Origin of the sequence: Chryseobacterium sp. ISL-6 (assembly GCF_018613715.1) — a bacterium.
GTDB lineage: Bacteria > Bacteroidota > Bacteroidia > Flavobacteriales > Weeksellaceae > Chryseobacterium > Chryseobacterium paludis.
On record NZ_JAGGPT010000001.1, the window covers coordinates 1036665 to 1094335 of the forward strand.

The following is a 57671-nucleotide window of genomic DNA, read 5'->3' on the forward strand; positions in this document are numbered from 1 at the left end:
GCAATCAAGGTTAGTTTACAAATTAACCAATTTCTCAGTTATATTAACATTACCTCTCTTAAGATTAAACTGATCAAAGTATTCATACCATCCCCATCTAATCCCAAAGTTTCGAAAGCTTTTGCCAATTCATCAGTTGGGGATTTCCAAATGACAAAGAACTGGTGCTTTATTCCTTGAACAGTATCACTGTCATTTTCACTCATTACTACTACCTCGCCACCCTGCTCAACAAGAGGTTGAGATGAAAGTGCAATTCTTTCAATCGAAACAGTTTCATATGTTAAGTTTAATGTTAGCAGATTACCAAGGTAAACTTTCGCCTGCTTGAGAGAAAGTGCCTGTTGTCCCTTTTTCATCAATCAAGGCTAAAGCAACCCCAGTCTCGGCACCTTGTGCAGGTGTCAATGGCGCTTCATCTGAACCGATAGAAGTTTGTACCCATCCCGGACTTGCAGCGTTTACTTTAATATTGGTTTCCTTAAGTGCATTTGCAAGGAAAACGGTAAATTGGTTCAATGCCGTTTTAGAAGCACTGTACGCATAAGGTTTTAATTGATAAAGCCAATGATTTTCATCGAGATGAGCTCCAAATGAACCAGATACACTGCTGATATTTACGATACGACCCGCGTCACTTTTTTTAATTAGCGGCAACAATGCCTGGGTAAGTTCGACTGTTCCGAAGTAATTGATATCAAAAGTGTCACGAAGTGTTTTCATAGGTACAGATTCCACATTATTGCCGAACCACGCACTGTCAAGAAATACTGCGGCATTATTGATGAGAATATCCAACTTTCCATATTCACGTTCAATGTAGGTTTTTGCATTTTCAATGTCCTGCGAATTACTGATGTCCAGCTTTATAAATTCTACATCCAGAGATTCACCTCGAAGGACTTCTTCAGCATTTTTTCCTTCGGTTTCATTTCTTGCACCTATTAGAACTTTAATATTTTGCTTAGCAAGTTGTCTTACTGTTTCAAAACCAATTCCCTTGTTACCACCTGTAACTAATGCTATTTTTGTCATTTTTAATTATTTTAAAATTATAAGACAAAGGTCGCACTAATGAAGAACTGGTATATAGCGGAATTAAAACCAATCCTTACCAAAATCAAACTTCCAGGTTAAAAAGTGTATTTAATATACTAATCTCTTTTTAGTTTTCGATAATCTGTAGGAGCTATCTTCGTATGCTTTTTGAAAAATGTATTAAAGTGGGAAGGTTCTTCAAAGCCTAATGAATTTGCAATCTCTGCAATATTCCAATTGGTCAGTTTTAGTAGAATTTTTGCTTCCTGTTCGATTCTTGCGTTGATGATATCACTAACGGTTCTTCCTTTTGAAAGCTTCACTTGTCGGTTTAAATAATTGGGATGTAGCGATAAATGTTCTGCAAATTCGCCGGCAGTTTTTAATTTAACAACATCTTGTGAATTGTCTATGGGAAACTGTGATTCCAATAATCTTATAAATGAGCAAGCTATCTCTTCAGTAGTATTGTTTTTCTTGATATAGGACGCTACAGGATCAAGCTTTTGGGCATTGAAAATAAGTTCGAGAAGGTAGTTGCGTTGTAGACTTTCTTTATAATTACCGTTGTCGAGCTTTTCATCGAAAATTTTAGCATAAATATTTGTAAAATTTTCAGCTTGATTATCGGTCAGTGAGTAAATATTTTGTCTGCCTGGTTTGTATATTGGAAATTCTAACAAACGGTGACCACTATTAGTTTTAGTTATAAAATCTTCTTTAAAAATACAGCTTATACCTTTATAAACTCCACTTAATGTATGAATACCAAACGGAATTTTGGAAGTTGTAAATAGTAATGTATTGCCAGTTATCTCAATAGTTTTATCTTCAAATTCAATGCTATATTTTCCTTGTAATAAGGTGGCTGTGTAGAAGGTTTTTCGGGAATAATTGAAGGAAAAAAAATGATTGTTATCTACTTTACTTAAATCGAGAATTTCAAAATTATCAACAAAATTCATCGCGTTTTCTGATGTGTGATTCCCCGTATTTTTAATTGCTATAGTTTTGTCCGATTTAAGTTCCATAATCTAATTTGTTAGTGCTAATTTAACTTAAAAAAACAATTTCTGAGACTTCAAAAGTGTGAAAATGCATTGCAGATGTTCAATTCAGAAAGTTTGATTTCCCCAACGAACTAGGATTTTTTTGACAGTTATTGTGAAGCATTGCTCCAATGTGGAAGAAAGAATGTCTTTTTATACGTAAATCCAGTAAGCATCGCTGTCATCAATAGCATATATGCCAAAGGGTATTTTGTTGGTAGTGAAAAGTAAAGAATTCCCAGAAATCTCAATATTTATATCCTCAAAGACGCCGAGACAATATTGTCAACTTATCTGTTCGCTTTGTTACTTTATTTTTACTACAACCTTTCCCTTTGCTCTTCCACTTGCCACGTGATTTAGAGCCTCATTCGTTTGTGAAAATGGATAAACCTTCTCTACTACAATTTTAATTGTTCCATCTTCAATGAGTTTAGTAATTTGTCCAAGTTGTTTTCCACTTGATTTCATGAACAAGAACTCGTAATCAATACCTTGCCTTTTCGCTTTTTTCCTAACACCGAAACTTAGAAGTGATAATACTGAACGAACGATCCATGAAGCGCCAATTTCTTGTGCAAATGCTGGTGTAGGAGGACCTGAAATAGAAATTATCTTACCTCCTGTTTTTACCACATTTAAGGATTTCTTCAAGGTTTTGGTATCCTGACTATTTAATACCAAATCGTAGTCCTTCAAAATTGTTTCAAAATCCTGCGTTTTGTAATCAATTAAAACATCAGCACCTAATTCTTCAAGCATTGGAAAACTTGCTTTTCCAGCTGTAGTGGCAACAGTAGCGCCTAAATATTTAGCTAACTGAATAGCAATAATACCAACTCCTCCTGACCCTGCCTGTATAAAAACTTTTTGTCCTTTTTTTAATTTCCCTATTTCTACCAAAGCTTGCCAAGCTGTTAAAGCAACGAGGGGAACACCTGCCGCCTTTTCCATAGAAAGGTTTCGGGGCTTCAATGCCAGATCTGTTTCTTCAACAGCTAAGTATTCAGCAAAGGTACCAATGTAATAATCAGAAGGACGGGCGTAAACTTCGTCTCCAATCTTGAACTTTGTTACCCTCGAACCTGTTTCAATGACAATACCGGCCAGGTCATGACCGAGAATGAATGGTGGTTTATAGGGTAAAATCATTTTGAATTCACCGGACAGAATTTTAGAATCCAGCTGATTTAGGCCTGCCGCATAGATTTCAACCATGACCTCATTTTCACGGGGTGTAGGTTTACTAACTTCACGGAATGTTAGCTCCTCTTTCTTTCCATAATTTTGAACTACAAATGCTTTCATAAAAATTTTATTTTTATTGGATAGATTGATAATGTTTTTTCTTATTAACCAATTGATAGGCTTTATCCGGCGCAATTCGATTAAGGAAAAATAATGATTTGGCATCACCTACACGAATTGTGATTGTATCTTTTTCGAGACCTTTAATAAGTTCCTTAACAAACAGACTGATGGACATCTTTTTATCTTTTCTTTCTGCAACCATATCGGTATCTACCAGTGGTGGAAGTAATTCGAAGACCTTCACAGAGCTATTTATAAATTCTAAATGTGATCTCAGAGACTTGGTGTAAAAGGATAACGCCGTTTTTGAAGCTGAATAGGTAGCTTCCAAAACAGAAGGAACAATACTAAGAATTGAAGTGGTATTGATAATAGCAGCTTCATTTCGGGATTTTAGCATGTCCATAAAAAGATTATTTAAACGTATGACTCCAAAATAATTGACTTCCATTTCATAAATCGCTCCTTGTAAATGTTTGTCGCTCGAAATGCCCAAATTCAGTGGAGCTACCCCCACACCTGCATTATTATATAAAATGTCGATGCCACCTAGATCCTTTATTTTTTCAAATAACGCAATTGCGTTCTGTGGGTTTGCAGCATCCGACTGAATGATTGTTAACTCTGGATACTCTTTTTTTGCTTCCTCTAGCTTGAGTAAATTCCGTCCGGTAATAATCACCTTATTTCCGAGAGTCATAAACTTCTTTGCTGCTTCCAAACCAATTCCAGAAGCACCTCCCGTAATCAGTATTGTCTTATTTCTTAAATTCATAATCTTAAAATTTAAAAATGAAATATACCATCATCTCTATTCTAAAAATTGAAAATGATTGGTATTGTTAAATTTACGCATGCATTAATTTAGACATTGCCTCACTGATTGCGTTTGCATAGGTCTTTGCATCTCCTACTGGAATATCAAATAAGTTATTTTCTAATCCAATGAACAGTTCATCTGCCACTTCACTTGGCTGAATTCCTGCCGTCCCACCAATTTCAGCAGAAAATTCTGTATTAACCAAGGGAGGATAAACTTCATAGATCTGGAGATTTTTCTGTTCTTCATAAGTTTGTCTTAAAGCCGTTGTATAACTATGTAATGCTGCTTTAGTTGCTCCATAAGTTGGTAAGAATTTGTGACTTCCATATACTGCTATAGATGATACATTCACCACAGCAGATTCTTCTTTTTCCAATAAGTATGGAATCATTAATTCTGTGAAGTGGATGATTGCAAAATAGTTTGTGTTCATTTCAATCAATGCTCTTTCATGTGCATTGGTTGTTTCACTCAGTAGATATCCAAAAGCTGTTCCTGCATTGTTGATGATAATATTAACATCCACATGATTCGCTTTCAAGTCTTCTGCAATACGAATCCTATCGTCTTCAATTGATAAATCACCCTGAATTGCTACTGCATCTTTTAGTTCTGCTAAAGCTTTATGAAGACGTTCTTCATTACGTCCGTTGATGATAATTTTATTTCCGACAGCATTTAATTTTTTAGCGATAGCCAACCCTATTCCGGCACTTCCGCCACTAATGAATATTGTATTTCCTGTTGTTTTCATTTGATTGAATCTATTTAATATTTAATGATACTTTATTTATGTAATCAGTTATTTTTTGAATTGATTTCTAAAATTCCCCAAAATATACTTTTTAGTATATTTTGAATCAAAAAAAATTACAGCTTATATTGCTTTAATTCTTTCTTAAGGTCTATTATAAGTTCGATCATTAATTTTTGCGAATCCATAGTTCTACTTAAAACAATACCACCTTCCACGGCCGATAATATTTTAAACGCAAAAATGTCCGCATTGAGCTCATCTGAAAATTCACCATTAACAATACCTTCTTTTAAAATATTTGAAATACCTTGCAGGCCGGTTTCCAAAACTTTTGCCACTTTTTTTTTAATGGAAGGAAAATGATCATCTGCTTCAACGGCAGTATTAAAGATAGGACAACCACCAGCAATATAGGTATCAATAGGATTCTTATGAAAATCGAGATACAAAAAAATCTTTTCTTCTGCTGTTTTACCTTGGGAAACAATACCAGCCAGCTTTTGTGACATTTTTTTTAGTGAAAAGTCCACAACCTGTTCGGATAGATCATCTTTTCCATTAAAATGCCCGTAAATACAACCTTTTGTTAATTTCGTCGCTTCCAAAACATCATCTATGCTCACACCAGAAATGCCTTTCTCATTGTAAAGGGGGCTTGCTGTTTCTAAGATAAATAACTTCGTTTTTTCTGCTTTTGTTAGCATCGGTTTTAATTTTACTTTACAAATATACTAAAAAGTATATTTTAGAAACAAACAAAATATACTTTTTAGTATATTTTAATAAATTACAAAACTGATTTCTAATTTTACCAATATATAGCTAGATAATTTAATTGCATTAAACCATCATTAAACACATTCAATTAAGATTAAGATTATATATTAAACAACTTGCTCAATGAATAATTTACTGGAGATACATGCCTAAAACCTTTGGTAGCAAAGGATAAAAACAATAATATTTCAGCAGGAAGCGTAAGCTTTACTCCCTGGTGCGAGAACAAATTGGCATACACACCCTAAAGGTCAGGTTCCCTTAGTAGGATGATAGAATACTTCATCCCCCTGTACCAATGCTAAAGCTAGAATCAGGAAATGGGTAAAAGAAAAAAATAGAATATCATTATACCCTAACTAAATCAGCTTATTTATATATCGTGAATTTATTATGTGTCAGGTTAAATCCAAGATTTTCATAGATATTGATATTCTCAATCCTTTTTTTGTTTGTTGCAACTTCAATACTTTTTAGTTTATTCTCTTCGGCTAAATCCATAATTCTGCGAATTAATTGTCTTCCTATCCCTTTGCCTCTGAAATGTTCTGTAATATAAAACTCTTGGATTTCTCCAACAAGCCCGCAATGATGTAAAAGATTTTGAGTATGCAAGGTTATAAATCCAATTTTTTCATTTTTAATTTCAGCGATTAAGTAACTGTAACTAGGGTTGTCGATATTTTCGCAGAATATTTTCTGTAAGGCTTCTCGATCTAAAATTTCATTTTCAAGATCACATAATGAATGATAAACAAATTCAAAATCATCCCTTTCAATTCTTCTAATATTCATATTTGATTCCATAAAAATTTTAAATAAATATAATAATTCTATTCATCTGATGTTGTCTTTTTCAATAATCGAAAAACACTAATCATGGCAATAATTGAAATATACGAAGAAGTGAAGTTTTAAAAATGTTCGCAGAAAAATGGTTCGAATCTCTCCCTCTGCTGAATCACTAGGAATATTATAATGTCAGATCTTTCTTGTAATTGGATTGAAAAAGATTTTTTAATGTACAATGAAGAAAAACCCAATAGGTTAAATACAAATTCCTTTCTGAAAAAGAAATTAAAATTATTGGTCTTAGCTCCTATTTCACCTTATCGTTATCCTTTCTAAAGGCTATTTTATTTTGTTTTTTCTGAATCTCACTTGTATTACCTATTCACGATCTTTTTTGTAACAAATTCACTGAAAAAGAAATCCTTATAAATACTTCCGATAGGGATTTCGTTTGTACCTATATACACCGTGTTATTATCTACAGAATCGATATACTTAACATTGATAATATAGGACTTGCTTACTCTCACAAACATATTTTTGGGTAATTGGTCATAAATCGTTTTGATATTTATTGCCGTAATTAGTTTCTGATTATCGGTGTGCATCACTACATAATCTTTTAAACCTTGAATAAAAAGTATATTATCAAAATAGACTTTAAAAATTCTTCGCTCTGCTTTCACAAAGAAAAAAGTGTCTGCAACCTGTTCAATATTATTGTCAGCATAATCCGCTTTGAATAATTTGGAGTAAGTGCGGACTTTTTCAACAGCTTTTTGAAAACGCTCTAATTTTACGGGTTTTATCAGATAATCAATCGCATATACTTCATAACTTTCGGTAGCAAATTCAGAATATGCGGTTGTAAAAATTACAAATGTTTCTTTCGGAATGGTTCGGGAAAACTCAATCCCACTAATTCCTGGCATCTGAATATCAAGAAAGATTAATTCAACGGTATTGCGTTCTATAAAATTTGTGACAGCTTCAGGGCTGTTGAATGAGCCTATTAAATCTAAATCATCATTTTGGTTAATCAACATCTCTATGGCTTCTCTTGCTAAAGGCTCATCATCTAAAATAATACAATTCATAATTTTATATATTTACCATACAACGAAAGACTCGTCTGCAATATTTGAATTTTCTTCTCACCACTGATCCTTATTTATCACCATATAAGTTATAGCTGTATGGCCAAGGTTACACAATACTGTTCTGAATCATCTTCGATATTTAAACTATGTGTTGCCGGAAATAAAAGCTCCAGTCTTCGTTTGACATTTACCAATCCCAATCCACCTGTATTATTAAAGCATCTAGATATAGGTTTTGAGTTGATGCATTTAAAGAAAAGTTTACCGTTTCTCACATCGAAATATAGGTTTACATAAGAAGGCTTTGTTGCATCATTGTTGTGCTTGACCGCATTTTCCACAAACGAAATGAACAGCAAAGGAGGAATTTGCAAGCCACGCAAATCTCCTTCTTGTGAAATCAGGAAATCAAAACTGTCTCGTCTCACTTTTTCCAAATTTAAAAAATCTTCTAAGAAATGAATATCCGAAGTCAACAACACTTTATCTCTTGTACTGTCATAAAGTTGGTACCGAAGTAAATCGCTCAGCTTCATTAAAACCTGCGATGCTTTTTCAGGGTCTTTCTTCGTCAGTACATTGGCATTATTCAGCATATTAAACAAAAAATGCGGATTGATCTGGTTTTTCAGCTGTTCCAATTCTGCATAAGTTTTCGATTGCCCTAAATCGTAGATCAATTGCTTATCCATCATCCCTTTCTGAAATAGCTTTATGGAAGAGGAAGCAGCCAGCAGCAGCGCAGTAAGGAAAGAAAAAAGGGGGATGTTCACCCCATGTTCTTTATTAAAAGGATTGAAAAAATAGCCACAAATAGCTACTATAACCAGTATACCAATGACGGATAAACAATATTCAATATTTCTATTCCTGAACAAAAGCTTTGGTACCAGCACATACATATTTATATAGAATAATATAATAAAATATAAAAATATCACGACCGGATTGTCAATTACAGAAGTACTGTTATACAACACGGCACCGATAAAAGCAATGAACAGCAGATTCCGGTATATTCTGCGGTCAGGTGAAATCAGGAAATGAAAAAACAGGTTTTCACTAATAAGCTGTCGATGGGTAAAATCATTCATTTATAAAATTGTATAAAACAAAACTTAACATTTAAGCCTATGGTTTGATCTGCTTCTATACAATAGCAGCAAGTATTATAAAAACGTATGGAACAGGAATTATATTTTGTAGCGTCCCAACATTGTTTCCTATAAAAGATACTACGTTTTGTATAATTACAAAAAAACAGCTATTCAAAGGGGTAGTTTTGTGCTCAAACTACAATTGTTAAATCTATTTTTAAGATGAGATGCAAGATCATTTGTACACTGTTATTTATAACCATTTCATTCGGGGTTCATTCACAGAATAAAGTTACATTGAGTGGAATAATCACCATAAAGACAACCACCGAAACAATACACGGTGCAAACATTTTTATTCCCGAAGCAAAGGTATCAACAGTTACAGATGCGTACGGTTTTTATTCTATTACCCTGCCCAAAAGAGAATATAATTTGATTATAAGCTATGTGGGATTTGAGAATATTGAGGAACGTATCACTTTGATGGAAAATACCAGAAGGGATTTTTCGATGCTTGAAAAAAGCAAAACTATAGATGAAGTCGTGATAAAAAATACTGGTTCAGCAAGCAACATCCGAACACCGGAAATGAGTGTGAATAAACTATCTGTGTCTACCATTAAAAAGATGCCAGCAGTAATGGGTGAGGTTGATATTCTGAAAGCTATTCTGCAGCTTCCGGGAGTCTCCAACGCGCAGGAAGGTGCAACAGGCTTTAACGTTAGAGGCGGTTCAGTTGACGGTAATTTGGTAATGTTAGATGAGGCCGTTGTCTACAATACTTCGCACCTGTTTGGCTTTTTCTCCGTTTTTAATGCAGACATCATTAAAGATCTGAAATTATATAAAGGGGGAATACCTGCTCAATTCGGCGGGCGTACATCCTCTGTTTTGGATATTTACCAAAAAGAAGGAAACAATAAAGAATATCACATAGCAGGTGGAATCGGAGCGGTTTCAAGCAGGTTATCGGCGGAAGGCCCGATTATAAAGGACAAAGGTTCGTTCATAGTTGCTGGCCGCGCTTCTTATGCCCATTTGTTTATGAAACTTGCTGACAATTCCAATTCCGTTTCTTTTTATGATCTGAACGCTAAACTGAATTATAAGATCAATGACAATAACAGGGTTTTTCTTTCAGCCTATTTTGGCAAGGATAAAATGGATTTCAACAATTTTTTCAGCAACAATTATTCAAACTCATTTTTTAATCTTCGTTGGAACCATATCTTTTCCGATAAATTTTTCTCCAACGCATCGGTTATTTACAGCAAGTACGATTATGGGCTGAAGATAAAATATGTTGGTATAGACTGGGTATCAAACATTCGTAATTATAATCTAAAGTACAATTTTACGCATCATCTGTCTGATAGGCTGATTTTGAATTATGGCATCAATTCCATCTACTACCAATTCAATCCCGGCACTATAAAACCTCTGGATGCAACATCCCCTATCAATGCCGATCAGATTGAAAAAAAATATGCCTTGGAAAATGCGGTTTATATTAGTACTGAACAAAGAATCACTGACAAATTATCATTAAATTACGGACTGCGATATAGCAATTTCCTACGATTAGGGGAACAAAACATAAATAATTACACTAATAATGAGGCAGTGGTTTTCAACCCTGATTTACAAATTTATGGGGAAGGAACGCCAACTGGTATTACGCATTATAACAAAAACAAAAAGATTATCAGTTTTGGGAATTTAGAGCCTCGTCTGGCCATTTCTTATGTCATAGATGACAATCAATCCGTTAAAGGGAGTTATAACCGGATGAGCCAGTATATTCATTTAATTTCCAACACGGCTTCCGTCTCCCCACTGGATATCTGGGCACCGAGCGACCAGTACCTGAAACCAGAAATTCTTGACCAGCTTGCATTGGGCTATTTCAGAAATTTCAGCAATGGAAAATATTCCCTTGAAACAGAAGCATTTTACAAAAAAACCAAAAACAAAGCGGATTATATTGACGGTGCCGAATTGATTGCTAACAGAGCCATAGAACAAGTATTACTAAACGGAGAGGCTAGAGCCTACGGACTTGAAGTAATGCTGAAGAAAAACACCGGAAAACTAACAGGGTGGCTTTCTTACACGCTTTCTCGAGCAGAACAACGTACACCGGGAAGAAATGAGGACGAACCCGGTATTAACAATGGCAAATGGTATCGTGCCAATTACAATAAAACGCATAACTTTTCACTTACAGCTACTTATCAACTGACCAAAAAATGGAGTTTTGGTGGCATTTTTACCTACCAGACAGGGAAGGCTGCAACCTACCCCATCGGCAAATATCAGTATCAGGGAATCACAATTGCAAATTACGGAGCGCGAAATGCGAATTCACTCCCATCTTATCATCATTTGGATCTATCGGCAACCTACACCCCAAAACCTGACAACAAAAGAAGATGGAAAGGTGAATGGGTGTTTAGTATTTACAATGTTTACAATAGAAGCAATGCTGCATCCATTATGTTCGAGCAAAACAGAGAAACAGGGGTGAGCGAAGCAAAGAAGATATCAATTTTCGGTATAGTTCCGGGTGTAGCTTACAATTTCAGATTTTAATTCAATACTATGAAAAATAAACTTAAATACCTGGTTATTTCATTCTGTTTTTTTCTTCTGTCTTGCACAAAAGTAATAGAAGTAGATTTAGAAACAGCAGAACCGAAATTGGTAATTGACGCATCGATTGATTGGATAAAGGGTACGACCGGCAGTGAACAGAAAATCAAACTCTCCACCACTACCGGATATTACAGTACCCTATTTCCTACAGTTTCAGGAGCTGATATAGTGATAACAAATTCAGCAAATACTGTTTTTAGTTTTATAGAGACTCCTGGTACAGGAGAATATACCTGTTCTAATTTCCATCCTGTTATCGGGGAAATCTATACATTAAAAGTAGTTTTAAATAAGGAAATTTATACGGCAACCGAAACCTGCATCGGGGTGCCGGATATTGAAAATAATATTGTACAAAATAATACCGGCGGATTTGGAGGTGATGAAGTAGAAATCAAATACTACTATAAGGACAATGGAAATGAAGAAAATTATTATCTCCACCGTATTGTATCACCTGTTTCAATGTTTCCTGATTATAAAGCCCAGGATGACGAGAACAGTCAGGGCAACCTGATGCAGGAATATTTTTCTGACAAAGATCTGAAGGCCGGGGATCTGATAAACATCCGACTGTATGGAATTTCCAGAAGATATTATGATTATTTCAGAAAACTGTTAACAGCATCCGGAGCTGGTGCCGGCCCGTTTCAAACAACACCGGGCTCGGTGAGAGGGAATATCATCAATCAGACCCATTTCGCAAACTTTGCTTATGGTTATTTCAGATTATCAGAAGTGTATGTAAAGGATTATACAATACAGTAATTAATTGGGTTTACAGATATTTTTAAGTAAAAAAACGAAAATTTTATTCTTTAATTAAAAATTTAATTTATCCTATTTTATTATTCTTATCTACATACCTCCAGCCCTAAATCCAAACATGCTGCTGCATGATTCATTTTATAATCTTTATACAATTTTAATAATTCAGTAATGTCTCTAATGCTACTTTTGCCCGACCCAACAAGTACAATCGACAAAAATAGGCGTAAGACTTACCTACTTAAAACGCATATGAATAAGCTGCCAAAATATTGAATCAGTTTTTTATATATTTGTACTTTATGCAAAAACAACGATTCACATATCATACTTTAATGATTGGAATGATTGCCTAATTCCGGCTATTTTGTTTCTTAAATCATCAGCTTGGTAGTCACCATATTACCAATAGTTATTTGTATGCAACAAAGTATTCGGACAATAAAGGATCTAATCAATTTATTTCATCATTTTAAACTAGTCAGTAGTGAATAACTTATCATTATATGGTTGGAACAACAATTTGTTCCAGCTTAAACAAACCTCGCAATACAAAAATCTTTTTCATGGTCGTGTTGCTGCAGTAAACAGAACCAATTATGAAGTTATTGCAGAGAATAATCGACTATTGTGCGAACTATCAGGTAATGTACTGTATGGAAGTCCATCATTTGAACTTCCATGTACAGGTGATTGGGTTATCTTTCAACCTTTTAACGATAACAAAGGAATAATTGTCGATATTTTACCACGCAAACATACATTGTACAGAAGAAAGACCGGTACATTATCCGACAGGCAAGCTATTGCATCATATGTTGACAAAGCATGTATCGTACAAAGCCTTGATGCCAATTTCAACGTTCGCCGGCTGGAACGTTTTATAGTTCAGGTAGTAGAAGAAAATATTCAACCGATATTGATCTTAACTAAATCTGATTTGGAGTTTAACCGCCACCAAATAGATGAATCATTGAAACATATTAGCCGCCAAATGCCAATATTTTTCATAAGCATCCTTTCGCCCGAAACCATATTTCCAGTGCGGGAATCAATCAAGCAAGGGGAAACGATCGTCTTTGTGGGATCATCAGGGGTCGGAAAAAGTTCTTTGATCAACGCACTGTGTGAGCGGACAGTATTTCTTACTTCTGAGATAAGTAAATCCTCAGGAAAAGGGCGACATACCTCAACCCGAAGAGAAATGGTATTGATGGATAGTGGTATTTTGATAGATACGCCCGGCGTTAGAGAATTTGGTTTAGCCGCAGATAATACTGAAACATTAGCAGAGATATTTGATGTTTCAGATCTTGCAAAATATTGTCATTTTCATAATTGTTCCCATGTTAATGAACCCGGCTGTAAAGTTATTGAAGCTGTAAACAGCGGTCTTTTAGAACGGGAGGTGTACAGTAGCTATCTCAAATTACAAAAAGAATCTTTATATTTTTCTATTTCTGAACATGAAAAGCGCAAAAGAGATAAATCTTTTGCCAAAATTTCGGAAGAAGCTAAGAGAATAAAAAAGAAATAACCAATTTAACACAGGTGTTCCACTTTATAATGGAACACCTATTTTAATGATTACTTCTAGTAACCATTGAAATTTATTGGAATGTTAATATATATAGGAATATTAAAAGAATTTTACGGTTGACCGCCGAAGAAACTAGTTTACATAGTTTTTTTGTTTCTACTGCTTGGCGAGTAATATCTCACTTTTATCTAGTTACATTACCTAATTTATGCTCTGCTTGGAGGGACTGACGTGATAAGTTGAAAATTTTTCTTACTTACAAAGTAACCTTGAGATTTTTAATAGAATTACATATATAGTTTAAGAATTCTTGGCTACTAATTAATTTACATTCATCATTAAAAATTGAAGATATGTCTACAATTCCAAAATTCAAAAACAAAAAAGGATCTTCTTGTAGAAGACCCTCTTGGCGGGAGAGGTAGTCCTGTTAAACATTTAATTTTACATAATAAGTATAAAGTGAATACTATGGAGGATGAAGATAAGGTATTCATAACTTTATCCCGTACAGATTTAGCAAATATGGCAGGTATAGCAAATGAAACATTGGCACGCGTACTTCATGATTTTAAAGAGGATCATCTTATTTTGATGGAGGGCCGTAAAATACAACTCTTACATTTACAACAATTGACTCAGATTGCTAATTTTTATTAATGCATGAGCATTTGCTATTAAATCCTATCCGTTTAATGTCAGGTAGCTAAATATCCTTCTATTCGACAGGATTATTCATTATGAAGCTTAATTAGACAGAACATTTAATGATCTTAAAAAAAGTATTCAACTTAGATTGGCATAGTATTCTTATTATATAAAAAAATAACATTATGAATACTATAAAAAAATTAGGATTATTAGCGCTAACCGGATTATTTGTTTTTTCTTGTGCGCCACAATTTAAATCTAATGGAAATCATGGACTTCCACCTGGACAAGTGAAAAAAGTAACCGGAGCAAAATCTGCTAAACAATATGCCCCTGGTCAGTTAAAAAAAAATAGATAAGCGATATTATATACTGAGTATAATCTCACTGATTTTTCTCTTATTTAGTAAGGTGTAATCGATTTCAAGACCTATACAGCTTTGGATGGTCTGCGTCTCACTTTCCATGATTGCAATTAGAGAAGCAGGACAGTCGGAAATCAGACATGCAGTCTCCGCAAAAACATCAAATTGAGGGTCTTTGCCCAAGTTAAGGAGATCAAAAAATTCTAGCTTTTTCAATCTTCCTATCTCATTATCTGGAATGATATTCTTCATCATATTAGCCACTAAATTATTTAAAAATAAATAAATATCATTATAATATTTATACAAATACTTTATATAAATATAGTTTCATTATGGAATACCATAAATCCTATATATTTTCTATAACTATGTAAATATGTTAATACACTTTACACTCCATTTTATAAAAGTTATTTAATATGATTTATGTATTGTCATTGAACAATGTCAGGTCTTTTTTAATATTTAAAGTTTTATATTTTTGCTTTATTGCAACCCATATGTATAAATAAAGAATTCATTTACCTACAAAAGAAATTTTTACTTATGAAGCTACCTACTGAAATAGAAGACCGCTATCTAAAAGAAGTTCTTGCTAATACTTCCATAGAAAGCCTAGCAGGTGAAGAATGGAAGCCTATTGAAAATTTTGAAAACTATGCGATTTCCAACTACGGACGGATAAAAAGCCGAGAACGATGGGTTACAAATCCGAATGGAGTAAAGCGAAAAGTGCTGGATAGCATTAAAAAACCACATGTTTTCAGGTATTTTAATAAATATTTGAAGACTCATTTTTATAATGTAAGATGTACCCTTTCACTCGAAGGAAAAAAACATGGAAAATCAGTACCTCGTTTAGTTTATTACCATTTTGTTGAAAAATTTGATGTAAATGATAACTCATTTTTTATATCGTTTAAAGATGATAATCGATTTCATGTACATTCTAGTAATTTAGAGAAATTATCCGTAAGTGATGTTCATTACAAAACATTGAGATCCGGCAGAGGCAATAAAGGTGATTATGAACAGGCAGTAAACCAATATACTCCTACTGGTGATCTTGTTGCTTCTTTTGAAAGCATTTACGACGCGAGTGAAGCTCTTGGTATTTCCCACACCAACATCCTACCTGTAATTAACAGAAAAAGACTGACTGCCGGTAAATTCCGGTGGTTTCCAAAAGAATATACACCTACAAAAGAAGACTTCAAGTGATCTCATATAATCAGTAATCATAATCCTGTTGTTCTTTCTACTGTCAGGGTAGCATGATATTCCGTTACTTTGAAAAATAAGAAATCGAAGGGGTTTTAAACTGACTGTAAAAGTCCATAAAGAAACTGGTAAATGAGTCCTGATCAGCATTAATATGGATCATTTGTCGGGAAGCTTTATTTTCAAATGGTATTTCTTTAATATTATCATCCTTTTTCGGCTCGGTACATTCAAATGTATATTTGCCTTAGTTTTATACAATACTTTTTTAAGAGATCTTAAGTTTGAAGGATTGAAACCCATCGAGAACTATATATTCCGTTCCTTCTAAAAATAAAAGAAATTACCCCTAAGGGTAATCTCTTTTACTTTTAAAACAAACATCAAAATAATTTAAGGCTTTTGCTAAAAAAGATCTAATTCTCGCAAAAATTATTTAGAATCGTACAAGCATCATTATTAAATTCAGAACAAGAGAAAACATCGTTAAAAAAAATAAATCTCTTGAAAACCTTCCCTTTATTTTATAGATATGGTCCAGGCCAAAAGATATCCCCAAAAACAATAATCCAGCAACTATTAAAAAAATAGTTCTTGTAATAAGGGCAGGAATAAATTCATTCGTAACGATTTCATCCCAATTTTCTTCAGAGCCAATCCAGAGGTTTGACAAGAATACCAAACTAAGAAGTCCAATGGTATATATTGTAGCTTTTAACAATATATAGGTGTTGTTTTTATTTGTGTGTCCCATCCTGATTATAAATTATATCGTCATCAATTCTAATAAAACTTGTTTTGTTTTTTGTAGAAGCACTGTCCTGTGAGGTCCATGTTTTCGTCTTTCCATTTACAGTACCTATATTTTTAGCTGTTCTAACAGTTTTTAAATCTTGTACTTGTTTGAATACTCCTTTATTTCTAGTACTTCCATGAACATAGGTTGCACTCAGGCCCGAATCTACTACTCCAAATTTATCTACTCCTTCAATTTTTTTATTTCCAGTAACCATATCCCCATCATAAACAAGCTGATAAGTTTCTGGCTCTTTGGGAGTTGTAAACTCATCTCCTTCGTCTGATGACAGATGCACAATACTACTCACCTTATATCCTTTATCCAAAAGATATTTTGCTATTCCTGCTCCATAAGCTGATCCTTCACTGTGTGTCACTATTTTAAATGTTTCTCCTTTCGCCATGTTAGCAGTAAGATCATTGATATGATCTTTAGCATATTTGTATCCTGCATCATATCTATCCTGACCACTCATATCACCACCCATAAATGATGATCCATCGATAAAATTAGATGCTTTTATTTCAGCAAAATCATCAAAGAAAACCTTTGCTTGGAAAGGGAATCCATTACCCCAGTAATCTTCTCCCGCTCTGTCCGATCCTAAAATATATCTTCCTACATAGCTGCGTTGGTAATGACCATTGACAAATAATATTTTCTTTCCATCAGGGTCAATTGCATTCACAGGGTTATTGGCTACATATGAATAGGGTGAAACGCTCTCATACTTATTCATCAAAGGATCAAGTACACCCCATCTTGCTATATCAGGCATATAAAATCTTGCTCCATAATCATACATCCCGCTGCCTTCTAATTCTTTCCCATTATATTTATAATTATTATAGGACCCTGCCATATAAAAAGCTGTACCCGTATTTAAATGGTTCATACCAAATGGATAATAATCATTTACATCTTTTATCCTGATAAAGTCTCCGTTTTTAGCAAAATTCATACGTATGTTTCCCAAGTGATCTTTATACTGATAAATATACTGATCTCTGAGATAATCATAATATCCTTCTGCTGTAGGAAAAAATTTAAGATCAGGAGTTTTTAATGCAACTGGAATAAGACCACCACTTCCTATTGGTGGGTCTATCCCTGGTTCTGTAATTCCGGGATCAATAATCTGATCTCCTAGTGTAAAAGCCTGCTGTTGCTGAGCATATTTACTTTTTTCTAATATAGCAGATAGAATTTCTGTGCTCCCGCCACCATTATCGTTGTTCGTAACACTTTTCAGATACTGAAATCCATCCAGATATTCAGTAGTTTCTGTCACAGTATAACAATTAATGATACCACATTCCATGCTTGGCGAAATTTTTTGCAGTTTCATTCCATCTGCTCTGTAAAGATAAGACGTTCCTAAAGGGTCTATCCCACCATATACTATCTTATTTGGAAGATTAAGATAATTGTATGATATTTTACTGATATTCTTATCAGACATTTTCAACATATTCCCGTTGGCATCGTAATCGATACTTCCACCACCACCCTCATATCCTGTAGGATTATTGGAATGATCATTAATCTTGGTGATTTTATTGCCGAAATTTAAATGATCATAAATATATTCCAAGTTATCAATAGTTGTAGGAGTGGTGCTATTTGTATTCTCTATAACGGAAGTCCTATATAAGTTGGTGATATTTCCGTTTAGATCATATTTCACAGCCTCTATGCTTTCTTTACTATTGGGGTTAACAGGATTTTGATAATAACCTGCAGTCATTCTGTCAAGGCCGTCATAAGCATACCCATATCGTTTTGGTGTCAAAGATGGCATTTCACCCAGTAAAGATATTGATCTCCAATCTACTTCAGAGATACTCCCGTTATATCGTGGTTTTACATCCTTTCCAGAAAATAAAACAGGATCGGGATTTGTTATCCCATCTTTCTGATTATATTTTATCTTATAGGAAAATAACTTCCCACCTAAATCGGGTAATGCCATCTGAGCTGGATTAATATCTGTCATCCATCCTCTTATATTATATGCATAATCTATGCTTTGAAGATTATTACCAACTGTTTTATTGGATAATTGAGAAAATTCATTGTAGGTATTTTTAGTCAAGAGTTCCTCTGGTCTATCATCTACTTTATGCCAATGCTCTTTCAACCTATTTTGTCCATCGTAGATGAAACGTTCTTTTATAGCAACTCCATTTTCTCCCTGCCTTCTGACATGATTGGTGTTTTTAGCAATAACAACTCCTGAAAAATCTAACTGAATATTTGTATTCGTATATCCTCCCAGGTGATTGTCTAGACTTGTCCCTATAATTCTTCCTTTCATATCATACCAAACGTAACTCTTTGTCCACGAATCATCTTCAATATTCTTTATATATGAAGCTGTTTTCATACCTTTTGTACTTGTAATACTTCCAGGGGTATCTTGTGGCAATACATTTTGTCCTAAGATCTGAGCCGGTACTGATGGAGAGCCTACAGGATAGCTATCATAATAATTAATACTTAAGACCTGACTGACATTGGTAGGAGTGGAAAGCTTAGTATAATATATAGGCATACCATTTGATGTCAGTCCTGCCGTAGCAATCCGAGTCTCATATAAATTATTATTCAGATTGGCACTGTTTTGCATCGATACCCTGCTGGACGTATTATTTGTGATCCCTGTGTAAACGACTCTTCCAAACTGATCATATTTTGTAAAAAGCCATTGTCCTTTTCCCTTAAGCAAAGTATCCTGGGTAAGGATAAGCTGATCAGCCTTGTTATACACCATATACTCTAAACCCATTCCTGGATTTTTTCTCTCTACCATACGGTTTTTATCATCATATTTAAACTGATAACAAAGCTGATCTAATACGGCAGGAGAAAAATTAAGTGCAGAAGCATTGGGCGGAATAACGTAAGCTAGCTGATCATACTCGTTATACACGTAATAAGTATCTGCACTTTCTGAATCGCTAATTATTCTTTTAAGTAAAATAAGCCGCCCTCCTGCATCTTTAAATTCAATAGTTTTATTGTTATCCTCATCAGTAATAATGTTTTTGTATAGCTGATTGGCACCATATGTACCTGATTGATCAATAGCTGATTGGAAAGTGGAATAGTCAAAAGATGCAGTATATTTTTTAACCTCGCCATCAGTATTTGTATTATACTCAAATTTTACAGGCTTTGCTGACCACGCATTACCTACTTGAGTTTCCTCTAAAACCCTGTTCAATGGAGAAGCTTCAAATTTTTTCTCTGACGAAATTTTTTCATTTGCATAAACACCAGATTGCGAGGCATTGCTTAGCGGATTCGTATGTATGCCACCATTAAGTGTTACCTGCTGAGGAACGGGAAGATAACTTAATGTTTGATTACCAAAGCTATCATATTCAATATGGGCCACAACATCTTTACTACCCGGTGTTGCTTTTACGCTTACAATTTGTTTGGGCCTCCCCAATGCATCAAAATACTGAACTTCATGAATTTGCCGTGCATCAGAACTAGTAGAAGAAACCGGTTCTAGATAGGTTCTTGTCTGTATATAAGCTTCTCCCGAAGTTTGTGCATATGCCAGACATGAAGTAAATAAAAAATATATTGAGGTTATGTTTTTTTTCATGATTATTTTTATTGTTGTTCACTAGAAAATTGAAACTTAATAGCGTTATATGAATTATTACCTACTGATCCTGACACTATCTTAGCCCTGATCTCTCCGGCTGTTGAAATTCCAATCTGCCATGTACGGTTAGCAGGTGTATTGCCAAATAAACCTCCCGGAACCTCTTCATATAGAAAATAGTCTGGTTTAGTAATACAGCCGGACACATATCCTACAGTAACATAACTACTCCAATAGTCGGCATTGATAGGATATCCAGAGAATGAAAAATCAAAATATACCTTTGGAGCATTAGGTAATTTATATATTTCTGGGACTGAAGGGTGAGATCTACGGATAAAATTATTCGCAAAAGATAACGTACATATCGTTTTAGGTGTACATGGCAAGCTAGCATTCGCTTGACTTTGCCCTGTGGTATTGATTTCATTTTCGGCCTGTTGATCTGCATCGGCCTGGCTTATGACTGAAGAATATGTATATTGTGGAACAACATAACTATACTGTCCACCATCTTCGCTATAAGCATTACAATTATTACGTGACAAAATCCTGGTTATTTTACGATTATAAAATTTTATCGGCGCATTTCCATATTTTATTTCTTTTATAAAGTTATTGTCTTTGTCCAGTATCTTCGATAACCTATTGGCTAGATCATATTTGTAATATTCTCTAATGCCATTGGGTAAGGTCATAGACGTTACTCCTATTCCTGGATCATAAGTATATGTTGTAATTTCATAGTTTTTCAATTGTGCATTACTTCTGAAGGTATCTAGTGCGGCTATTAATGCGCCTTCTGTTGATATATCAACATCTAGATTTGATTTTTTAATAATATCAAGATTTAGATAATCTTCATAATTAGCCGGATCCAGATTGAAAGCCATAAGGACCTGATTATAAGAAGCCCCTTTAATTTTTGCAATTGGAAGGTTTTGATGATATCCGTAAATTGTAGTTTCCGGAACTGTGTTCGCTTCAGTTTCTAATACATTTCTAAATTCTCCGAGCGTATTAATTTTAACACCATCTTTAAACGTCGTCCCATTCAGAGATGTCTGAGTCGTGTATAGCACATTTTCAGAATCAGATCCGTAATAGGTGTAAAAGCTGCCCATAACATCTGTTCCAATAAATAATTTTGGCCTATTTAAATTCTTATATAAATACTTAACAATAGTAGATTTATTATTTTTAGTTTCTTTCTCTTCACATATTTCTGAAAGCCTGTTCAATGATACAAATGAATTATCTGTTTCGTAGCAGTACTTAAGTTCGTTTGAAAAAATACTGTTATCAGGAAAAACAGTCGATACTTTTTTCAATAGATTTAGCTGATTGTATGTATTTGTAGTATTGGTTGTCACAGTATTATTATTGAAATAGTCTTTATTAAGAGTATTCTGCAATAAGTAATCGTATTTTCGAAGCTTATACAATGATCCAGCCGGCTGCCATCCAGTGTTATCATCTTTCAAAAATTTATATTCCTGTACTTTTAGATCATAGGTATAATTATTTTCTTTTAGTAGTACATTACTGCTATCATATGTCTTCTCATTTAATAAATATCCGTTGATTTCTGAAAAATCTTCTTTTTCATTGAAAGGATAATAATCTTTGGTATTATTGGTATAATACACCATGTTTTGGTTCTGGGAATGATGGTATATTAGACTATAACTCGAAAAAATATTTGACTTATAAAATACATTTCCCAATTGAAAGCCTGTATGGTTATTATCCTTAAATAAACTGTACTTTGAAACCGTATATCCTTTGGAGTTTCCATTTTCATCGTTCTTCACCTTTTTTACTTCATCATAGTAGGTAATAGTAGATGCTTCATCTAAGAAATTAAGTTTTATAAAGTCACTAAAATGAGGTGCATTCTGATCAAATCTTGTAGTATTATCAGGGTTATAAGTTAGCCTGTTAATTCCGGTATTCATATAAACATGTCCTACTCCATTGCTATTCTGACCATAATAAAAATCGGTTATGTTCTTTTTACCTGATTCTACATTCTCAATTGATTTGATACGAATTCCTCCTGAAGGCCTTTTTACTCCATAATACTGAATATAATTGGGCTCATAAATAAAGTTGGTTACCCCACCCATACTCGTCATAATACTTTTTAACGACCCAATACTTGTATTATTGAATTCAGGAGTCTTATCTCCAAAGTAACCGGGCCTCAAAGGATAATTTGAATAATAATTTAAAATAGAGACTTCAGATCCTGTATAACTCTGCCTCGGATAGAATGAAACAGGACCTAAATCAACATTATTTCTCCCATCATCCGGATAATAATATAATTTATGAAAAAAATTTAATTCTGGGTTTTCTTTATAATAATTCCATAAGTCCCTCTTTGTAGTCTGTTTATCCGGTAATACATTCAGATCCCCATTATAGGTTAGATAATATTTAATAATACCTTCGTCTCCAACCTTTTGAGTGATGGAATTAAGAAACAGCCTTTTGTTGGCATATGCATATTTAGCACTGTTGCTCCCTCCATTTGAAAATGAATAAAAGTAATCAAAGTCAAAAGTCTGTATTTTTTTAAAAGTATCTGGAATTGAATTCGGAAAATATGTAAAGAAGTAATCAAGCCCTAGTAATAATCTAGGACCAGTATAAGTCCAAACATCAATACTTTTAATTTCTTTATATTGTGTATATGTATTATTAAATATATCTTCTCTTAAGTTTCCCTCATTAAGATAAACAATTTTATCCTTATTACTTATAGATTTAATAATTGGTGTAGTTGTCACCAGTGCAGATTGTAAAAATCTAAAATGCGATACAGGATAGCTTCCTCCAAACGGAGAATATTCCCACGTTATGTAACCGTAGTCTTCGTTATTAGGATAAATTATATAATCGGATGTGTAGGGTTTTTTACCGTAAGCAGGAGTGATTGAGTAAAGCTCAAGATTTTTATAGGTAAAAGATATAGTCTCCTCATGAGTATTGGTAATAAGATCCAGATACCATGATTTAGTGAATTGCTTTTTAAAATTATCAACATGTGACTGATCATACCCTGCACATAAAAGGCCTAAAACAGGAGGTGTTTCTATAGAAGCTGAAATATCTTTATTTTCTAAAATCCCTGCATTTTCAAACTCTGTCTTTAGGTTGCTTAGCTTACGTTTTTCTTTATTACTGAATTTAAACTTTGTCCCGTTTTTATCAATAACTTCGAATGAAGCAATCTCTCCATCCTGTTCTACATGACTTATTCTATAATTATCATCAGAGCTGATCACAATCTTCTTATCAAGATCGAAGAAAAATTTAAAGGCTTTATATCCTGGAATTATGACCGTAAAAACATCCGGTTCATAATCTTTAAGAAGTCCAGGGTCATCCGTAGGAGGAGTAAAAAATCTAGGTGGTTTAAAAAAATGCGAAGATAATCCGTTGGTAGTAAGATCAGCTGACACTGATAATGGGATATTGGGATAACCGGCCTCATAAGCAGGAAGAAAGTTTTTAACTCTGTCTCTATTGTAAAAATATCCTACATTCTGCATCTGACTGAGTTTAGTACATCCTCCTAGATTACTTTCTAAAATAACCATTTGGGGCAGCTCATCAGGCAAACCTTTAATTTCCCTTGAAATCAACCCTACTGCATTAATATCCCAGTTTACTCCGAACAGATCGGCATCTCTGTTTATTTTTACTCCGGTAGAGTTATGCTTAAGCTTAACATCTATATTAAAATTTTCAATGGAAATATTTGTAATCGGTATTGAAATATCCACACTTCCTGTATTTCCTGTTGAAAAACTTGAGGCATCCAGTACCGATTGTGTGATCTGACTATTACTATTAAATTGATCCTGACCTTTATAAGAATGAGACAAGCATAATGCGGGAATAAACAAATAAGTACCGAGTGTATTTCGTAGGCTCGCCAGATTGATTTTTTCTTTCTTCATTACTTTTTAATAATTTTAGAATTTGCAGTTTTATTTGTATTGGTTTTTACTGTTACCAAATATGCTCCCTGCACCAGTGACTGGGTATTGATTTTAGTAACACTATTCTTCGTTTTTAAGTTTTGTAGCTGCCTTCCACCCATATCATATAGATTGATCTCCGCTTCTTTAAAATCAAAGCCAATTTCTACATAAGTATAATCTGATACAGGGTTTGGATAAATCTTGATATCTTGTTTTTCTATCAGTTGATTAACTTGTTTATCCCCTAGCTTTACAATCTTCCAGTTTTCCTTTCCGAGTTCTGTTGCACTAGTTCCAGCTAAAATTATGGAACCATCTCTATTAAATTTCAAATCCGAAAGTCTCTCTTCTCTCTGTCTTGACTCCCCACTCACATGTTTTCTCCACTGTTCGTTTCCAGCTTGGTCTAAGTATAAGATCCAAAAGGTCTCATCCTCAGCTTCTATTCTTCCTTCGGCCTGGGTATAACCACCTAATAGAATTCCTTTTGTTTTATCTTCTGCAGAATGAATTGCGCTCATTCCCATTAAAACATCTCTGTTCTTAAAATTGTAAGATTTCTGCCACTGCTCATCGCCTCTTTCATTTAAAGAAATTAACCAAACATCGGTTCCTTCCTCTATTCCTACGGTTTTATTTCCTGATCTTTCAGATCTTGATTCTCCACCAATGATATATCCATTTGAAGTTAAAGCGAGAGTTCTTAAATGATCATCTCCTTTTCCACCATAGTTCTTTTCCCATTCTACTTTTCCATCTTTACCCAGTTTAATGATATAATAATCGCCTTCACCAAAGTTTTCAGTTTGTTTTGATCCATTAGCACTACTTCTTGAATAAATCCCTAATAATGCTCCACCATCTTTCGTAGGTATCATTTTTTCTACCTCATCTAAACCTCTTCCACCTAAAACAAGTTGTGAAATCTCTTTTCCATTTTTATCAAGTTTGATGATTAAAATATCCTTTGATCCGTAACCTTTAAATGAGTTTTGAACATTACCTGCTACAAAAAATCCAAGATCCGTTGTTTGAATAACAACTCTCGCTTCTTCATCAGCAGAAGTCCCTAACGTTTTCTGCCATAATTCATCACCAAATTCATTGATTCTGATCACCCAAATATCTGATCCACCCTTAGAATTTTCTTTTTTATCTAATCCTTTTGAAGAATAAGTGGTTCCTGAAAGAAGGAATCCTCCATCCTGCGTAGCCACTGTAGCGGATAAATAATCATGATTATTTCCTGCAAAGTATTTCTCCCAAACCTGATCTCCCTGCTGGTTTAGTTTCACTAAGTGGAAATCGTACCCGTTATTTTGTTTACCTTCTGTCTGAAGATTAGATGCCTGAATGGCATTTCCCGTAATTAAATATTGCTGATCGATTGTCGTAGTCACTTGGCTTAGGAAATCCTGTGTACTGGATTTAATATCTTTTTGCCATAAAACATGCTGGGCAGATACTCCCAAATAATTGCATAAGAAAAATGCACTTATATAGAGTTTTCGCATTAGTTATTAGTTTTTAAAATTAGGGCACGAAATTAATATATTTCGATAATTGGTGAAACATCTGTAACAACAAAATAAACATGACATTTATCACATTATATCATTTTGAGACAAAAATAAATTGTATATAGAAGCCAAGCAATACATTATCTTGAAAAAATATAAAGTTTAGATTTTTTCATGTACCACCTTATTTAATTTTAACAACGATATACTGTGAATTTCCTTTTAATACATTTATTTCCAACAAACGAATTAATTGATTTTAAGAAATTGTAATCCAATATAAAGTGCTGGCACGCAGAGTTAATAGAAAACTTTCCTATTATAGAGCTAGCGGTTATTGTATTGCGGGCTCAAAAGTTTAACTCAATTATTAACCATTTAAATATAGCAAGAAGAAATTAAAAAAGCCGATGATATAACTCAGTGGATTATTGCTTTACAGAATGGTGAATTTTTAAAGAAAAAACATATCTATTGATAGATAAATCAGAAATTACTTGGAATATTCATTTTCTGCCTACAGTTTTCAGCCAGCTTTGATAAATCGGAAACCAAACTCGATCACCATTGGACCCGTTGCATAGAATAATGATGCCGCTTTTAGTTGGAAGATCCAAAAACATAGCCGCACTCCAGCCTGCATTTTCACCCGTATGTCCTATGGTTCTGAAACCTTCATAATTCATAAACCGATAGCCCAGACCGCTTTCGCCCTCCTCGGATGATGGATGAACGGGCGTTTCCATTAGCTTAATGGTTTTCGGTTTCAAACTTTATTGAGTTGATTAGAATCCGGTATAATAGACAGCTCTGCAAAATGTGCCAAATCTTTAATAGTAGTCTGAAGACCTGCCGCTGCTTTTTCAGTAAAAATTTTGTTTTTTATAGGTTTGCCCTGTTCGTCATATGCCGTTGCTGCGATTGCCATCATTTCTGTTGTCCATTCATAGCTTGTATGTTTCATTCCAAGTGGCAGAAAGATATTATTCGCCATATAGGTGGAGAAATTTTGGTTTGTTTTCTCTTCTAAAAGTAGTTGTGCTAAAGAATAGCCTCCTCCGGAATAATCCCATTTAGTTCCCGGCTCACTGATGAGATGTACGGTTTCACCATTCCGTTTGGTTTTTCCGCTCAGTGATTCTTCCAGGCTTAGCAGTGGGCTTCCTTCAGCTGATCCGCCATAACCATGTACCGACAGTCCTGCGGTATGGCTTAAGATTCGTCTCAGTGTTACTTTTGATTTATCAAACCCAGAGTCAGGCAGGTGCCATCGGGTAAGAAATTAGTCAACAGGATCGTCCAGTTGTAAAAAACCTCTTTCTGTAAGTTGCATAAAGCCCCACGAAGAAACCAGCTTGGAGATAGAACCAATATTAAAAATTGTCTCAGAAGTTACAGGTTTTTTTCTTGCCAGATCCGCATACCCAATTGATTGTATCCAGGCGATCTTTCCATCCCGTATCACTGCTACCGCAGTACCGGGAACTTTATTCTTTAAAGTAAGTTGCTGACCTAATTTTTCAATTTCAACATATAGAGAATCTGTCTTATATGGAATTTTATTCTGTGAAAATATTGCTGTCGAACAAGAAAAAGACATTCCCGAAAAAACAATTATCAAGACACTAAATTGCTTGGCTTTATTCCGATATCCTTCCATATTAGCATCCAGGTTATATTTAGAGTTCACTAAATCAAATGCACCTTGGTAATTCTTCGCTTTTACTAACTACCTGAATTCTTTTCTTGTTTGCTTATCAATCAACAAATTATCAGAAATTTTATGCATTGTATGATTGAATAAAGCCACAATACCGCGAATCTTGACGCCATCCCAAAAATTCTCTCCTAAAAGAGCTGAACCTACACTCTTAAAGTTAAAGAGCATAAGAATTATGTCCTAATGAAGTTAGCAACTCCAGATTTCAAATTTTTATTATTTTGTGTTTTACAGGAAGTTACAGCAACAAAAACACCTATTAAAAAGATTCTCATTTTTTTGTTTTTTTGCATTACTATAACTAGATCTATCTTTTAAAGATTGCCCACAACCTATATATCATAATAAGCATTTAATGCATCTCCCGGTTTTAATTGGTTATGTAATAATGAATTTATTTTACCTCTTTTAACTCTCCATCAACTATAGTATAAAATGTATATTTTCCTTTTGACCGTTTTATAATATAATAATCATTCTGTTCATATCTAGATAAACCATTGTCAGCTCTGTCTCCGTTTAATTTGGATTGAGCAAATAAAAGTTCATTTTTAAATTTTCCTTCTTTTTCTTCGTAGGCTTTCCTTTTTAAAGGTATATCATAAGCATTTTTTTCTTCATCGTAATACGTAAATTCAATGGCCTCAGTTTTATTACTCTGTAAAATGGTAACTGAAGGCGCCGGAATATAAGGAGAATAAACTTTCCAATTGAAAATGATAAAATCATCTTGCTTTCCTTGTAGTGAAGATAGTAAAGTGACTGAACTATTTGTAAGATTATCAAAAAAAAGTCCTCGGTCTTCACATCCCTTAATCATTAATCTGAGAAAATCTTTATTTTCGTTAGTTTTTTTAATACTATTAATTCCCGATTCTTTAACACAATATTGATAAGAAGATTTCTTAGCATCTGAAAAAAAATTGTTAATCTCCTTATTTTGAGCATAACAAGATTGGATCGAAATCAAAACGAATAAGATCATAAAAAACTTATGACTATTTCTTTGTTGTATGTTTAGTATTTTCATAATAATTATATCTTCTTTTTAAAACTGATGAACCGACACCAGGAGTCCCATATACAGATTTTGCTGCAAATTCTCTATCTGTAGCTTCATTTCCGTTACGTCCATTATATTCAAAAGGAGTAGTCGCTGATTGGTAATAAAAACTATTTCCAGAACAGTCAATTAGAACAGTTTGCAGATCTAAACCGCCAAAAACTGCAGGATTCACTGTATAAGAAGTTCGCAGAGGGAGATTGTTTTCTGCACGGATCATATTCTCTATATGTGATGCAAAAATTTCTCCTCTGCTTACGTTAAACCACCCTCCTTTCAAATATCTGTTTTTATCTTTTTTATGTGCTAATTCATGCCCAAGGCTCACAAAGAAAGGAGAATCAATAAGACCTGCTCTTGTTGGAGTTTTATTTTTAGCATCTGGATCAATTTTCAAAGGATCTGATAACTCTTTCCCTGCATCGCCCGCATTTCCTTTATCATATACAATATTTACATCATTTTTATCATTGTCGAAATATGAAACCAGCTCTTTACCTGCATCTCCACCATTTTCCAAGGCATGAAGTCCGGTAACAATTCCCAAAACATTTTTAGATACCTTATTTCTATCTGCAGCTATCCATTCTCCCTCCACTTGTTGTTGAATTTGTCCATCAGAATAACGGTAAGTATTTTGTCCTTCCGAAATATTTATCCACATCCCATCTGGATCAATAAATCGTATTGGGTTATTTATGGCATAATTATAAGGAGAAAAATTTTGCCCTTTTTCCGCCAATGGATCAACTACCCCCCATCTTCCAAGATCTGCCATATAGAACCTCGCCCCATAATCATACATTCCAGTCTCTTGCAATTCCTTCCCATTATATTTGTAATTACGATATCCTCCTAAACTGGATTTACTTCCGCCTATATGGTTTGCGCCAAAAGCATAATAGTTATTCGTATCTGTAATTTCAAGAATTCCATCACTGTTTTTAGCATAACTTACCCTTGCATTTCCCAGATGATCTCTATACTGGTAAATATAGCGATTTTCTGTGAAGCTATAGAAACCTTCAGAAGTTGGAACAAAGTCGAGAACCCATTGTGGAGTTATGGGTTTTGTAGAGTCAATAAGACCACCATCCTTAAAAGCTTCCTGCTCAAATGCAACACTTGTACGACACCAGGTACACTGAGTAATTTCAGAATATGTGTACTGAAAGCCATCCAAATAATCGGTTATATTAGTCGTTATCGTGGGATTCCCTTTATTCCCTCCACTAGTATTGGTTTTACGAACCTTCACGCCATCTGCCCTGTATAAATAATCCAATCCAAAACTGCTAACTCCGCCAAACGGATTACTCTGTGTGATGGAATATGAATCCGATAAGCTAAGGTAGTTATAACCAATTGCATTGATACCTTTATCTTTCATATTGATCATATTTCCATTAAGATCATAATCAATAATATTATTTCCGCTTTCATATCCCGTATCATTCAATGCTGATTCTACAACCTTATCTAAACGGTTTCCTGCGTATTGATAGCTCAGATCATCTACCTGTACAAAAGTCGTTCCCGGTGATACAGGAGAAGCATTTCTTTTTAATGTCATGATATTCCCGTTAAGATCATAACTCAGATACTCATCAAAATAACCCGTATTTCCCGTCGAAGGTTCTTTATAAAATGCATTAGTTAACCTATTCAGCGTATCATATTCGTAATTATAACGTTTCAGTAGATTTTCCGATCCGTTATTCCAGTCAATCTCAGCAATGTTTCCATTGAATTTTCCGGTGCCCTGTGGGTTCACAGGATTATGGTACTTTATTTCATATCCAAACAACTTTCCGTTCAGATTAGCAGGATCATTGATTTTAGTCAGCCAGCCTCTAATATTGTATTTATAATCTATCTGCTGCAACGGAGAAGCTGCTGCAATGCCTCCTACTTTTTTGGATGATAACTGGGAAATTTCGTTATACGTATTTTGAGTCAGATATTCTACGGGATTACTGTCTACCTGGTGTTTATGAACTAATAGCCTGTTCTGGCTGTCATATTCAAAATTTTCATTAATCACCCTTTCTATATCAGTAGCAAGCCTTTTGTGTCTGGTAACGATCTGTTGCGGTAACCCAGCAAAATCGAGTTTGGATTCTATCCTGGTATAGCCACCCAAGTGATTAATAGAATGGCTTCCAATTACTCTTCCTTTCTGATCATAGTAGGTGTAATTTTTCGTCCAGTTGTCGTCTTCAATATTCTTCACAAAGCTCATTACAGGAAGTCCTTTGGTACTTTTTCCATCTGATGTGGCGGTTCCTGTTAAGACAGTTATTTCAGGGGTATTCGTTGGAAGTACAGGATTGAAACTGTACCCAGGATAAGAATCATAATAGTTTACAGCTAATAAAGTAACCCATTTAGAGGCATTGGGATACGTAACACCCGGATCATAATAAATATCCATTCCTTGCCTATTAAAGACAACTGAACCAGTCCGTAACATATGACCTGAACCGTCAGCTAACATTTGTTCTGCATTTCGCTCTCCTCCGGTAGCTATACCGCTGATAACCACTCTTCCAAACTGATCATACTGGGTGTAAAGCCATTGCCCGTTTTTATTTAATTCGGCATCCTGAGTTCCTACAACTCTGTCCTGTTTATCATACACCATAAATTCCCAGCCCTTGCCAGGAAGCTTTTTTTCAACTAAGCGGCCTCTTGCATCATAGCGGTACTGGTAGCAAAGAGTATTGAGAAGATCATCCGTAATAGCCTGATGGACAGCCTTGGGAGGAATTACAAAAGCCAGCTGGTCATATTCATTATACACATAATATGTATCTACATGCTCTGCAGAGCTTTTTACTTTCCTTACCAATAAAACTTGCCCCTTTTTATTTTTGAATTCTATAGTTTCATTTCCATCCTCATCCTTTATTGAATTTTTATAGAGTTGATTAGGAGCATAGACTGTGGCAGAAGATAAAATCGGTTTACTTTTTGTAGCTCCGTTTTCCCATACATTTTGAATGGTAATAAACTGATACACCTCATTGAAATCATTAACCTGGTAATCAAAATTAACAGGTTTATTACTCCAATCAGCACCTACCTGGACCTGCTGCTTAATTCTATCCAAAGGAGAGTTTTCAAAAATCTTTTCAGAATAGATCTTTTCAGAAACATAGGGGCTACTGCTAACATTAGTCAAAGGATCAGGAGTAATTGCTCCGTTCAAAGTATTTCCCTGAGGAACTGGAAGATAATCTTTTACCTGCCTTCCAAAGGGATCATATTCGATATGAATTACAACATCACGTCCCAAAGGAGAGCCCTTTACGTTAACTAATTGTTTTGGTCTTCCCAAGCCATCAAAATACTGAACCGTTTCCGACAATTTTGTAGGCGAAGTTCCATTATAGTCAAGATAGGTTTTGGTATGGATATAATTTTCCGTAGAAGTAGCCTGCCCAAATATCAGGTTGGACAGAAGCAGTACTCCTGCCGGAATAATAAGCTTTTTCATGAATTCGGATTATGGTTTGTAATGGTAATTAATAGTTTTTAATAGTTTCTTTATATTATTTTCAATTATAAAAACTTCCGAAAGTCTTCCAAATTGATCATAACTAAAATATTCTATTTGGCCATTAGGACTCGTTACACTTGTTTGTTCCTTATAGAAAGGATCATAAGTGTAAGTCGTCATCATTGCATCAACAGGATAAACCCTGACTTCATCAATATAAAAATACCCTTGGCCTATATTGTAATTCTGCCCTGTAAGATTGACAATATTTTCTACATATTCCCAAGGTGAAGTATCACTGGATTTCCCCCAATAGGAAACAATAACTTTATCATAACCAAGCGAGGCATCCGGAAGTTTAACATTATATTGACCAACATGTGATTTACTTCCTGTTTTTGCCTGAGCAGTATTTATATATTCTTCATCGTCTTCAAAACTTGTATGAAATGGTATAGTCTTATTAATATTTACTGTATTGTATATTGTGAAATTAAAATTGTTTTCAACCGAACCTTGGTAGCCATTATAGCCAATATTGGTGAGTTTGATTTTATAAGTTCCGGGTTTAAGAAGAACAGACGGTGAAGTAAACAAATGATTATTACCTGCAGCAGGAGTAGTATCTGTAAAAGTCATAGTCCCTACACTGTTATTAATATTCTCAAAAGATATCTGGTACATGACTGAATAGTTTTCAGGGTACCTCTCATAAGTTCTGTCTATTTTGTAATTCTTCTCTTCTGTAATTGTAAAAGTTCCTAATTCATAAGAGGTATTTCCCATGGGAATGTATAAGCTGTTACTAATAAATTTATCTTGATTTTCTGTCCCTGGCTGCGAAACTAAATTAGAGTTTTCCACCATGGCGATGGGTAACGTATTTCCATAACCCCACAAATAAGTTACTGGAGTACCATTTTCTTTTTTCAAACTGTTTACATTTCCTTTTTTATCATATGAAATAAACCTTATTCTATCTTCTAATGGTGTTAAAATATCTGTCTGTTCCTTTATTAGTTCGGGCTCTATAATATTGTTACCCCAGTTTTTATACAAAGTCTGTGTTTTGTGTATTTGTTTATTGTTGTTTTTAATGCTTTGCTCTATTACAGGTGTTAAGATATTTTTATTTAACATCGTCTGATAAGGCTGGGAAGAAGAAAAATCATATGGGTATTTATATTGCGTCAAGATATTATCGCCTAAACTATTAACTGTAGATGATTCTTTGGGCATTAAGTTATGTTGATTATAAACGTAATGTATAGAGTCTGTTACAGATTTATTTGGATTTAACCTATCATAAACCGTTTTCAGGGTGTATTCTAATAATGTTGCTTCCTGAATTGCTTTCGTATCAATAGCTGCTATTGAGTTACGGTATTCTATTGCAGATTGTAAACATAAGCTACTCATCGTACACGTTGTAGATGGTGCGTTACATAGGCAACATAAATTGGGACCACTTACACTTGCACTGATAGCTTGGAATGGTCTAAGAGTTTTGTATATAATATCATGTGTAAATTTGATACCTGTTGTGTAAGTCGTGGTAAAGTAAGTACTATAATGATTGTATTCCGTATACAATTTTTTGTTGGTATTATCAAATATATCCTTTTGCATTAATTTCGGAACAAAGTTTCCTTTATCGTAATGATAGGGATGATAGTAATGTGGCGCTTCCCATTGATAGGGATGATCATTTATTTCATAATTAGATGGAGAATAGGGTAACCCATATGAATAAACATTTTTACCAATATTATTTGCAGGTGTTCCTAAGTATTCAGTAACATTAGTGTACATAATCGGCAAACCAGGCGCTACATCCATTAATATAATAGGATTAGAATATACCAGGTCAATTTTATAGTTTGCCAAGCAAGGTGTAGGTGGCAAGCTTGGGTCGCTAGTGAGGCTTCTTTCTTCAATGAAGCCTTGAATATCCCTAAAATATTTGTATTGTGGGGCATTATACATGGCTCCGTCATATACGTAAGACTTCACCTCAGGATTGGGATCGCTGTCACTTTTGAAATTAGAAATCTTCTTAACCCTGAAACCACCTAAAGCCCCCTTCTTTTGCCAATCATATTCTCTATAGTAATAAAGATTATCGGAAGAAAACCGATCAAATTCAAACACAGTCTTACCACCTGTAGGATATTTGATTTCCTGCAACATACACGCTGAAGCTAACCCATTAGATAAATCCGCATCTCTTACAGCCCCATAAGAATTTTGCTCAGAACTATTCCTAATATAATCCCGTGGAACACTACTGGTAGAATTCTGTCCATTAGAATAACCCCAGAAATCTTCATTAAATTTCATCGTGGACATCTTTTGCGGATATGGAGGAAGCATTGTACTTTCATTATACTTAAATGAATATTTTTCTACTTCAGCATTTCCCGGAGATGATATTGTTAAATAATCCAATCCAAGTCTTCTGTCTTGTACGGTAGATCCAAAATATTTCTCAAAAAATTGTATTTTTTTATTTATAATAGTAGGAGAAGACTTTAAGCTTATGGAAATACTTTTTAGCCGCTTCATTTCAGAGAAATCATTTCTTGTATCATAACTGAAAGTGATTACTTCCCGATCAGTAACAATTGAATTAAGAACTGGTGTTGTAAAATCAGAAATAGTAGCCCCCTGATAAATGAGTGACCCATAAATTTCTGGCGTACAGACCATAGTATTATAATTTTCCAGACGACCTCTATGGAAGCTACTTGTTATTCCTATCGATGACTGTGGACTTTGCTGGGTATAATTAAAATTAATGCTCTCAGTCCCATCTGCAGACATTATTTTCGTTACATACCATTCGGAAGAATTATCACTAATAATATATGGAGTAAATGTATATATATTCCCATTTTCATCAGTAATTTCAAATGAACGATCCTTCGCTGGCGTACTAGAAAGGTAAGTGAAATTTTTTCTAATCTTAATTGGACGGTAAGGTAATGTTATGACACTGTTCTCATTTTCATTGAAAACTGAATAATCATATACAAATACCCCGGATTCTCCACCGGGGATTTTGTAAAAGTAACGGTCACTCATAGGATCCTGTTCATCGACAAATATTGTTGTCATAAAAGTTTCAAAATCCAAAATACCTTTATAATTTTGGCTGCTGCATTCATAATCACGGTAATGATCTTCTAGATCCTGCAGTAATTGTGCTGAATTACTATACTTTCGAACAGTACTCTTTGCCTCATCTCTTCTGCCATTTGTTGTTCTGGATATCAATCCTTTACCATTAAAAACCCAACCTAAACCCACTTCAGATGCAATATCATTAACCTTTATGCCAGAAGCATGATAAGAAACAGACAATGGTAACGTCAGCTTTTTTCCTTTAATAGTATATAACGGAATATCAATATTGGGTACTCCTGTACTGAAATCTACCGGTATTTCACCATATCTCATGAAATTTTGTGCTGAAGGAGAAGCCGGAATAATTTTAGGGAGTTCGTAGTTTTGGTAAGCTTGTCCATTGACTGTGATAACAATAAACAATGCAATAACTTGTATAATTATCTTATTATATAACTTTATAGTAGGGTCTAAAAAAAGACTTACTAATTTTTTCTTTCTCATTTTCTTATTTCTTAATCAATTTAGCACCCGCTGTTTTATTCGTATCTGTTTTTATCGACACCAGATAAGCCCCCTGAACCAAAGCCTGGGTATTAATCTTCGTCACTCTGTTCTTTGTTCTAACACTCTGAATCTGCCTTCCGCTAATATCATACAAAAGAATATCTGCATCTTTAAAATCAAAACCAATTTCTACATAAGTGTAATCTGATACAGGATTCGGATAGATTTTGATATCATATTTTTCAATCAATTGGTCAACCTGCTTATCACCTAATTTTATCATCTTCCAGTTTTCCTTTCCTAATTCCTCAGTGCTTGTTCCTGCTAGTATTATTGAACCGTCTCTATTTAACTTCAAATCTGAAAGCCTTTCTTCCTTCTTTCTGGATTCTCCTTTTACATGTTTCCGCCATTGCTCGTTTCCATCCTGGCTAAGATAAAGTATCCAAAAAGTTTCATTATTTTTTTCTATTCTTCCCTCTGCCTGAGTATAGCCACCTAATAAGATTCCTTTGGAGGAGTTATCATTTTCTGAATGCAGCACAGTCATTCCCATTAAGATATCTCTGTTACCCAAATTATATGATTTCTGCCACTGTTCATCACCTCTTTCATTTAAAGATATCAACCAAAGATCCGAACCTTCTTCGATTCCCACAGACTTGTTTCCCGATCTCTCTGATCTGGATTCTCCGCCGATTAAATATCCCGCTGATGTTAATGTTAAAGTTCTTATATGATCATCACCTCTACCACCATAATTCTTTTCCCACTCTACTTTACCATTTTTATCTAATTTGACGATCCAATAGTCGCCTTCTCCAAAGTTTTCTGTTTTCTTTGATCCTCCTGTTTTGCTTCTTGAGTAAACACCAAGTAATGCTCCGCCGTCTTTTGTTGGAATCATTTTCTCTACTTCATCCAATCCTTTTCCTCCTAATATTAACTGGGATAATTCTTTTCCGTCTTTGTCCAATCGGATAATCCAGGCATCTTTGGAACCATATCCTTTTGAAGCATTCTGTACATTCCCTACCACAAAGAACCCTAAGTCGGTAGTTTGAATGACAGCTCTTGCTTCTTCATCAGCACCTGTTCCTAAAGTTTTTTGCCACAACTCGTCTCCAAACTCATTTAATCTAATGAGCCAGATATCGGATCCTCCTTTAGAGTCATCTTTTTTATCCAATCCTTTGCCAGAATAGGAGGTTCCAGCAAGGAGAGATCCTCCATCCTGTGTTGTAGCAGTAGCAGACAGATAATCATGGTTAGCACCTGAGAAATATTTTTCCCAGACTTCTTCACCCTGTTGGTTAAGTTTGATCAGGTGAAAGTCATAACCGTTGTTTTGTTTTTGGCCACTAGTTGCCTTCGATTGGCCTTTAGCCTGAATGCTGCTTCCCGTGATAAGGTATTGCTGATCAATTGTTGTGGTAACTTGGCTTAGAAAATCCTGTGTAGAGGATTTGATATCTTTCTGCCATATCACTTCCTGGCCAAACATGCTTAAAAATACATGTAAGCATGATATTGTGAAAATTTGAACTCTCATCAAGAACAATTATTAGTTTTTGATAAAAATATATAAATTATTAAACATAAAACAATATTTTATCAAAAATTAACATAAAAAAATCATATCATAAATAAAGTAATTAATAAATAGCTACAATACCAATTATAATAGGAAAAATAAAAAGACCTTATCATAAATTTTATTAAGATCTTAAGTACAAAAAGATGAAATCTCGTAAAAATTGAGATTTTATAATATTCATCTTCAAGCCATAAATCTTATGTATAGACTTGAAGGTCTACAGATATTGGTATAATAAATGATATGAGTAATGTCGAAAACTTGTTGCAGCAGATCCATACTTATTGACGATTTGTTAATTTAAAAGTTAAAATTTGTTAATCGTGGCTTTATGTACTAATTATTTTTGAAATTTGTTCTACAACCAAAATTTTATTGATATGAAAAATTTGAAAAAGCTTAATAAAGCAGAATTAAAAACAATTGTTGGAGGAGCAGATTGTACCAGACTATGTTTTGTAAATGATAAATTAACATGCGTTCCATATAACTCATGTGGTGGTCCTGGACTTGAGCCATAAAAAAACTATTTTTCAAGCACATATTTCTAAAATATTTTCAATATCCGTGAAAAAGTGTTTGAAAATAATCTAATCTAAGTCGCTTTATTAGACAACTATATGATAGTTGTCTATTTTTATGTCAATTAAAATTTGCATTTCAGCTCTTTACACAATCTATAATCTGTAGCTTTTGCTTTAAATAAATTATTGAACTCCTATACTTAAGATCCTATCAAGGTTTTCAAGAAACTGATGCGAAGATAATCCTGCCAGGTCACTTACCTCACACTTTAAATTGTGAGTTTTTTTTTCAATAATTCTCCCAAAAGCGACCCAACTCTAGCCAGGTATTTTTAAACACTAATAGAATGTCTCCCAACCATGCACCTTGTCCAAAGCAACGCTAAATTTTTCTTTCCTATTCATAAAAAATGCCCCTAAAAAGTGTTTAACTTTTTGGGGACAATCCAATGAAGTATGCACCTGTAAAATGGAAAAGTTACTTCGAATTTGAATGTATAAATTTAGTTAATCAAAACTTATACAAGCTCAATTCCAGCTCAAATCAGTTGTCTATGTATCAGAGTTTTTTAAGGGAAAGTTTTCACTAAAATATTCGTTTACTTTTTTAAGACGGCCGAATCAACTTTAACCAAATTCTGACCATAGATCAACATTAAAATTACCAGTTAACGAGCAGCTTTGATCCTTGATCTCACCGCTTTGTATACCATAATTCCTAGCTGGGAAAGCAATGTGAAAGCAGTTAGGGGTAGAAAGTACCCCTTAAGAATTGTACTATAGGAAGTCAGTTTGACTATTTCTTCGGTAATCGCATGTTTATCCGTTAGCATCTTAATAATCCCAATGTTCTCAAGAAGATCAAAAATGCCTGCTAGGACCGGTAAAAGCAAACTATAGTATAGTTTGGTATCCCATAATTGATTTTTGATCAACAGCCTTGTAATCAAAATTGTAAAGGTTACCGTATACAATAAAATAAAGGGGATGTCGGCATATAGCTCAAGCGAACAATAATTCTCCTGTCCTTCAATCTGCAGCTTATCAAATAATTGCTGAACATATGCGGGATCATATCCCTTGAACATGGTATCCAGAAGTTGCATTTCACCCAATAACAGCTGAAGTTTTGGAATGAGGATGAAAGACATCACTATAAAAAAAATAACCATTGGTATGGCGAAGGCCCAAATACTTGTTCTTAAAGAAAAATTTTTAATTTTCTGTTTCATTTCGATAGTGTATAAATGCGTTTTTAATACGCTGGTGGGTGATTTTATTTTGCTTTCACTGATTAGCAAATCATTTAAATCTATTATCTTCGCAAAGATATTTACTAATGAGATATAAATAAATAGTAGAAAATGACCATTTTTATGAGTTCAGCTAATCCATCCATCAACGAAATACTCGACCAGACATTTAGCGGTGAACTTGATCCAAAGATGTCCCTTGAAAAATATAGACATGTTGCTTTTATTTTCTCTGTTCTACAAAATTCGACAGCAATCCTTACAGATTTAAAATCACAAAAGAATTATATCTATCATGGCGCACTCTCAGAATACCTAGGCATAGGAGAAAGAATGACATCTGAAATTTCAGATCACCTCTGGAAAGAAAGCGTTTTGAATAACATCCACCCAGAGGATTTGAAATCCAAGCAGACAATGGAACTCCAATTGTTTCATTTCTTAAAAAACAAACCTTTGGATGAACGTTTAAACTATTATCTTATAATGAGAATCCGAGTGAGGGCAAAGAATAAGGAATATGTTCCTCTAGAACTGAAAGTATTTTACGCATCGTCCCAAGATAGTATTCAGCTCGTTTTATACCTGTACAGTTTTACTTCTGTCAACAACCAAGAGATAAGTTCATCCGGTACAATCCTTGACTCAAGCAACGGTAAGACATTTTCAAGCACAGACTTTCGCCTGAAAAACATTCTCTCAAAACGTGAAATCGAAGTTTTGAAAGAAATCGCCAGTGGCAGTAAGAGTCAAAGAATCTCAGAGAAACTTTATATCAGTAAAAATACCGTTGACCGTCACAGGCAAAATATAATCGAAAAATTAAACGTAAAAAATTCTACTGAAGCTTGTCATGCAGCAACTCTGATGGGTATTATTTAAGGCAAGCTCGATAATGTCCACGCCCAACCCCATACATTATAAAGATTAAGAATTAACAGGCTAGCATCAATTTGACAGACCTTTTCGGACCCTGGTCAATGTTTCCCGGGTTATGCCAAGGTATGAGGCAATTTGACTAGTAGGAAATCTTTGAACAAGCTGAGGGTACAAAAGCGAAAAGTTTTCATATCGTTTCAATGCGCTGAGATGTATCGCATGATCCCTACGCCTTTGCGTGGCAATATGATGATTTTGATTGATATACCAGAACATTTCCTTAAAAGCAGGAATCTCCAGGATCACCTCGAATTTATCTCGCGGTACAGCAAGTAGTTCAGAATTCTCATTGGCCTCAATAAAAAAATCGGACGGCTTCCGGCTCATGTAGCTCTTCATGTTGACTGCCCACCAGTCCTCAATATAAAACTGGAGGATATGATCGGTACCATTCTCATCCATACTGAACAGACGTAACGCTCCCTTGACTACGAATCCAGCATATTCATTGATCTGCCCTTCTTTAAGAAAATAATGTTTCTTTTTTATTTTTATTGGCACCATTAATGCCTCTATTTCCAGCTTTTCGTCGCTGGAGAGCCTGGTAATGCTATTGCGTTCGATGTAATCAAAAAATTTATTAAACATTCTTTAATTGTACTCTTTTTTATTAAACGGCGACATGACATCAGGCAAAGTTAGGATTTTTCACCGAATACACTTTAAGGTTGTTTTAGACACTACAAGATATTTAACTCCATTTATTTCTATTTTTGTTTAGTTTATCAGTGCTTAGTAAAACACCCGGAGTCAATATTTTTGTAAGTGATTTAATCTGGTCATGCCAGGGAATGAAACTTAGTAGGTTTTGGGCGACAGGCTGATTTACTTTAATTTTTATAAATTATAATGTTATTTCGCAAACCATGAATAATCGAGTTTACGATGGGTAATCCAATAAACCCTCAAACTGTCCGTTCGAAGGTTCATTGGTAAAATACCTTTTGTCTTGCTTATTCTTCTATCTTATTTCATCATACTGATGTTGGTGAGGCCACCATCGGAAAGAATTTCTGTACCTACTATAAAAGATGAATCATCAGAGGCTAAAAATACAGCAGCATTTCCGATATCAGAAGGCAGCCCTTGCCTTCCAACTGGTGTAATATCGATCCACATCTTCTTAACCTGATCCAATTGCTCTTGCGGAACTATTTTCCCAAAAACCGGAGTATCGATCGATCCCGGTGATAGTGTATTCACTCTTATTTTTCTATGGAGTAAATCCAAAGATAAACCCTTGGCAAGTGATATCACAGCTGCTTTTGCTGCTGCGTAAATGGTCATGCCAGGTGCGGCGCGGTGGACAGCACTAGATCCGATCAAAATTATCGATGCACCGTCATTGAGGTAAGGGAGCGATCTTTGGACAGTGAAGTACGTGCTTTTCAGGTTGAGATCCATGTAGCTATCATAGTTCTCCTCGGTGACATCATTGATTGCGGCCATTGGCATACCATCAACAATACCTCCGGCATTTACAACAAGTACATCGATCTTGCCAAACCGCTCACTAGTCTTGTTGAAAATATTTTCCAGATCCCTGTTAACCGTTACATCTCCTGTTACACCCAGAAAACCCGTACCCAATTCCATAACTGAACGGTCTAATGTTTCCTGATTTCTGCCGGTAACTACCCCCACTGCACCTTCATTTTTGAAAGCTTCCGCAATTCCGAAGCCTATTCCACTGTTACCGCCTGTAATGACAGCAACTTTATTCTTTAGTTTGTTCATTTCTTTTTATCTTAATTATATTCCGTAGATACCTCCTGAAACGGAAATCTTTTCTCCGGTAATCCATGCAGCCTCGTCAGAGGCAAGGAATACGGCTACTTTTGCTATATCTTCCGGCCGCCCGGTACGCCCTAGCGGTGTAGTGGCAACTAATCTGGCTTCAAAATCGCTTCCGATAAATCCTGCACTATGCGAACCTTCTGTTTCCACCACGCCTGGCAAAATAGAATTGATACGGATATTTCTTCCACTGAACTCTTTAGATAACGCAATGGTAACGGCATCTAATGCTGCCTTGGTTGCAGAATATACACTCCCCGTCGGTAAAGGGGTATTACTTGCACCCGAGCTAATATTGATAATATTACCACCCTGATCGCCAAAAAGCTTGACCGCACCTTGAATGGCCAGGATCGAGCCTAAAACGTTGGTATTGAACTGATGATGAAACGACTCTTCTGTTACCTTCTCAATAGGTAAGTACTGGTATATCCCCGCATTATTTACCAGGATATCCAATGTGCCGAAAGTATTTTTTGTTTCTTCAAATAGCCTGGCTACATCAGCCTGGTTTGATACATCACCCTGTAGAGCAACAGCAGTTCCTCCATTATCTTCAATTGTTTTGACAACTTTATCGGCGTCTTTTTTGCTTGATACATAATTTACAACCAACTTCGCCCCTTCTCTGGCAAAATGACGGGCAATTGAAGCCCCTATACCTTTTGATGCACCCGTGACGATTGCTACCTTGTTTTTTAATCTGCTCATTTTTATTGATTATTGAATTATTGAGCGGCAAAGTTAGGTTACGAAAATATATTTTAGTTACTTTGTTTCAAAAAGTAACAGTAACCTCTAGGTAACAAAGTAACATATGGAGTGTAAACCAATTGATCAAAATGATCGTAAAAAAGAAATGATGGCTATCCATGATGCCATGGATGTGTTGAGCGGAAAATGGAAAATCTACATCATCTCATCTATATGCCACTACAATAAACGGAGATTTTCCGACATTTTGAATGACGTCGTCGGAATTTCAAATAAAATGCTCAGTAAGGAACTAAAAGAGTTGGAGTTCAACAAACTTGTAAAAAGAACAGTTTTGGATACACATCCTGTTACCGTACTGTATGAACTTACCAAGCACGGCAAGACGCTACAGACCATTATCAACAATTTGACAGACTGGGGACTTCAGCACCGAAAGGAGATTATAGGATAGAACAGCATATTAAAAAATTGTATAGAATTCGTCTCGTTAAAAAAATAAAGCTCATAAGACGATCTAAAAAAAATTATAATTGCTATTTTTGATTAAACTACCCTATTATGAAAATCTACATTTTTATTTTTTGTGCGTTCTTTTCAATTGGAACTTTTGCTCAGGGAACTCAGACCGGTAAAGAGGATATGCTCCAAAAAACCAACGGAGAAATACTCAAAGGCAAAATACTGCGCATCACGGATAACGACATTACGTTTGTTTATGCTGGAGAAACTGCAGAGTATGTGATTAAAAAGACTGATGTATCCAAAATCGTTCATTCAAGTGGACGTGTTGAAGACTTTGCTGGAAACAGCACGGTACAGGTACGTCAGAAAGAGCCCGTATCGATGGTAGCCAGCCCAAGCGAGCACCACAACCGGATTGCCATCCTTCCCTTTACCTTCCTGATGGACAATCAACAAGGTGCCGAAGAAATAGGTATCAAAGCACAGCAAGACGCCTATGCTTTTCTATCTCAGCATTCCATGGGATATAAGATTATTGATCCGCGAACAACTAATTCAACCTTAATACAAGCAGGGGTAACCCGTGAGAAAATGATCGGTTTTAGTATGAAGAACCTCGCTGATATTTTAGGTACGGAGTATATTATAGAGGGTACTATAAGCCAAGCAAAGGGGTACATGACCAGTTCTACTATTGGCAGAAGTAGCACTACTATCAAGGGAGATGGAGGCAAGATCAAAGAAACAGGTGTTGGCTCATCAACCAGTGACAGTGCACAGCAGTATGATGTCACTGTTATGCTCCAGATTTACATGGACAATAATGTAAGCATTTACAACAACAGTCATAAAGCATTTTGGCCAACCACGGATGGTTCTTACACTGCTCCATTGGAATATGTTTTGAAACGATCTCCTCTGTATACCAAATAACGAATATTTCGACTTCTAGAAAATGCAAGTAACCCAACCTATAAACTAATTTCAACAAATTACTTTGAAATCCTGAAGATTGTTGGAAGTTTAATCGCCCAATGAATTACGGTAATGAACTCAACCATTATAAAACAGGACTTTTGGAATTCGAAGCCATAAGAATTTTCTGCGGTACATGTACTGTTGGTTGCCGGCGGCGTAATTAGTTGTTCTCTTTGTTTTTGTAAAACAAAGAGAGGAATTCCTGCGTATCCTTTTTTCTCTAGTCGATGTAATATTTACTTGCAATAAAATATAATTCGAAAAGAATGAAGAAAATCACCATAACAGCATACCATGTAGATTTTTTACTTTTTGAGAAGGCAAGTATAATACAAAGCGAAATATGGCTAATCATTTTTATGCCGTACAAGGGCATTAACCTTTCGAAATATGCTGATCCTTTAAGCAGAGTATCTAGGATATCCACTACATAAATCATAGCTAGTCCAAGAAAAATCCATTTTTTCCTTGAAAAAAAATAATTCCTATAGCTGTCGGAATAATCTTTAACATCAGATGGATAGAGGAGCTGGCAAAGTGTAAAGTATAATAAGATATAGACTATTATTAAAATATATTCTGTAAATGTCCACACTTGCACTCCTCTGAGATTATATTCCCACCACCAAAAATGGATCATCTGGAGAAATACATAGAAGACTAACAAAAGGTGGAGCCAGTAAGGTTTTGTTCTCCCTGGATGTTGTATAAACTTTACTGTACCATTCAATAGCCCGCCAATCCCCAAGCTTAGAATAATACTAATTACTGTTTTGATATGGTTAAAAAATTCCATTTAATAGCCTACATATTTATTATCTTGCTTATCTCTATTGTTGATGGCTGTCCGTAATTTTAATGCGGCCTTAAATATAATAAAAAACACGCTGATTTGTATTTTGGGACTGATAAGAGTCTTATACTTGAAGATCTCTTGGTAAAATGCGTTGGAAAGCCTGAATATTATAATTAGCTAGTAGATTTTTATGAAAAACTGTTTAAAGAGTTTTATTGTCTGTAAATAGTTTAAGAAGCAATAAACGCTTTTATTTTTTAAGACTTTAAGGATTTAAGTCTCCTATCATCTAAAGTTATCCTCGCGAAATAATTTTAGATTTTACTCCCGAAAGTTCATCGATCTAATACTTTATTTTTTGTTCAAAAATATTCATTCATTTTTTAATAAGATTCTATTAAGGCTTGTTTCTGCTCAATTTTGAAATAAGTTCCTTTTATTCTATAAAAAGAAACAAATTGAATTCTATCGCTTTTTTTAGATTTTCTGATAATAGTTTCAAGGTTTGAGTTTAGGCTGGTTTCGGATCACAAAGTTTCAAGTTTTACCTCAACCTATTAACGTAAACCCAGTGTCCGAGATTTGCTATTTTATTCTAGAGCTTATTTCATCAAATTTTTCAAGCAACAAAAGAACGGCAATAAGTAAACATACTTTTTCCATTTTGACTGACCTTGTCCTCTTGATTTACAAGCAATTACAGCAAATAAGACAAGTAAGATTGCAATTGTCGGAACCTCCATATAATTAAAGAATATTTCACGGGCATAAATAGTTAAATATTCACTTGCCCAATAAATTAAGACATTGGCGCTTAAAGCAATTGATGTAATGAGTATTGCACTATTTTTTAGACATTGCTGGCGAATAAAACTACTAGTCCAAATTGCGATGAGTAAGGAAAAATAGACTAAAACAAAATAATGCCCATATTTAAAATATTCTTATAGGATGTTTAAAGTTGACCTTACCGCTTCATCAAGCAATGTGCATCTTTAGCCAGAAAGTTTGTCAGATAATTTGATATTGCACAATCCTGACCGCCATTCCAGATTCGGGATTGAATAGGAATTAGAAATAGATTTAAAAGAATTCCCAGAGCGCTTGCTATAATTGTTATTCTTTCACTAATGAATTGTTTCATCTTTTGTCATTTTTAATATTAAAATTATCTGACAAAAATACAATGATAAAAAAACGCTTGCATTTACATATGTAAAATTCCAATAAAACCTTTGAGATAATCTGGTGAGAAATTAAATAATCTCTCTTAATTCGTTACTCATTATTAATAATAAGATAATGTACTTTATTTGAAAAGCCACAAAACTGGAATAGAAATTGCTTATAATAGCAACAAACAACTACATAAAATTACCGGTAATGCAAAAGCTGAAACAAAGAGTTTTTATATTGATAGAGAATATTAAAAAAACAATTTTCGTTGATGATGAAATATAGTTAGATGTACTATCATTAAGATAAGTGTGTGTTTCAATTGTACACGTAGACACTGTTTCAGGAAGTGTTTTCGTTATCTTTGTTATTTTGATGTAGGTTTCTAATGACTCCCTTTTTTCTCCTTTAATTTTAATCATCAGGGAATTGAGCTCCGCTTGCATTTCGTTATCTTCCGTTCTAGTTTTTCAAGTTTCATCAATTTAATGGTGACTTCCGCTTTAATACCTTGTCTAAAAATCTAATTGCTTTAGTTTTTGCAAAGTCAATTTTTTAGCGTCCAACTCACCCAAAGCAGTTTGAGATATTCTAAGTCCAGTATATCCATTTCCCGAAGTGCCGAAAAAATTACGGAAAGAACAAAATAATCAGATTCATTTGGTAAAGCCGATTTATAAGCCTCAAATGCCTTTGTTTTTAAAAAATCGTTTTCTTTTCTGAACCACATCTGCATATAGGCAGAAGCGCTCCACGCTCTGCAATTCGAATTTGTATCATTCAATAAGTGGTTTTCAAGAATATTCGTGTCGGTACCTTTCCCAATCCAACCTAATACAATAATTGCTCTATCTCTTTTATAGTCGTTATTACTTTGTGTGAACTGCCGCGCATAGACTAAGATTTTAGATTTATATTTTTTGTTGAGCTTTCCCAACAAGAAAATAATATCTGCCTGAAATTCTAAATCTTCGTTGTCATCTAATTTCTCAAAATCATACAATGTTTTAACTTTTCTACCCATAAAAGTAATCATCACAGGACTAGTTACTTATTTTTATAAAGGCTGGTAAAGTGCATTTTGAATCTATATTTTGAAAACATAAATTCAGAAATAAATATATATGAAAAAACTTGGTTATTTCTGTGAAAAGGAATTGACCATCTTTCGGTAGTCCCTGTCATTTATATCAGATACCTTGATCTTAATTCTAAAAGGCATTTCTTTTTCCTTCAAATCAACATCGATTACAATTATATCAGCAAATACCGATCTTTCGATTTTAAACGAGCGTAATTTGTTCACAGGATATTCAACTAAAGGAAATACAATCCCTTTTTTTGATGGATGATAGTATTTGATTGAAAATATGAAACCACTATTTTCAAATTGAAATACTTTAAGACTTGTTATTTTTTTAATGATTAATATACTTATTACAAGAAATATCCCGAGTAACGGCCATCTTAATTCCACCGGTATAAGAGATTGTAAGACAAATCCACATACTGCCAAACAGCAATTGAATACGAGAAGAAATTGCCAAACCCTCATTTTTGATATTACTTTATCTTTATTCGTTAAGACCATAAATTTTATTAATAATTTTTTACTATAATATTTTAGTTGTACTTATACGGCAAATAGCTTTTTCCATCGAGCTACCGTATTTCTACTTAATTTGTAATGGTTAGCTAATTGTGTATTACTTAATTTGTTTTTTTTTTGGTATTGAAGTATTTCCATAATGGTATCCTGATTATAAGAACGATGCCTTTTATTAAACTTCCAACTTTCTGCAGTGACGGCCCCAAATATGATCGTGTTAAGGTCTATCACATCTAGATGTGATAATGTTTCTTTATTCAATAAGCTTTCGCAGTCTTTCTTTTTATGTTGAAACCTGGTGTTCAGAATATCAGTATAAATTCTTTTGTAATCGGGCATATTTTCCATCAGATACATTTACTTATTTTTTACCGGATCTTATATTTAGCCATCCATCTGCGTAATGTCGATTTAGGGATCTTGTAATCATTGATCACTTCAAGTTGCGTTTTTTCATTGCTTTCAATTATTTCGAGTATGTAAAATATCACTTCCTTCGTATAAAGGTTTTTCCTGAACTGCGGTAATACAGAATCAGTTGGCCTGTTATAATTCGCTCCCATGGGAGAGGTAAATAGTATGAGGTGCTGCGAAAAAAAACGGAAAAAATCGTATTCTAGAAGCTTACACCATTTCAACAAGACTTTTGTCTCTAATGTATCCTGCTGATACATATTATTAATTTCCTCTTCCTTAAGCTTCATATTGTTACATATTCTATTCATATCTATGCCCATTTCCGTTACACGGGTTTGTATAAGGGAACCTATATGAATATCTTTAAAATCAATGTTCATTGTTATTATGCGTTTCTAATTATTTCTCGTAAAGCCCTCTCCATCTCTCTTACTTCATCGGTGCTTAACCCATGGAGGCGAAGAGAGATGGCTTCTGTATCGCCATCACTTTTTTTTATGACCATTGTCAGATTAGAATTTTCAATTGCGCAGTTTTGTAGCCCTACTGATGGGAATTCCCTTAATATACCATGATGGTATCTTTTAAAAGGATGGCAATACCTGATCTTTATCTGTGCGTATGAACTCTCAAATTCAACAACACGTATTGCAGAAAGCGCCAACGAGAAAACCAGCAAAAGAAAGACTCCGACAATTACCGGAATATTGCTGTATTCAAATGATGTGATTATACAACTTGCTATCATTGAAAGATCAAGAAGTATCAAGCATAAAAACGTAAACATAAATAGCCTTATGTACTTTTTATTGTCAAGTTTGCAATTTGCCATTAACTTTAGATATTTTGAATTCTTAAAATAGAATTATATATAAACATGCACATACATCGCATCCAGATGTGAGAATTGAGATTTACAGGATATCTTCAGTATTCCAGTAAGAACAATCGTAGGAAAACTTATGGGACAATTTCTTTTTCATGGCTTTATATTTTAGTTATTATTTTTAAGCCTTTTCACGTTATAATTGAAAAGCTTTCAATAAAACATAGTCCTACTAGACTATCATCTCCAAAATTTCTGTAATTAAGAAAACTTATTTACAGAATGTTTAGAAAAGCTTTCGTTAAGAATCCATTGATAAAAAAATTATGATTAACAAAAGAAGTTTTAATCTTCAATTTTTACATTTCAGTAATCTTAAAATCTTAATGCAATAATAGCTAACAAAAACATCATAAAAATTAAGAAGGGTATCAGTTTTAATGAATATTCTATGAATTCTACAGTAGAAAAAAAGCATCAAAATATTAATTACCAGAACTATACAAGTCTTTCTCAATTAAAACATTAGCCCTCTTAATTTTCCGAAATGTAATGGTAAGAATAAGGAGTAAAACAGAAGAAAACAAGATTACAATAATGCACCATTTTAAAATTTTATTGTTTTGTTCCTGCATTTTCTGATCAGCGTTTTTCTGATCTTGCAAGAGCAGATTATTAAGTACCTCAACCTGAATTTTATTTTTTTCTGCCATCTTCTGTTCATAGAGGACATCGTAATATTTACTCTTTTCAATCTCTCTCAGTTTCGAAAAATTCTGAGATAACTGAAAATAAGTATCAATATCGGTCTCAGAAATATTTGTTTTATCTTGGAGTTTCAAAATATAAAGCAGCATTTTGTTCGATTGATTAAAATCATTTCTCAAGGCTAAAATTCTAGCAAAACTTAAGTCAGCAGATTGATTTAATACATTAGAATAAATCTGATGAATACCTGATGACAAATCACTTTCTGAATAATTTACTTTTGAAAGATTCAGATAAATTTCTGCGTCTTTCAGATTATTCATCTCTATTAAACAATTTGCTTTATTAAGATAAGCCAACTTGACATTCATTTTAGATAAAGGATTATTTGCTGAACGATAAACTGAAATTGCTTGGTCGAAGTATTCCAATGCTATATCGCAATCAAGCGTATAAGCATAATTCATACCTTTTAAATAGAGTATATTACCTTTAATATGCTGTACTGAGCTTGGTAATTTAATTTTTTCAAGAATATCCTCTGCTTTGTTAAGATAATATTTAGCTTTATCATTGACTTGAAGTGACTGATAAATGTTTCCTAGGATTCCTAAAAACTTTACCTGCAAAACGTTGTTATTTGCCTGTTCCGCCAAACTCAGCCCTTCTGTTCCATAGTGTATAGCCTCACTAAACCTTCGTGTTTGATTACAGACATTGAGCAATGAAAATAATAGACGTGTTCTGAAATTGTCATCTAAATCACTATTATTATATATTTTAACACCTAAATAATATGATTTTTCAGGATTTGAAATGAGATATTTCTCCATCTCTTTTACATTTATAGAATCATATTTCTGACAATAAATATAATCAGAATATAACAGTAAAATGAGTATATATATAAATCTCAGGACTAATTATTTTAAAAGTTGAATGTACTGCACCGGAGAAATACCTTCGATACTTTTGAACACAGAGGAAAAAACACTGTGAGATGAAAATCCGCTCTCTTCTGCTAGATATTTTATTTTATAACTTCGATAAACCAATTCATTATTGAGTTTCTGCTTGATATACTCGATTCTCATCTCATTAATGTAAGTTGTAAAATTTTTCTTTTTGTAAGTATTGATGATTTCAGAAATATATTTTGAATTGGAATCAAGTTTATTAGCCAATGATTGGATAGAAATGTTTGGATCCAAAAAAAAATTCGTTGATTCCAATTTTTCTAGCCTCTCTAAAAGAGTAAGTTTTACGTTTTCTGAAATGACCTGAGGTGTCTTTTTTTTTACCAAATTTTTTAACTTATCTGAAAGTAACAGATACGTTTTACCCCTTAGTTTTTCATGTCGTATTTTGACAACCAATAAAATTAATACAATACATGACAAAAGAATTATACTTATCAATATAATAATTCCTCTTTTCTTTGCAAAAATATATTCATCGTAGTGCTTAGTTTCAGTCAAATAAATCCATTGAGAGCGAGCCTGCGTTATTGCTTTATTCTTTTCCCTGATTTGTTCATCTCTTTGATTTGATACTAAAATATAATTTGAAACATCTTTTTTACTATAATAATAATCTAGTAAAAAATTGTAGTAAATAGCTCTCAGTTGGAAATTAGTGGTATTATTTATCTCTTTCTTGGCTTTTGCTAACCAAACATCAGAAATATTTGCAGGAAATAATTTCTTTTTTAAAATATCAAATCCCATATCATCCGGATAATAAGATAAAATTTTTAAAACGGGAATACGGAATTCAGGAGATTTAGTTATCCAATCATCTTCACTCAAATTGATTAAGACAAAACTAAAACTATCCCTATAATTATATAAACTTTTATTCGTGATTTTTGGGAGAATATTTAAAATTATTTTAATTGCTTTTTCTTTTCGTCCCAGTAAGATTAATTCATTTGCTTTTAAAATTTCTTCGTTAAGCTTAAACACAGAATTCTGATTATAATCTGTGCCGAAATCTACTTTCTTGATACCTGCTGAATATAAAATATTCCGATAAGAAACAACTCCGCTAACATTTTGTTGATCTTTTGTTTGAATTATTTTCTTAAGTGCTTCATTATAATTGTTTTCATAATAATAAGCCTGAGCAAAAAGTCTGTTACACTTATTTAGAACCTCCCTATTTTTATAATTTATTTCAACAAAACTGATTAAATCTCTTGTTTTTGCGGGATTCACTATCATTTGTGAATCTATTTTATGAAATATCTGATTCTTATCTGATGCATGCTGTGCCGATAGCTGATGAAAGAGTAATCCGAAAACATACGCAAGAAAAAGCCTCATAGCAGATTAACTAAGTTTTAATTGTATAAATCTCTCAGAAATAAATAACTGCACAATAGTATTACACGGCAAAGTAATCGGTTATAAAAACATTATCATAATTCAAAAATACTATAAATACTATAAATACTATAAATACTATAAATACTTAATGTAATAACAAAAATACAAAAACTTCAATAATTCTTTTTAAAATTACTTATCATTATTGATAATTAGTTTCCTGCTTCTTGCTAATTTTAACACATACAAGTTGAACTTGCAACTATTTTTTGAGACAAAATTTATATACTTCTTTATGCTACATTTTTAGATTGATCAGACATTAAATTTTGATAATCTTTTAAGTCACAATTAATCTATAATAAGCAATGACTAATTAAATCTTGCATACTTGCCAATATGCTTTTTTCTCTTATGGTGTTGACTGGGCGAGATGAAAGTGTGGTTAGTAGCCGACCATTTGTCAATCCATATCTTATGATGACTTTAATTTTTACAAATAGAGAAAAGTTTTGCGCCTTTAAATGTTCATGTATGCTTAGCATTCTCATAATAATTACATCTTCTTTCTAAAGTCGAAGAGGCTGTTTTTACTCATTACCATTAATGTACTTATATCGACTGTTTTTCAGTAATTTTCAAAAACAATCCATCTTGATAAATATTTCCTTTTTCCTTGCTATAATCTATTATTTCCAGAATATACTTTTTAATATCTTCCGTAACACGTGAAAAGCCCAGAAGCTTTGAAACAAGTGAAATGGCATTATCAGGTTGTATGGCAACCGAGTCCTCTATGACTTTTATAATGGCTAGATTAATTTCTTCAGGTGAGATAAAGGTTATTTTCTTGGAATTAGAAGCCAGCATGCTTCTATCTCTGATGGTAGTTAATTCTTTTTCCGGATGCCATAAAAAGTCTCCTTTTTTAGATATATGGCCATTGTCAATTGCATAGTTGGTAGCATTAGTTATAGAAGCACGAATTCTGTTGCCTATTTTTGATATGCCATTGGCATCAGCTATCCTTCTTGCCATTTCTTCAAAGTGAATAGGGCTTTCCGTCATAACCACATCCTGAATCCATGTGCTAAGTTTTCCTAAGGGATAGGTATGTAATTCCTGATGAGCAATTTCTATGGGTAATACTGTTATTTCATAAACTGGATATACAACACTCTCCTTTTCTATGGGTTCTTCACGCACAAGATTTTTAAGCTCTTCCATTAATTCTTCTTCAATAATATCATTGTGCTCTGCCTGTGTCTTCGCTTTTTCTATAGCCTCGGTAAGCAAGCTTAATTCTGCTGCAGGATTACGGAACCAATCCAGACTCCATACACTCATTAAGTTCCAACCCATTCCTTCCAGTACAGTATTTCTAAGCCTATCTCTGTCACGTGTTGATTTAGCTGCCTGATAAGATTTACCATCACAATTAATGCCCAACAGGTATCTGCCAGGATTATCAGCATCTGCAATAGCCAGATCAACATAAAACCCGGCAGTACCAACTTTTTCACGAACAAGGTAACCTGCTTCTCTAAGGGTTTGAGCAACAATTTCTTCAAATGGTCGTGCCGTGTAAGGCAATTCATCTTTGTCGCTTTCAAACTTACCGTATTGTGCAAAATAAAGGAAACTCTTCAATGCTCTGATTCCAAATTTAGCATTGGGTCCCAGTGTCATATCTGATGCCGTAATATTGGTAAAGACCTCGCAGCGGTTCTTTGCTCTTGTAATTAAGACGTTTAACCTTCTCTCACCACCCTCATTATTAAGAGGACCAAAACTCATAGGAACTTTTCCATCTTCCGTTCTCCCATATCCAATACTTATAAAAATCACATCCCTCTCATCTCCTTGGACATTCTCCAGGTTTTTAACAAAAAACGGCTCATCAGCATGTGCCCTGAAATAACTTTCCACTTCCTGGTTTTTTCTTCGTCTTATTTCTATGGCGTTTTGTATTGCCTGCATCTGCGCTGTACTGAAAGCCACTACACCAAGGCTTAATTTTGGTGTTTTAAGGGCATGCTGGATCACCGCATCAGCAACTTTTTCTGCTTCCCCCTGATTGGTTCTTGTTTTTCCTTTATCATAATAGGTATCCGGCAAATGATTAAAGGATAATCCCATACGGTTTTTCGATCCTGGACTTGGGAATATAACAAGCTTATTTTCATAAAACTCTTGGTTGGAAAGGCTGATAAGTGACTCATGCCTGCTTCGGTAATGCCAACGCAGCATCTTTTGTGGCGCCCCCTGAGCATCACACATTCCCAAAATGCTCTGCATATCGGCAGTAACATTTTCCTCGTCTTCTGTATCTGTATTTAATTTATCAAAAAAACTCGTTGGAGGCATCTGTTTAGTATCACCTACCACAACGATTTGTTTTCCTCTTAATATAGCCCCTAATGCATCAACAGGCCTTACCTGGCTCGCTTCATCAAATATCACCAAATCAAAACCAATACTTTCAGGTGATAAAAAGTTAGCGATAGACATAGGGCTCATCATAATAACAGGTTTTATCGCCTGAATAGCCATACCAGCTTCCTGCAATAGCTTTCGTATAGGCATATGGCGTACCTTTCTGTTGAATTCGCTTTTTAGGATATTGATCTGGCCACCTCCATCTTGCTTAGGAACACCTTCCCAGTGTTTCAATGCTACCTTAGCTCTGTTATAGTATTGCTTAAGGACATCTATCCTTTTAAACTTAGAAATAACTTCCTCATGAGTAGAACGTTCAAATTTCCTCAATTCAGGGCTATTGAGCATAGCTTTCTCGAGGAGATGGTCATACCAGGTTTTCTGAAGCGCTGTTTTTAAATGCGAGGATGCATCATCCCAATTTTCAACCGCCTTTATAAGAAACCCTGCTCCTTGCTTTTCTACCTCTTCTTTTAAAACATTCCATGAAACTACTTTATGGATTTCAGACAGCTGCTCCAACCATCTGCTAAGTACAGAGACCTGCGCTGATAACTTAAAGTTTTCAATCCCATTTCCTTCAAAACTCAGATGTTTAAATAAAGTTTCAAAGGATGTATTCTGCTCATCAATGGCACCACTTAAGTGACCTGCATATCGTATAATATTTTCAGAATCCTTATTCTTTTCAAGAAACGATAAAATTTCTTTCTGGATTTTACCTTCTTGGATATTATTGTGGATACTTTGCAAATAGTTTGCTCCTTTTTGTAAGGCTTCCCAATCAGATCTTTGCTTTTGCCATTGGTTTCCAAATAGCTTACTTCCTAAAATATCATTGGATTCTAAAGCTAAGGAAAGCCTCTTTCCTTCCATTAATGTATTGACAAAATCCAATTTCTTTTGAATATCATCGGGCATAACAGTATTAAGTAATCCTGCCAGCTTTTTAACGCTCTTTTTATAGTCTCCAATTAAAAACTTATACCATTTACCCCCATGAGCAATTAGGTTTTGCCTTATTTCAAGGACATCCTGATTCCACGCTTCCGATATAAATACAGAATCATATTTACCATGAAGTTCTTTTAGTCTACTGCCGGTTTCTAATAGTTCGGCAATATCTGCCTTGTTGTTTAGCCATGCACCATCACTAATCGACATTGAGGTGATACCTGGATTATTAGCTGCCAACCTTGCAACAGCTAAAAGTCTTTTAGCATCTATTACATCAGCAGGCGCCTGAAATTCCATAAAATCACTTAGGGTTCTTGAGCCGCTTATCAGATTTTCAGTGGTACTTATTGAGTGTAACAAAAGATCCTTGGCCAGCTCTTCATCTTTAGGAAGAAAGACCGATAATTTACTGCCATAAAAAATTAATTTTTCAGGTTGCCCTATTTTAGAAAGTCTTACCTGAATCTTTTCAGCTAATAACTCAAAGTCCTTAATTTGTCTAAAATCCCATGACGACAAATCATTAGCTATAATTTTCGGGAATTTATAATCTTTGTTTTTATTGTTTATCATTAAAAGATAGCCTATTACATCATGGGCTGAAAGTCCACTTCCACCAATAGGTCTGTTAACTTCTGTAGAATAGGCATTTAATTCCTTAATTAAGGGATCAAGCAAACGTACCTCTTCCTCAAGATGCGCAACAGCTGGCTTACCTAGATCTAAGATTCGCTTAAGCTCCGCATGCAGTTCACGCTTATTGGCTTTATGGCTATGTAATTCAAGACACGCCTCCCCTAAATTTATACTATCCAGTCTTCTTTTTACAACTTCAAGAGCTGCCATTTTTTCTGCTACAAACAAAACCTTTTTCCCATTACCAACCGCATTAGCAATAAGGTTAGTAATGGTTTGGGATTTTCCTGTTCCCGGAGGTCCCTGAATTACCATATTCCTCCCTTCATGGACCGCCAGCATTGCGATGACCTGTGAGCTATCGGCATCTACTACCTGCAATAATTTATCTGCATCTGTTTCTTCATCAAGCCTATGCTCTTCTCCTATAGTTGGTTGTGGTTCGCTAAAGCCATCTCCAAATAAAGACTGAAGGATGGGATGGTCAAAAGGCTTTTTACTTTCCGGCCATTTGGCACTATCAAGATCATGATAAATCATAAACTTTCCAAAGGAAAAGAATCCCAATTCAATAGCATCCAGATCAACTTTCCAATTTTCAAGGTGATTAATGTGTTTCTGAATTTCATTAAAATAGCTTACAATATCAAGTTCATCCTCCTCAGGAAGATCTGGAATAGTAAGGTTAAAATCAACCATCATCTTGGCCTGAAGCGATAAGTTAGCTCCAATTTCCCCACCTGTATAAAGCAGCCTGAATCTTTCACTTGCACTGGAACGTTCCAGAGTAACCGGTATAAGGATTAGCGGAGCCATTCTCACATCCTCCGTATTCCCTTTCTCAAACCAGTTGAGCATCCCTAATGATAAAAATAATGTATTTACCCCCTGCTCTTCTATACTCGTTCTTGCAAAATAATATGTATTAAGAATTTTTGTCTGAAGCTTTTGTTCGGACTCATTGGTTTGTAATCGGGTATCATTATAGGCGTCCTGTAATTCGGCACCTGAGAGTGGTGGTAATTCAAATAGTTCTTCACTATCATCTTTTCCGGGCCTTCCTAAAAAGGTCATGGCTTTATTCTGTTTTACCAGGATATTAAAAATAGAACTTGACTGCTCTTGAACGATATGTAATCCTCGGGCTTTTGGAATTTTATAGTTTAACAAAGTATTACGCATCCCAAGATCCAACAGCTCTTTTCTTGATGCTTCTAATTTGGGAAGTATTATTTCTTTCATGGTTATTGACAATTAGGATCCTATAGTAAATATTAAACCTTAAAATGAGATCATTTTTACTGGTTAATGGCAAATTGTTAAATATAATAAAATAGTTAGTATTATATATTAGGGAAAGCCGCTTTTAAGATTAGATTATTATTTTACTACAGGATGAGATTTGCTTATTTTCTAACTTTAAGCGAGAAAATCGGAATAAAAAAATATCACTAATTGATCCAAAGAAAAAAAAACACCCAATTGGTAGCTTTTTTTTAATATTACTTAGGTTTCTACCATTCAATATCTATTGTTTTATTTCCTTTTAATTTGATTTTGACTAAGCAATCTCTACCATCTATATTTGATGCCCATGATTTTATATTTTTGTTCTATCTTAGTTTTTTTATGGTACACAAATAGGATTCATTTATCCACAAAAGAAATTTCCCATTTATGAACTTACCTCTTGAAATAGAAGATTGGTA

At 34.2% G+C, this 57671-nt stretch carries 44 protein-coding genes and 1 pseudogene (1 of these 45 only partly in view); 11 read left to right on the plus strand and 34 right to left on the minus strand.

Features of this window, described 5'->3' with window-relative positions:
* Positions 1-38: 38 nt before the first annotated feature.
* From J7E44_RS04565 to J7E44_RS04610, 10 genes are all read right to left on the minus strand, one after another.
* Positions 39-359, minus strand: coding sequence for a DUF6616 family protein (locus tag J7E44_RS04565; protein WP_214826020.1), 321 nt, complete (start codon positions 357-359; stop codon positions 39-41).
* Positions 304-1035 carry an SDR family oxidoreductase gene (locus tag J7E44_RS04570; protein ID WP_214826021.1) on the minus strand — a complete coding sequence of 244 codons (732 nt, stop codon included), beginning with the start codon at positions 1033-1035 and terminating at the stop codon, positions 304-306. Before J7E44_RS04570 ends, J7E44_RS04565 begins: the two co-directional genes overlap by 56 nt.
* A 119-nt stretch (positions 1036-1154) precedes the next feature.
* A complete protein-coding gene (locus J7E44_RS04575) occupies positions 1155-2069 on the minus strand; it encodes an AraC family transcriptional regulator (RefSeq protein WP_214826022.1) in 915 nt (304 codons plus the stop codon).
* A 324-nt stretch (positions 2070-2393) separates the two neighbouring features.
* Positions 2394-3395 carry an NADP-dependent oxidoreductase gene (locus J7E44_RS04580; RefSeq protein ID WP_214826023.1) on the minus strand — a complete coding sequence of 334 codons (1002 nt, stop codon included), beginning with the start codon at positions 3393-3395 and terminating at the stop codon, positions 2394-2396.
* A gap of 13 nt (positions 3396-3408) precedes the next feature.
* Positions 3409-4173, minus strand: a complete 765-nt coding sequence (locus tag J7E44_RS04585) for an SDR family oxidoreductase (RefSeq protein ID WP_214826024.1) — start codon at positions 4171-4173, stop codon at positions 3409-3411.
* A gap of 73 nt (positions 4174-4246) precedes the next feature.
* Positions 4247-4975 carry an SDR family NAD(P)-dependent oxidoreductase gene (locus J7E44_RS04590; RefSeq protein WP_214826025.1) on the minus strand — a complete coding sequence of 243 codons (729 nt, stop codon included), beginning with the start codon at positions 4973-4975 and terminating at the stop codon, positions 4247-4249.
* 116 nt (positions 4976-5091) lie between these two features.
* Entirely contained in the window at positions 5092-5682 is a 591-nt protein-coding gene (locus J7E44_RS04595) for a TetR/AcrR family transcriptional regulator (protein WP_214826026.1), read from the minus strand.
* A 442-nt stretch (positions 5683-6124) separates the two neighbouring features.
* Positions 6125-6550 carry a GNAT family N-acetyltransferase gene (locus J7E44_RS04600; RefSeq protein ID WP_251040473.1) on the minus strand — a complete coding sequence of 142 codons (426 nt, stop codon included), beginning with the start codon at positions 6548-6550 and terminating at the stop codon, positions 6125-6127.
* Between the two features lie 371 nt (positions 6551-6921).
* Complete coding sequence (locus J7E44_RS04605; RefSeq protein ID WP_214826030.1) at positions 6922-7644, minus strand: LytR/AlgR family response regulator transcription factor; 723 nt, start codon at positions 7642-7644, stop codon at positions 6922-6924.
* An 89-nt stretch (positions 7645-7733) separates the two neighbouring features.
* Positions 7734-8741, minus strand: coding sequence for a sensor histidine kinase (locus J7E44_RS04610; protein ID WP_214826031.1), 1008 nt, complete (start codon positions 8739-8741; stop codon positions 7734-7736).
* 225 nt (positions 8742-8966) lie between these two features.
* On the opposite strand from J7E44_RS04610, the gene J7E44_RS04615 reads away from it, so the two are divergent.
* The 5 genes from J7E44_RS04615 (at position 8967) to J7E44_RS04635 (ending at position 14720) form a co-directional block, all read left to right on the plus strand.
* Complete coding sequence (locus J7E44_RS04615) at positions 8967-11339, plus strand: TonB-dependent receptor (protein ID WP_214826032.1); 2373 nt, start codon at positions 8967-8969, stop codon at positions 11337-11339.
* A 9-nt stretch (positions 11340-11348) separates the two neighbouring features.
* Positions 11349-12170, plus strand: coding sequence for a DUF4249 domain-containing protein (locus J7E44_RS04620; RefSeq protein ID WP_214826033.1), 822 nt, complete (start codon positions 11349-11351; stop codon positions 12168-12170).
* A gap of 487 nt (positions 12171-12657) precedes the next feature.
* Positions 12658-13707: a ribosome small subunit-dependent GTPase A gene (gene rsgA / locus J7E44_RS04625; RefSeq protein ID WP_214826034.1), complete on the plus strand. Its 1050-nt coding sequence runs from the start codon at positions 12658-12660 to the stop codon at positions 13705-13707.
* Positions 13708-14055: 348 nt separating this feature from the next.
* Complete coding sequence (locus J7E44_RS23885) at positions 14056-14370, plus strand: helix-turn-helix domain-containing protein (RefSeq protein ID WP_251040474.1); 315 nt, start codon at positions 14056-14058, stop codon at positions 14368-14370.
* 173 nt (positions 14371-14543) lie between these two features.
* Positions 14544-14720, plus strand: coding sequence for a hypothetical protein (locus J7E44_RS04635; protein ID WP_214826035.1), 177 nt, complete (start codon positions 14544-14546; stop codon positions 14718-14720).
* A 6-nt stretch (positions 14721-14726) separates the two neighbouring features.
* Here the strand turns inward: J7E44_RS04635 and J7E44_RS04640 are convergent, their stop codons facing one another.
* Positions 14727-14981, minus strand: a complete 255-nt coding sequence (locus J7E44_RS04640; protein ID WP_214826037.1) for a hypothetical protein — start codon at positions 14979-14981, stop codon at positions 14727-14729.
* A gap of 294 nt (positions 14982-15275) precedes the next feature.
* On the opposite strand from J7E44_RS04640, the gene J7E44_RS04645 reads away from it, so the two are divergent.
* Entirely contained in the window at positions 15276-15950 is a 675-nt protein-coding gene (locus J7E44_RS04645; RefSeq protein ID WP_214826039.1) for an NUMOD4 domain-containing protein, read from the plus strand.
* Between the two features lie 436 nt (positions 15951-16386).
* Here J7E44_RS04645 and J7E44_RS04650 read toward each other — a convergent pair whose 3' ends face one another.
* The 10 genes and pseudogenes from J7E44_RS04650 to J7E44_RS04700 all read right to left on the minus strand — a co-directional run bounded on the left by J7E44_RS04650 (position 16387) and on the right by J7E44_RS04700 (position 37356).
* On the minus strand, positions 16387-16704 hold the full coding sequence (locus J7E44_RS04650) for a hypothetical protein (protein ID WP_214826041.1): 318 nt from the start codon (positions 16702-16704) through the stop codon (positions 16387-16389).
* Positions 16688-20368 (minus strand): DUF6443 domain-containing protein, encoded by a 3681-nt coding sequence (locus J7E44_RS04655; protein WP_214826043.1) that lies wholly within the window; start codon positions 20366-20368, stop codon positions 16688-16690. Before J7E44_RS04655 ends, J7E44_RS04650 begins: the two co-directional genes overlap by 17 nt.
* A gap of 8 nt (positions 20369-20376) precedes the next feature.
* Complete coding sequence (locus J7E44_RS04660) at positions 20377-24342, minus strand: DUF5977 domain-containing protein (RefSeq protein WP_214826045.1); 3966 nt, start codon at positions 24340-24342, stop codon at positions 20377-20379.
* Positions 24342-25880 carry a T9SS type A sorting domain-containing protein gene (locus J7E44_RS04665; RefSeq protein WP_214826047.1) on the minus strand — a complete coding sequence of 513 codons (1539 nt, stop codon included), beginning with the start codon at positions 25878-25880 and terminating at the stop codon, positions 24342-24344. The genes J7E44_RS04660 and J7E44_RS04665 overlap by 1 nt, the downstream gene beginning before the upstream one ends.
* Before the next feature lie 512 nt (positions 25881-26392).
* A complete protein-coding gene (locus J7E44_RS04670) occupies positions 26393-26632 on the minus strand; it encodes a serine hydrolase (RefSeq protein ID WP_214826049.1) in 240 nt (79 codons plus the stop codon).
* Positions 26633-26652: 20 nt separating this feature from the next.
* Positions 26653-27546: pseudogene (locus J7E44_RS23890) on the minus strand (serine hydrolase domain-containing protein).
* Positions 27547-28000: 454 nt separating this feature from the next.
* Positions 28001-28636, minus strand: coding sequence for a hypothetical protein (locus J7E44_RS04685; RefSeq protein ID WP_214826053.1), 636 nt, complete (start codon positions 28634-28636; stop codon positions 28001-28003).
* Positions 28605-32168 carry a DUF6443 domain-containing protein gene (locus J7E44_RS04690; RefSeq protein ID WP_214826055.1) on the minus strand — a complete coding sequence of 1188 codons (3564 nt, stop codon included), beginning with the start codon at positions 32166-32168 and terminating at the stop codon, positions 28605-28607. Before J7E44_RS04690 ends, J7E44_RS04685 begins: the two co-directional genes overlap by 32 nt.
* A gap of 9 nt (positions 32169-32177) precedes the next feature.
* Positions 32178-35801 carry a hypothetical protein gene (locus tag J7E44_RS04695; RefSeq protein ID WP_214826058.1) on the minus strand — a complete coding sequence of 1208 codons (3624 nt, stop codon included), beginning with the start codon at positions 35799-35801 and terminating at the stop codon, positions 32178-32180.
* A 4-nt stretch (positions 35802-35805) separates the two neighbouring features.
* On the minus strand, positions 35806-37356 hold the full coding sequence (locus J7E44_RS04700) for a T9SS type A sorting domain-containing protein (protein WP_214826060.1): 1551 nt from the start codon (positions 37354-37356) through the stop codon (positions 35806-35808).
* A gap of 425 nt (positions 37357-37781) precedes the next feature.
* On the opposite strand from J7E44_RS04700, the gene J7E44_RS04705 reads away from it, so the two are divergent.
* Positions 37782-37922, plus strand: a complete 141-nt coding sequence (locus J7E44_RS04705) for a bacteriocin-like protein (RefSeq protein WP_214826062.1) — start codon at positions 37782-37784, stop codon at positions 37920-37922.
* A 671-nt stretch (positions 37923-38593) separates the two neighbouring features.
* On the opposite strand, the gene J7E44_RS04710 is transcribed toward J7E44_RS04705, so the two are convergent.
* Positions 38594-39076 (minus strand): hypothetical protein, encoded by a 483-nt coding sequence (locus tag J7E44_RS04710; protein WP_214826064.1) that lies wholly within the window; start codon positions 39074-39076, stop codon positions 38594-38596.
* A gap of 225 nt (positions 39077-39301) precedes the next feature.
* On the opposite strand from J7E44_RS04710, the gene J7E44_RS04715 reads away from it, so the two are divergent.
* Positions 39302-40060: a response regulator transcription factor gene (locus J7E44_RS04715; protein ID WP_214826066.1), complete on the plus strand. Its 759-nt coding sequence runs from the start codon at positions 39302-39304 to the stop codon at positions 40058-40060.
* 66 nt (positions 40061-40126) lie between these two features.
* Here J7E44_RS04715 and J7E44_RS04720 read toward each other — a convergent pair whose 3' ends face one another.
* From J7E44_RS04720 to J7E44_RS04730, 3 genes are all read right to left on the minus strand, one after another.
* Positions 40127-40621: a Crp/Fnr family transcriptional regulator gene (locus J7E44_RS04720; protein WP_214826068.1), complete on the minus strand. Its 495-nt coding sequence runs from the start codon at positions 40619-40621 to the stop codon at positions 40127-40129.
* A gap of 462 nt (positions 40622-41083) precedes the next feature.
* Complete coding sequence (locus tag J7E44_RS04725; RefSeq protein ID WP_214826070.1) at positions 41084-41854, minus strand: SDR family oxidoreductase; 771 nt, start codon at positions 41852-41854, stop codon at positions 41084-41086.
* A 15-nt stretch (positions 41855-41869) separates the two neighbouring features.
* Positions 41870-42625 carry an SDR family NAD(P)-dependent oxidoreductase gene (locus tag J7E44_RS04730; protein WP_214826072.1) on the minus strand — a complete coding sequence of 252 codons (756 nt, stop codon included), beginning with the start codon at positions 42623-42625 and terminating at the stop codon, positions 41870-41872.
* A gap of 106 nt (positions 42626-42731) precedes the next feature.
* Between J7E44_RS04730 and J7E44_RS04735 the strand changes: the two genes are divergently transcribed.
* Complete coding sequence (locus J7E44_RS04735; RefSeq protein WP_214826074.1) at positions 42732-43082, plus strand: winged helix-turn-helix transcriptional regulator; 351 nt, start codon at positions 42732-42734, stop codon at positions 43080-43082.
* Positions 43083-43189: 107 nt separating this feature from the next.
* On the plus strand, positions 43190-44026 hold the full coding sequence (locus J7E44_RS04740; protein ID WP_214826076.1) for a hypothetical protein: 837 nt from the start codon (positions 43190-43192) through the stop codon (positions 44024-44026).
* A 265-nt stretch (positions 44027-44291) separates the two neighbouring features.
* On the opposite strand, the gene J7E44_RS04745 is transcribed toward J7E44_RS04740, so the two are convergent.
* The 9 genes from J7E44_RS04745 to proA form a co-directional block, all read right to left on the minus strand.
* Positions 44292-44867: a hypothetical protein gene (locus J7E44_RS04745; protein WP_214826078.1), complete on the minus strand. Its 576-nt coding sequence runs from the start codon at positions 44865-44867 to the stop codon at positions 44292-44294.
* A gap of 967 nt (positions 44868-45834) precedes the next feature.
* Entirely contained in the window at positions 45835-46011 is a 177-nt protein-coding gene (locus J7E44_RS04750; protein WP_214826080.1) for a hypothetical protein, read from the minus strand.
* A gap of 579 nt (positions 46012-46590) precedes the next feature.
* Positions 46591-47079, minus strand: coding sequence for a HEAT repeat domain-containing protein (locus tag J7E44_RS04755; RefSeq protein WP_214826082.1), 489 nt, complete (start codon positions 47077-47079; stop codon positions 46591-46593).
* A gap of 597 nt (positions 47080-47676) precedes the next feature.
* Positions 47677-47991, minus strand: a complete 315-nt coding sequence (locus tag J7E44_RS04760; RefSeq protein ID WP_353050441.1) for a helix-turn-helix domain-containing protein — start codon at positions 47989-47991, stop codon at positions 47677-47679.
* A gap of 29 nt (positions 47992-48020) precedes the next feature.
* On the minus strand, positions 48021-48449 hold the full coding sequence (locus J7E44_RS04765) for a transposase (RefSeq protein ID WP_214826084.1): 429 nt from the start codon (positions 48447-48449) through the stop codon (positions 48021-48023).
* A 5-nt stretch (positions 48450-48454) separates the two neighbouring features.
* Positions 48455-48901, minus strand: a complete 447-nt coding sequence (locus tag J7E44_RS04770; RefSeq protein WP_214826085.1) for a hypothetical protein — start codon at positions 48899-48901, stop codon at positions 48455-48457.
* Positions 48902-49380: 479 nt separating this feature from the next.
* Positions 49381-50436: a hypothetical protein gene (locus J7E44_RS04775; RefSeq protein ID WP_214826086.1), complete on the minus strand. Its 1056-nt coding sequence runs from the start codon at positions 50434-50436 to the stop codon at positions 49381-49383.
* Between the two features lie 90 nt (positions 50437-50526).
* A complete protein-coding gene (locus tag J7E44_RS04780; protein WP_214826087.1) occupies positions 50527-51927 on the minus strand; it encodes a helix-turn-helix domain-containing protein in 1401 nt (466 codons plus the stop codon).
* A gap of 615 nt (positions 51928-52542) precedes the next feature.
* Positions 52543-57204 carry an anti-phage protein ProA gene (gene proA, locus J7E44_RS04785; RefSeq protein WP_214826089.1) on the minus strand — a complete coding sequence of 1554 codons (4662 nt, stop codon included), beginning with the start codon at positions 57202-57204 and terminating at the stop codon, positions 52543-52545.
* 435 nt (positions 57205-57639) lie between these two features.
* On the opposite strand from proA, the gene J7E44_RS04790 reads away from it, so the two are divergent.
* On the plus strand, positions 57640-57671 hold the 5' portion of the coding sequence (locus tag J7E44_RS04790) for an NUMOD4 domain-containing protein (protein ID WP_214826092.1). 1147 nt of this gene lie beyond the right edge of the window; only the first 32 of its 1179 coding nucleotides appear in the window; the start codon lies at positions 57640-57642; its stop codon lies beyond the right edge, outside the window.

Bases quoted from the DNA above. Each gene is read 5' to 3' on its own strand.
- J7E44_RS04565 (WP_214826020.1), bottom strand. From the start codon at position 359: ATGAAAAAGGGACAACAGGCACTTTCTCTCAAGCAGGCGAAAGTTTAC.
- J7E44_RS04570 (WP_214826021.1), bottom strand. From the start codon at position 1,035: ATGACAAAAATAGCATTAGTTACAGGTGGTAACAAGGGAATTGGTTTT.
- J7E44_RS04575 (WP_214826022.1), bottom strand. From the start codon at position 2,069: ATGGAACTTAAATCGGACAAAACTATAGCAATTAAAAATACGGGGAAT.
- J7E44_RS04580 (WP_214826023.1), bottom strand. From the start codon at position 3,395: ATGAAAGCATTTGTAGTTCAAAATTATGGAAAGAAAGAGGAGCTAACA.
- J7E44_RS04585 (WP_214826024.1), bottom strand. From the start codon at position 4,173: ATGAATTTAAGAAATAAGACAATACTGATTACGGGAGGTGCTTCTGGA.
- J7E44_RS04590 (WP_214826025.1), bottom strand. From the start codon at position 4,975: ATGAAAACAACAGGAAATACAATATTCATTAGTGGCGGAAGTGCCGGA.
- J7E44_RS04595 (WP_214826026.1), bottom strand. From the start codon at position 5,682: ATGCTAACAAAAGCAGAAAAAACGAAGTTATTTATCTTAGAAACAGCA.
- J7E44_RS04600 (WP_251040473.1), bottom strand. From the start codon at position 6,550: ATGAATATTAGAAGAATTGAAAGGGATGATTTTGAATTTGTTTATCAT.
- J7E44_RS04605 (WP_214826030.1), bottom strand. From the start codon at position 7,644: ATGAATTGTATTATTTTAGATGATGAGCCTTTAGCAAGAGAAGCCATA.
- J7E44_RS04610 (WP_214826031.1), bottom strand. From the start codon at position 8,741: ATGAATGATTTTACCCATCGACAGCTTATTAGTGAAAACCTGTTTTTT.
- J7E44_RS04615 (WP_214826032.1), top strand. From the start codon at position 8,967: ATGAGATGCAAGATCATTTGTACACTGTTATTTATAACCATTTCATTC.
- J7E44_RS04620 (WP_214826033.1), top strand. From the start codon at position 11,349: ATGAAAAATAAACTTAAATACCTGGTTATTTCATTCTGTTTTTTTCTT.
- J7E44_RS04635 (WP_214826035.1), top strand. From the start codon at position 14,544: ATGAATACTATAAAAAAATTAGGATTATTAGCGCTAACCGGATTATTT.
- J7E44_RS04640 (WP_214826037.1), bottom strand. From the start codon at position 14,981: ATGATGAAGAATATCATTCCAGATAATGAGATAGGAAGATTGAAAAAG.
- J7E44_RS04645 (WP_214826039.1), top strand. From the start codon at position 15,276: ATGAAGCTACCTACTGAAATAGAAGACCGCTATCTAAAAGAAGTTCTT.
- J7E44_RS04650 (WP_214826041.1), bottom strand. From the start codon at position 16,704: ATGGGACACACAAATAAAAACAACACCTATATATTGTTAAAAGCTACA.
- J7E44_RS04655 (WP_214826043.1), bottom strand. From the start codon at position 20,368: ATGAAAAAAAACATAACCTCAATATATTTTTTATTTACTTCATGTCTG.
- J7E44_RS04660 (WP_214826045.1), bottom strand. From the start codon at position 24,342: ATGAAGAAAGAAAAAATCAATCTGGCGAGCCTACGAAATACACTCGGT.
- J7E44_RS04665 (WP_214826047.1), bottom strand. From the start codon at position 25,880: ATGCGAAAACTCTATATAAGTGCATTTTTCTTATGCAATTATTTGGGA.
- J7E44_RS04670 (WP_214826049.1), bottom strand. From the start codon at position 26,632: ATGGAAACGCCCGTTCATCCATCATCCGAGGAGGGCGAAAGCGGTCTG.
- J7E44_RS04685 (WP_214826053.1), bottom strand. From the start codon at position 28,636: ATGAAAATACTAAACATACAACAAAGAAATAGTCATAAGTTTTTTATG.
- J7E44_RS04690 (WP_214826055.1), bottom strand. From the start codon at position 32,168: ATGAAAAAGCTTATTATTCCGGCAGGAGTACTGCTTCTGTCCAACCTG.
- J7E44_RS04695 (WP_214826058.1), bottom strand. From the start codon at position 35,801: ATGAGAAAGAAAAAATTAGTAAGTCTTTTTTTAGACCCTACTATAAAG.
- J7E44_RS04700 (WP_214826060.1), bottom strand. From the start codon at position 37,356: ATGAGAGTTCAAATTTTCACAATATCATGCTTACATGTATTTTTAAGC.
- J7E44_RS04705 (WP_214826062.1), top strand. From the start codon at position 37,782: ATGAAAAATTTGAAAAAGCTTAATAAAGCAGAATTAAAAACAATTGTT.
- J7E44_RS04710 (WP_214826064.1), bottom strand. From the start codon at position 39,076: ATGTCTTTCATCCTCATTCCAAAACTTCAGCTGTTATTGGGTGAAATG.
- J7E44_RS04715 (WP_214826066.1), top strand. From the start codon at position 39,302: ATGAGTTCAGCTAATCCATCCATCAACGAAATACTCGACCAGACATTT.
- J7E44_RS04720 (WP_214826068.1), bottom strand. From the start codon at position 40,621: ATGGTGCCAATAAAAATAAAAAAGAAACATTATTTTCTTAAAGAAGGG.
- J7E44_RS04725 (WP_214826070.1), bottom strand. From the start codon at position 41,854: ATGAACAAACTAAAGAATAAAGTTGCTGTCATTACAGGCGGTAACAGT.
- J7E44_RS04730 (WP_214826072.1), bottom strand. From the start codon at position 42,625: ATGAGCAGATTAAAAAACAAGGTAGCAATCGTCACGGGTGCATCAAAA.
- J7E44_RS04735 (WP_214826074.1), top strand. From the start codon at position 42,732: ATGGAGTGTAAACCAATTGATCAAAATGATCGTAAAAAAGAAATGATG.
- J7E44_RS04740 (WP_214826076.1), top strand. From the start codon at position 43,190: ATGAAAATCTACATTTTTATTTTTTGTGCGTTCTTTTCAATTGGAACT.
- J7E44_RS04745 (WP_214826078.1), bottom strand. From the start codon at position 44,867: ATGGAATTTTTTAACCATATCAAAACAGTAATTAGTATTATTCTAAGC.
- J7E44_RS04750 (WP_214826080.1), bottom strand. From the start codon at position 46,011: ATGAAACAATTCATTAGTGAAAGAATAACAATTATAGCAAGCGCTCTG.
- J7E44_RS04755 (WP_214826082.1), bottom strand. From the start codon at position 47,079: ATGATTACTTTTATGGGTAGAAAAGTTAAAACATTGTATGATTTTGAG.
- J7E44_RS04760 (WP_353050441.1), bottom strand. From the start codon at position 47,991: ATGCCCGATTACAAAAGAATTTATACTGATATTCTGAACACCAGGTTT.
- J7E44_RS04765 (WP_214826084.1), bottom strand. From the start codon at position 48,449: ATGAACATTGATTTTAAAGATATTCATATAGGTTCCCTTATACAAACC.
- J7E44_RS04770 (WP_214826085.1), bottom strand. From the start codon at position 48,901: ATGGCAAATTGCAAACTTGACAATAAAAAGTACATAAGGCTATTTATG.
- J7E44_RS04775 (WP_214826086.1), bottom strand. From the start codon at position 50,436: ATGGAGAAATATCTCATTTCAAATCCTGAAAAATCATATTATTTAGGT.
- J7E44_RS04780 (WP_214826087.1), bottom strand. From the start codon at position 51,927: ATGAGGCTTTTTCTTGCGTATGTTTTCGGATTACTCTTTCATCAGCTA.
- proA (WP_214826089.1), bottom strand. From the start codon at position 57,204: ATGAAAGAAATAATACTTCCCAAATTAGAAGCATCAAGAAAAGAGCTG.